This window comes from Exiguobacterium sp. RM11 (assembly GCF_059821525.1).
Genome location: NZ_JCBAOU010000002.1, coordinates 1 through 42,162, shown reverse-complemented (window position 1 = coordinate 42,162; position 42,162 = coordinate 1). Strand labels below are relative to the sequence as shown.

Here is a 42,162-nt window from a genome sequence, read left to right as displayed (position 1 = left end):
CGTATTTCCTCCCTAGAATATCATCTAATTATTGTATACATGTAAAACTTCTTCCAATTTGATTCTGTCTTATAATCTTAAAGCTAGTTGTTCTGACATGAGTTCTGCTTGTTCAAGGACGGTGTCAATTGCTTGTTTACTGATTTCTGGTGGATAACCATATTTTTTTAGTAATCGTTTAACGATGATACGCATTCTTGCACGAGCTGAGTCTCGCAAATTCCAATCGATACTCATGTTATCTTTAATTGATTTTGTGAGCTCATGTGCAATGATTTTTAATGTATCATCGCCTAAAACTTGTTCCGCAGTCTCGTGAGACGCTAATGCATCATAAAAAGCAATTTCTTCTTTGCTGAGTCCGTTCTGCTCACCACGCTTGAATGCTTCATCCATTTCTTTAGCTAATTCAATCAATTCTTCAATAACTTTTGAAGTTTCAATGGTTCGCTTATTGTATTTATTCAAAGCATTCGATAACATGTCTGAGAATTTTCTCGCTTTGATCAAGTTACTGCGCTGAATACTTTTCACCTTACCATTTAGTAAACGATTCAATAACTCAACTGCCAGGTTCTTTTCTGGTAACGCACGAACATCTTCTAAAAACTGATCTGATAAGATCGAAATATCTGGATTCTCTAAACCGAGTTCTTTATAAATATCAATGACCTCTTCAGAAATAACTGATTTTGAGATTAATTGATTAATTTGAGCATCCATCTGTGTAGCAGTTTTTTTCTTGCTACTATCGCCAATAGTTTTTACTATACTTGCTTTGACAGCCTTGAAGAAACCAATTTCATCATTCAACTCTTCAGCTTCTTGTGTTGTCGCACACAAAGCGTACGCTTTTGATAGCTCTGTCACTGTATCTAAAAATCGTTTCTTCTCTTCCTCACCTAATCCGATTACATAATCCATTGTCGTTACAATCGCTTTAATACGGTGGGATGATTTTTCTGACATAAACCCTGAGTAATTATGACCATACAATATTTCCGTAATTAATTGATACTTCTCTAACATGACATCAACTGCAAGTGAGGTATTGACACCTGCCATTTCACGGTCGTTGTCTGTGTACTGTTTTAATGCTTCTTTTAAATTATCTGCCACGCCGATATAGTCGACTACTAAGCCACCTGGTTTGTCTTTAAACACACGGTTTACTCGAGCAATTGCTTGCATTAAATTATGCCCTTTCATCGGCTTATCGATGTACATAGTATTCATAGAAGGGACATCAAATCCTGTTAACCACATATCGCGTACAATGACAATTTTTAGAGGGTCTATATTGTCTTTCATGCGGCGTGCTAAAAATTCGCGACGTTTTTTAGTGCCGATAAAGGGTTGCCATTCGACAGGATCACTCGAAGATCCTGTCATTACGATTTTGATGGTACCTTTATCATCGTCATCGGAATGCCATTCTGGTCGGATTTTAATAATCTCTTTATACAGATCGATTGCGATACGACGTGACATGACAACAATCATAGATTTACCGAACATCGCTTTTTCACGTTCCTCATAATGGTGAACCACATCTTGCGCCATTTTCTCGATACGTGAACCAGCGCCGGCGATTGCTTCTAAACGTGACCACTTGGATTTCAGTTTTTCCTTCACTGAAGATTCCTGATCTTCTGTAATGTCTTCATAGTCATCGTCAATTGCCAAGCCTTCTGGTAACTCTAAAGGAATAACTCTAGATTCATAGAAAATTTTAACCGTTGCCCCATCCTCGACGGCTTGCGACATATCGTATACATCAATGTATTCACCAAACACGGCCGGTGTATTTCGGTCCGTCGATTCTACAGGTGTTCCTGTAAATCCAATGAACGAGGCGTTCGGTAAAGCATCGCGGACATACTTGGCATATCCATATTTAACTTCGCCTTCGCGATCTTTCTGTTGAGATATCGCTGCACCAAAGCCGTACTGGGAACGGTGTGCTTCGTCAGCTATGACAATGACATTTTTACGGTCTGTCAAACTTGGCATTTCACCCGTTTCCGCATCGGGAGAAAATTTCTGTAACGTTGTAAAAATGATGCCGCCGGATTCGACGTTTAATAATTCACGCAATGAATCACTCGATTGAGCTTGACTAGGGGACTGGCGTAGAATCTCCTTAGATAGAGAGAATGTTTTATACAACTGATCATCCAAATCATTTCGATCTGTTAAGACCACGATTGTAGGATTATTCATCATTTTAATAAGTTTTCCGGCATAAAAAACCATTGATAAACTTTTCCCTGATCCTTGTGTATGCCAAACGACACCAATTTTACGATCACCGGTATCTTGAGTTGCGTCTTGAGTTTTTTCAACAGCTTTGTTTACAGCATGATATTGATGATATGCCGCTAAGATTTTATAAGTGTTCTCTCCATCAGATTGGAAGAGTATAAAGTTTCGAATGATATCTAAGAGGCGATGTGGTGCTAACATCCCGTTTAACATGACTTCGAGTTGCGGTTCTGCGGGACTTGCTAACGAAGATCCATCGACAGTGCGCCATTTCATGAAGCGTTCTTCGTTTGCGGTGAGAGAACCCACGCGTGCATTAATGCCGTCACTTGCGATTAGGAATGCGTTGTAACGGAAAAGAGTAGGTATTGCTTGTTTATAAGTCTGAAGTTGATTATAAGCATCTGAGATATCGACGTCTTCGTTAGTTGCACTTTTTAATTCGATAACAACTATAGGTAGACCATTCACAAATACAATTACATCAGGACGTTTATTGGCTTGTCCTTCAATAATCGTAAACTGGTTAACTGCCATAAAATCATTGTTTTGTGGCTGTTCAAAATCAAAGACATAAACAGAAACCGTGGGATTATACCCATCTGTTCCTTGTACTTGTATCTCAATACCATCTGTTGCCAGTTTATGAAATTGTTTATTGTTTAAAATCAAATTCGGTGAAGCATTCGCAATGATTTTTTGTACCGCTTCTTCAATTACTGTCGCTTCAATCGTTGGGTTAATCTTTCGCAAAGAATCACGCAACCGGTCGATCAGCACAACATCCTGATAACTGCCACGTTCCGGATGCTCCCCATCAGGTGCAATATCAGGCCCTTCGACAATGTCATATCCTAATTCTTCTAACCATTCAAGAGTTGCAATTTCTAGTTCTGATTCGTTATATTTGAACATCTCTTACACCTCCAATTCATCAGGGATTTCAATTTCACCAGACAATAATTTAGGAAGTAAAGAATCCCGTATTTGTTGCAAGTAAGCATTTTCTTCATGTAATGATTTGATTGTTTCGGACATACCCATAACGGTTTCACCGTAAGACTCCATCATTTTACAACATAAAGCCATTTTAAAATCTAAGGCAACTGCTGGAGTTACCCTTTGTCTACTATTAGTAGAACCAGTGGCGTGTGCAATTAAATATTCATTAAAAGCTTCAGATTTACAAAGGTTGTACATAAAGCTGTTAGATTCTCTAGAATTATTTTTTAGTACGACGAATTCACTAGACGCTACGTTCAATAAATGATTTTTTAAATTAGGTAACCAAACCCGAGGTGTTCTGGGGTTCATTTTAGAAAAAACAACACAGTTGTCTTCCAATAGCCACTTGTTACTTTTAATTGTTGAAACATTATCCAGAGTTGGTAATTGATTCTTATCATAGGCGGGTAAACTAAAATGAATTACATTTTCAACATTAGTTTTTTTAGGGTTGAATGTTTTTTTCAATATTTTAGTAATATCAGATAACTTGACAATGCTCCACTCTTTAGGTATCTCTCCTAACTCACTTTGCACCATTTCTCCACCACTTGATTTATAGGGCTTTCCTTCTTCATTTGGAAATTCGAAGTCGATGAACCAATGTTTAAATAGAACCTTAGATATTTCTTCTAATTTTGAGATTAAATCCAAATTTAATTCTATTTTCGAGTCCAATGAACCAAGAATACCAATAATTTTTTTTTGTTCATTAATATCAGGAATCAGAACTTCGAAGTTTTTAACTATAGTTCCGGAGACTTCTTTGAAAGTGGAGCCAGTAGCCTGATTTTCTAGAGCTGGGGTGTTGAATTTCATTAAATAGTACATATATTCGGGTAATATTTTATCTTGTCTGCAAATCAGACTCTTAAAACCTTGATTAGTAGATATATTATTCTTTGAAATAGCCACATACCCTATTGGAGCTCGTGAGGTAAATAATACGGTGTTGGCCGGCATTAGCCTTGCGCTAGATCTTTGTAATCCTAAAGTTGTGAGGGAGCGCTCTCCTTTACTAATATACCTTCTGTTAAAATTTGATAAATCTTTTGGGGTAAGCCAAGCAATATCATCACCATAATATTCTGTTTTTTTCGTAGACGGTGTACCGCCTCCAATTACTTCAGCAATATCAGAAATTTTGTATTTTTTAAATTCCATAACCAATCCCGCCTAACGCTTTACGAATCTGTTCTTCTAATTCTTTTGATTTTGCAAATTGTTCTGCTAGTTCACTTGTTAAGCGTTCCATTTTTTCTTCAAATAACTCTCCATCATCTTCTTGTTTAGCTAATCCTACATACCGACCAGGAGTTAACACGTAAAAGTGCTCACGAACTTCTTCAATAGTTGCTTCTTTACAAAAGCCTAATTCATCTTTATATTCTTGTTCATTTGTTCCACGCCATGCATGGAATGTTTCAGCAATTTTATTGATGTCTTCTTTACTGAATTCCTTATGCGTACGATCTGCCATGAAGCCGAGGTGACGCGCATCAATAAACAGAATTTTATTGTTTCGTTCACGTTTACCTGTTTTCGCTTTATTTTTTGATACGAACCATAAACATACAGGGATTGGTGTCGAGTAGAATAACTGACCTGGTAAAGTGACGATACATTCCACTAAGTCATTCTCGATTAAGTTTTTTCGGATTTCCCCCTCGCCACTTGCATTAGATGACATTGAACCATTTGCCAAAACAAAGCCTGCTGTACCTGCGGGGGCTAATTTTGAAACCATATGTTGTACCCAAGCGAAGTTGGCATTATTTTGTGGTGGGATTCCATATTGCCAACGTACATCATCCTGTAATTTATCGCCCCCCCAGTCTTTAATATTGAACGGCGGATTTGCCAGAATAAAATCAGCTTTTAGTCCCTTGTGTACATCGTTCAAGAATGTATCAGCTTGGTGGGGACCAATATTACCATCAATTCCTCGAATAGCTAAGTTCATTTTGCACAGTTTCCAGGTCGTCGGATTGGATTCTTGGCCATAGACAGACAAGTTATCAATCCGTCCTTGATGTTCTTTGACGAACTTTGACGATTGAACAAACATTCCCCCAGATCCACATGCTGGATCGTAAACACGTCCTTGATAAGGCTCTAACATTTCGACCAATAAAGCGACGATAGAAGATGGCGTATAGAATTCCCCACCATTTTTCCCTTCTGCACTCGCAAAGTTGCTCAAAAAATATTCATAGACGCGTCCGATAACGTCTTTTTCGCGACTATCCTCGTCTCCAATTTTGAAAGAGAACAAATCAATCGTTTCGCCAAGGCGTGTTTTGTCAAGCTCTGGTCGTGCGAACGATTTTGGTAATACACCAACTAAAGACGGATTCTCTTTTTCGATGGCCACCATTGCAGCATCAATAAGTTGCCCGATTTCAGGTTTTTTAGCGTTGTCTTTGATGAATGACCAGCGTGCTTCTTGTGGGACGAAGAAGATATTATCTGCTACATATTCGTCACGGTCTTCCTCGTCTGCCCATTCATCCTCTTTTAATTCTGCGTGTTTCTCTTCGAAAGCGTCTGAGACGTATTTTAAAAACAATAACCCGAGGACGACATTTTTATACTCGCCTGAATCCATAGATCCACGTAATTTATCTGCCATTTTCCATAGTTTTTCTTCAAATCCCAAGTTTGCTGTTGCCATTCGATTTCCTCCTATTATTAACGAAATAGTGATTACTTTTATTTCTAAATCACTTAATATATTTTTATAAATCTGCACAACCTTCAGCTGTAGCGTAAACTTCTATAAACATTTTACAGTAATGAGTCGGCTAGACCTTTAAAAATATTTTCTATAGAATGATCCGGTTTAGAGAAGAGTTTCGAGAAAAAGTAATTAAAATCATTCCGCTTTTTCATTTCTAAAAAGTCGTTGAAGATAAAAATTTTCTTTTTCCTCGCGGACTCCTTGAAGATACTCATTGAGCTCTATTTCTTTTACGGAAACTAAAGCCCGATTTTTAGTGCCTGGCATTGTCTCAACAAGATTCATGACATCTATAGTAGTGGTATTTCTTGCAGTGACTAAATGTCTAGCTACACTAATCTCATTTCGTTTCCCTACATGGCCGTATCTTATCACTACCTTCCAATATGCGAATTCCATATTATTTTCCTCCCTTTGTATTCACTAGGTTGTTTATTCTATCAATTCGAAAAGTGATGTAAGCCCACTATCTTTATAGGCTAGATCTTTTGCTGTTTTTAATTGATACTGTGCCTTTTTTAGTTGTTCTTCATAATCACGCTGAGCATTTCGGTAACTGTTCACTACAGATTGTTGAACTGAAAGCTCGGGAAGATATAGAGTTGCTGTTTCTAAATCTTTTGCACTTAGTACGGGCAGGGAAGTGCCGCTGGCCAAGTCGTTTAGGGTGAATTTTCCTACAGGACTATCGAGATACATTTGTAGAAATTCTGAATCGACTATATCTTTATTTGGTCGGATAGCAATAAAGTTATGTGATAGTACGAGTGTTCCGTCGTGAGGTGGAACTACTGCAACTTTTTGAGCATATCCCCGAGATGAAATCAAAATATCTCCTTCTTTGACTACATAAGGATCTATTTTCATGTTTGCTTTAAATGAAATATTCGATAGTTTTTCAACTTGAATTTTCCCGTCATGTACATCAGACATTTTAATGATTTTAAATTTACCATTCTTCTCCTCGCTAGAATTTTGAGGAGTAGTATTTAAGCCTTTATATAACTTTCCAATCTCGCCAAACTTGAGGGTATGACTTGAATCATTTTCTAGCTTGTCGAATAGAATCTTGTACGTACCTTCACCTTCTATAACTGCCTTATCGTTTTTGATATGTTTACTAACTAGTAAATTGTCACCGACGTAGGAAGTATTGATTGTCTTACTAAACGATTCTTGATCTTTCGGATTTTCGACAAGATCAAGAATTTCTTCAATATGTTCTTGCGTTAAATATTTTTGTTTCTTCCTAGATTTAAATAAATGGTCTGCTTTAATAAATTGAATTTTTCCTTTTTTATCAAACGATTTATTTTTATTTAAGACTAAAATATTTATAGGGATAGCAGTGTGGTATAGGACGTTCTCTGATAATGAAATAATAGATTCGATTTGATCCATATCAATTAATGTTTTTCTAATGGTTGCCTCGCTTCCTCCTCTAAAGAGGGCCCCGTTGGTCACCAAAAGAACAACTCGTCCTTTCCCCGTAGAAGAAGAGAGAGCATGTTGTACATAAGCCATATCTGCATTTTTTTGTGGGACACGGCCATAAATAAATCGATCGTATGGATCATTTTCAATTTGTTCTTTTTCATGAGGATAGAGCGACACTCCGAAGGGCATAGACATAGCGATATAATCGAATCGCTTTAATTGTTCGTTCTCAAAGAAAGCAGGATGACTAATAGTATTTCCATAAGCATATTGAACGTTCTTTATCCCACTAAGAAGTAAGAGTAGTTTCCCCATAGCCCAAGCATTTGGATTGAACTCTTGACCAAAAAAATTAATGTTCTTATTTTTGTTTTGATGGTCGGCTTCTATTAGAAGTCCACCAAATCCCGCAGTACCATCATAGAAGGAAGAGTCGTTTTGAATGTTGAGCAAGGAGATCATCAATTCTTGAATAAACAACGGAGTAGTATGAGTTGCCAGGTCTCGTCTGTGGTTCAATCCTATGTCCGTTTGAATTTCATTAATTAGTAAGCTGTAATTAAGTTCGTGATCATTTTCTAAAGTCAAAAAAATATCAAATAGAAGTTTGTTCTCAACGATATTCCAAGGTATTTCTAAACAAGAGTACACGTTATTAAAATCCGGAAATTCGTTTTCAATAAGGCGGAACATTTCTATTAACTTTTCTTTTACGCTAGATGGGTTTTGAATTAACGCTTGTAAATCGAGTTTGTGCGAAAAATGATTGGTTTGTTCACTTATGTATTTAATGCTGTAGATTGCTAACGCTAACTCAGTCGAAGGAACATTGGTTCCTCTCGTAAGCTCTTTCAAGACTTTGTAACTTTTAGTCATCAAGATACCAACTCCTCAGTAAAGTTATTACTAAAACTGTTAACCGTAGAATAACGTATAGGAATAGTAATGTAAAGTTTTATTTTTAGTAATTCATTTACTGTTTTGAAATGTGTCAATCTCGAAACGGAAATAGAATGATTTTGTTAAATCAGCTTTTACGATCTTTTATAAGTCGAGAAGCGAAACTTCGTTTCGTGACGCAGACTTCGAAAAACCGCCAGGGCGTTAGTCCATCGATTGTTCCACGTGAATGATTGCCTCGAACGGCACATGGATGATCCCATCCCGCTGATTGGCCAGTTCGACGGTCCGCTCCATGTAGTTTGTCCGGTGAACGAACCCTTTGAATCGTTTCATTTCCCGCTCCTCCACATATTTTACCTCGACCATATCCCCACTGAAAATTGCGTCATTCAGCACGTTTTCATAAACCGATAAGACCTGTTCATCGACATCTGGCATCTCAATCTTTTGGATTTCCTTATAATACTTCGTCAATAACGCCTTGTGCTCGGGCATAAGGAATGGGATCCATTTTAGCTCACCCCGGTCGCGATACATCGTCATCATAATTCTCCTTTCATATAAACGAACATTTGTTCTTATTTTATACCCGATTTATCTCGTTTGAACAGCTCTTTTTTGATTATTGATCCGTGCGTCCTGTTTCCGTACTCTAGCTCGCTGGTCATCGGTGCAAGGGACGTCAAAAAAATGACGCGCCCTCCGGCCCGTCTTCCTTCGCTTTTGGCTCAAAGCAAGGCTTTTCGCTCGTTGGCTACGGAAGCCTGGTCCTCCGTTTGCTCTACGCATTTTTTTGAGGCTCTCCCTGCGGTCGCCCTTGCACCGTCTCCCAACGCTCGCTGCGTTCCCGTCAACAGGACGCACAACGGTGTTCGTTCTGAGGACAGCTTATCCGAAAGGGGACAAACCATCATGGAACTATCGTCAATCATCGAGGTCATCCGTATCAAACAAGAGGTTCGCGAGGAAATGGTCGCCCTCAAGCACGCCGTCATCCAATCACCCGACAATGCCCGACAAATCGGGGCATCCTTCATCGGGGATGATGACCGGGAGGTGTTCCTCGTCATCATGTTGAACACGAAAAATCGGGTCATCGGCGTCCATCGGGCGCACGTCGGGAGCGTCAATTCGAGCGTCGTTCACCCGAGAGAAATCTTCAAATGTGCGATTCTCAATAATGCCTCGTGCATCATCGCCTGTCACCAACATCCGAGCGGGGACCCGAGCCCGAGCCGAGAGGACATCCTCGTCTCCGAACGCTTACATGAGGCGGGCGACCTCATCGGCATCCCGGTGCTCGACCATCTCATCCTCGGTGCGGACGAGTCATATGTCAGCATGAAACAGCGAGGTTACATGGGTTGAATGGAAAGGAGCGGGGCCGGGGGACCGGTCCTGGTCCGTCCGGTAAGGGCAAGGAGGAAAAACATACGTTTTTCTTTGACGGGTTTAGCGACTCGCGTTGCTGTCGCCTGGATCCAGAATTCGGATCCGGGAAAAGGAATGTTTTCGCGTGGCGAAAACAAATGATTTGGTGAGAAGTCAAAGGCATAAAGAAATCACGTTGCTCTGTTTTTTCATGAATGTGTATTTGCGATGTTTGGATTAATGAAAAATGAGTGCTTATTTGGTGAAAATGGCCGTTTTTCCTACGTAAGCCCTGGGCTTGTTTCAAACAAGCCCAGGGCTTATATGAAACAAGCCGAGATGTTGAGAGGTCAGATTCAAGGTATTGTTGAGCTATCAACAAGAGAGGATGATTCAAATGAATCACACATTGGACCAACAAACGATTGAAGAGATGAAAGAGGTATTGCTTAGAAGACTTCCTGAACGGATGGACATCGATCCTGAGGCCTTCGAGTTAGTGAGCATGGATATCCTTTGTGAAGTGAAAGAAGGGGAACGATTGAAACAGATGACGGTCTTCTTTAATACGAACACGCTTCAAGTACATAACTGATTGTTTCGAAATGCATACATGTATACTTGTAGATTTGTATACATGTATACATTTTTATTTAGTGAGTCTTTGAACGAAGCGTAAATCGCATAAGTATTGGGAATTGGTCTATAAAAACTGAAAGGGGTGAGGCGTGATGAACGAACGGATACTTGATGGCTATGCGTTCGATGGATTGGATCCGTTCGTCCGGACCGTGTTCTCTGAATTGATGGAGCGTCCAGATTGGATGCGCGTCGTCGACAGGGAACATTGCGTCGAGAAGGTCGTCCGGTTCGATGAAGGACAGAACTCGCCCTACTTCCGCGTGGTGATCTATCTGGATTCTGAAGAGCGTCCGATCAAGAGCGTATATCTATATGGGACGTGGGTGGTGGCGAATGGGGACGTCAGTTTCGTCGTCTCGGAGCTATCCAAAGGTGTATTCGAATATGAGGTGATGCATGTCCATTGGCTCATCAAGTATCGGTTCGAGGATTGGGGAGTCTCTGAGGACGGGGCCTGGGAGAAGAAATGGTGATCCGTGCTCATGCGTGAGCGTCTAACGCCTTAGGGCGAAGTCGCTCATCGCACCGCTGCCTCCCTGACGGACCGATAACAAGAGCTGCTGGCTCACCGCCGCATCTCTATGTTCCTGGACCTTTCTAACGGGAGGCACGGAGCGTAAGGGCAACGTCAAAAGCAAAAGCGTGGGCGCGTCTAGTGACGCGCCGAGAAAACCATTCGATCAGAAAAGTTTTTAATGTCAATCGTGTTTGTGATAACTACAAGAGTTCTAAGTTTATAGGGAATCTCTCTAAAGACAACTAAACGGCTTGTGCCCAGATAATTTCAGGACTCAAGCCGTTTAAGTAAAATTTCACTATTTAACTTGTCTACATAATTAATATAGAAAGTATTCACAATCTAGATAATTTATTATTGAGTTAAGGTGTTACTGCCCGCCACTTTAGACCTGAATAGTAAGATTTGTAAAAATCTGAGGAAGAAGAAACCGCGTATGTTGTTGTCCAGACCGCATTTACTCCAGTAGTACCTTGGTGTGTCATAGTACCACGGTTATGGAAACTCCCGTTAATTAAATAGTTGAAGCCTGAACCTTTAACCTCAACTCGAATATCACCGTCGAATTTTTTGTTATCTGCAATCATACCAACATAGAAGGGTTTTTTGGTCGTTAACCAACCGAACGAACCATTTCTACATCCTTCTAAAACAGCAGATAAGTTTGGCTGATAACTGCTTGTAACAGGAATATTAGTTGACGTTTCAATCCAATGACAATTAGATGATGTGGTAGCCATCAAAGATAAAGAGTTCTTTTTTTGGTTTTCTTTTTGATATCTTTCTTTAACTTTTTCTACAGGCTCTCCTGAAAGTTCTGATACGCGTTGCATGGCTTCTTCGTATGTAAGTTCGATTTGGTATTCATCCTCAAGGTTGTCAACCTTTTTGACTTTACTTTCAGAAGCTAATGCTGATCCATTTGAAGCCAATAGAACTAAGAGTACGGGTATAACAAGTAATATCTTTTTCACTGTTTTTCCTCCTGACAAATGTTAAGTAAGTACAATCCAAATTTTAATCCATAAAATAGCCGTATAAAACCATAAAAATACAAAATAGTGATTTATGACTAGTTATTTTTTACAAAACAGTATATTAGTATGAATTTATAAAAAGGGACATCCATTTACAATAATTTTGTGGTTATATAGAAGTAAGTAGGCTTAGGAGGGATTTTTTATGAACATTAAAAAAGTAGCAATACCTTTAATATTAATCTTATTACTAATTCCTTTAAATGCTTGTAGTAAAAAATCTAATGCAGCAGATATATACACGGGAAAACCACTAAAAATCGGCGTAATTGGAGAATTTCCTGATGTTAATGAATCCAAAGTGAGTTTCATCTCTATCGATTTTAATGACCTTCTTAGTGAAGATGAAATTCAGAAATTAGATGCTGTTATTATTATGAAAAAACACTTACAGGAAGCTTCAAATAGTAAATATGCTAAGGTTTATCAAAACTCGGAAAAACCATTCTTTTTTATTGAATCAACAAAATCATACCTACCATTTGTTGATGAGAATACAAGATATGATGATGCTATTGATGTAAATTCAGGAAGCTATGCAACAGGATATATCAATGTGGACGGCAAACATACATATTGGGGGTATGGATTATATGATGATCAAGTAAATAAGAAAAATATAAGAGACGCATATTCCCGAATTTTTAAAACAATAGAAGAATACTCAAACTAAAAATTCTTGATTAAAAGCGAGGTATTTTAAGCTGTTGAAGAACACTATTCGTCTGAATGGTGTTTTTTGTTTGGAGGTCATTCACGGACTTCTGAGTGATTTGAAGTGAATTAAGGTAATATCTTACTTTAATACAATGTTCGTGGTATTATTTAATAAAATCATCATTGTATTATTTAATAAAATCATCATTGTATTAAAGGGGGATATGTATGTATACGATTGACGAAGCATTTGAAATCTTATCGAAGAACAAGCTTACAAGCCATAAGGAGACGGTCCGCAACTGGGTACGAAAAGGCGTGATCCAGGCAGAACCGCTCGAGTCGCGTAAAAAAGGTTATCGGATCAGTGAAGAGGCGCTCGAACAGTTCATCAAAGAACGGATGCCGGAAGGATGGGAGCTGTATCCGGAGTCGGTGACAGGGGATTCGCGGGATGTCGTCAAAAATGAGGATGAAGCTCCGTATCATGCCGAAATCGATATAGAAGCGATCAAAGAGCAGGGGCGTATCGAGATGTGGAATCGAGTGGCCGGTCGTTGGCTATGGGAAGGTCATCTTGAAATCACACGGACGATGATACGAAATGCGATCGAGCACAGAGGTCATTCAAAAGAGTTCGAGCAGTTCGTCTGGGAACGATGTCTCAAGGACAGCGCACCGCGTAAAAGACCACGGGTCCTTTACTTAGTCGATGCGTTTCTATTCGAAGGGGAGCGGGTGCCGTTTGATCAGGATTTTGGCATCAAAGAAGAACAAATCATGCATGCGTTGATTGAGCATGTCAGGGTGAAGAAGAGAACAGGTATGTATAAAAATGAAGCGGATAGCAGATGATAGTTGTAGCACGATAGACGATTGGATGATATTTGTGAAGGCACAACTTATTTAGCAAAGAGGGTGATGCCTTGCAATCTATAATCAGCGGACACTTATTAAAAATGTCCAACTCTCCAGTATGGTTAACAAATCATATAAGCAAATTAAGAAGGGATGTAACACTGAGTCGTCAGTGTACACCCCTTTTACAATGATGAATGTGTTAAATAGAGTTTTTAAGTATACCTATCAAAAACGATCTCGATATTGATTTCGCATAGCATCAAGTTTCTGTTTCTTCACTTCAGGGTCGGTGGTGAATCGATAGGTACTTCCCTCATATATCCAGGTCTCATCAAAAATGATGCCGTTCATGATAGGGCGATACGGCATGGCGCGACAGAAGGTGTGACCTTTCAAAAACTTTGCGGCTTCCTGAATCGTCGCACACTCTTTCAATTCTTCCCCGTCTTTAAAGATCAAAACAGGCTTCTCCCTTCTGTTCTCTGCTTTTGGTGTCCGAAAGTACATGCTAAACGCCTCCTTTAATGCGAAAAACCTGTATGTATTTTTTATATGGTGATATGTGAAATGTTGAAGCTATTTAACAGATATCATTTTATAATGAGACTATGTTGAATAATTTTACAATAAATTCATATGAGGTGATAGAGAATGAATAAATTGATCAAGATTGGGAGTGCCGTTCTATTTAGTGGAGCGCTATTGGTGTCGCCATACGGGGAAGCGTCGGCTGCTGCGAGCATCAAAGTCCATTACATCGATGTCGGGCAAGGAGATGCTATCTATATCAAGATGCCGAGCGGTGAGGACGTCATCATCGACGGGGGGAACAAAGGAAAGGGCGATGCTATCGTCGCCTACCTCAAAAAGCAAAAAGTCGACGATATCGAGGTATTGATCTCGACGCATCCGGATGCGGATCATATCGGTGGATTGGACGAAATCCTAGATGCCTATCGTGTCGAGAACGTCTACGCACCAAAAGTGAAACACACAACCCAAGCCTACAAAGACTTCCTTCAAGCCGTGAAACGGGAAGGGAAGACCATCAAAACGGCACAAGCCGGCGTGAAACTGCCGATCAAAGGTGTCAGTGCGAAGTTTGTGGGTCCGGTCAAATCCTACTCGAACAGTGACTTGAACAACTGGAGTGCGGTCCTTCATGTCACGTACAAGAAGAACACGTTCTTGTTCACAGGGGACGCGGAACACGTTTCTGAGAAGGACATGATGGCGAAGAAACAGACGCTCCGTGCAGATGTCTTGAAGGTGGGCCATCATGGTGCCAAGACATCGACGAGTAGCACGTTCCTAAAAACGGTCAAACCGAAGCATGCCATCATCAGTGTCGGGAAAAACAGCTACGGGCATCCGACATCCGAAGTGGTAACGAACTTGAAACGTCAAAAAGTGAACACGCTTCGAACAGACAAGAACGGTACAATCATCATTACGGGGAACGGATCGAGCTACGCCGTGAAAAAATCAAAATGAAGCGCCGCAGAGGAATCATCGATCGATTCGAAGGAGACTTGGCTGTCGTCGAATTCGGGGAAGTGATGGAGGACATCCCAAAGTCACGACTTCCGGAAGCAGTTCAACCTGGCGACGTGCTGTGGTTTTACGAAAATGGACGAGTTGAAGTAGACGTAGAGGAAAGGCAACGATTATCGAAAGAAATTGATGAGTTGATGGATGAGCTTTGGGAAGATTAAAAACGAGTATCAATTATTTGTGATTATATTTTTTAAAACTTACAAATCAGTATTTAATAAAGACAAATCGGCAAAAAATTTTATCTAAATATAAAGCTCGATTGACATTGAATAAAAACTGATATAAAGTCAACAGCATAATATTCACTAGGAGGATTGTTAAGAATGATGCACGCCGGGAGATTACGCCACCACACTTTGAACAATGGCTAATTGAATATGTTCAAAGGCTCTGTTTTCATAAAACAGAGTAAATGGGAGTAGTCTGCACATTTTTATCAATCTTTGACGAAGAAACCACACACTTACAAACATAGCAGATTTACAACTCTTTTTGCCGTGTCCTTTTATTTTTGATAATGGACGCTTCTTAGTTGTAGCTCATTTACTCCTGATCACAGACACCGTTTTGTCTGTGATTTTTTTATGACTTCATTTAGTTAAGTCTAATTAGAAAAGATTGAAATGAAAAAGTATTAAAAATGCATACATTTCACTTGCTTATCGCACAACATAAAAATTGGAGGAACAAATCATGAACGAATTTAAACGGCTTGCAAAAAATAAAGGATTAGATGTGTTAGAGAATAGCATTATGGTAAATGAATCGGGTGTTGATTTTCAGGTTGCTTATGCAAAAGATACGCTTGGTAGCAAGTGGATACTAAGAATTCCTCGAAGATTAGATTCGATGAGGAGCGCCTTGAAAGAAAAGATGGCACTAGAAATTATGGAAGAACATGTGAGTTTTCAAGTTCCAAATTGGTCGATTTTTGATGATGAACTAATTGCGTATAAGCAATTAGATGGTGTTCCGGTTGCAACAATTGATGTAGAGCAACAAGATTACATCTGGAGTTTTGACAAAGAGAATACACCACAATCTTACTATCAGTCATTAGGTAAAGTGTTGGCAGAACTACACACATTACCACATCGACACTTCAAAGAAATCGGTATCAAAACTCTATATGCTAGAGATTTAAAGAGTTCAATGAAGATACGGATGGAGAAGGTGAGACAGAAGTATCATGTGAATTCAGAGCTATGGGAGCGTTGGCAAGAATGGTTGGCGAATGATTCGCTATGGCCATCGCATGTAGGTGTAAGCCACGGGGATTTACACCCTGGCCACATACTAATAAATAAGAATTTTGAGGTCTCTGGTTTGATAGATTGGACAGAAATTAGTATTGCGGACACATCTGTGGATTTTCTATCACATCTATTACTGTTTGGTAAGGATGGTTTGACAAAGTTACTCGATGCTTACGACAATGCAGGCGGAAGAACATGGTCAAGAATGGATGAGCATATAATTGAGTTGTTAACAACCAGCGCAATAACTGTAGCTGAATTCGCAGAGATATCTGACCTACAAGATATGCGTGAAACAGCTGCTCATATGCTTGCACAAAATGTATGAGGTAAAAATGGCAGCCTCTGAAATTGAAAAGGGTATGAATTTTTAAATCATCATACCCACGAATGTCACCAGAGTCTTTCGAGGTTAAACAATGAAATTCTTGAAAGGGACTTTTGTTCTTCATCTAACAACACGTCATGCCAGTGATTTTCAAGCGATTTCAGGACCGGTCTCTCCAAACGATTGGTTTTTTCAAGATGGTGTAAAGGATGTACGGCACTTTCCGGGATGAAGTGACCACTGACCAATGGTTGATTCGGTAATGCGATTGTATAAGCCACAAGCTGATCTTCACTGAAGTCATGATTATTGGCGATGCCGAACTGCTGAAACCCGAGACCCCTACCATGAATATACATGAGCGGCTCATCGACGCGATCCACCTTCAGGTTCGTCTCGAGGGCCGCTTTTGCGTTCAGATAGGGCTCCACCTCTTCGGGAAACACACTTTGTACGGCGTGAACCCGTTCGTAGAGTGTCAGGTCGGTGTCTTTCCATCCCATACGCCGATCTAGCTGCTCGATATATTCGAGTGGGGTCTGTTCCTTTTCTTGCTCCAAGGTGTGCACCTTCTCGAGATGAGACTCGATATGGTCAAGGAAAGTGGCGGATGTCTGATGGACCTCCTGCAACAATTGTTCCTTGTCTAAAAGTTCCTTGTCTTTCGTCCAACCGACCAGATAGGAGAGCGAGAAATCGTCCGTCGGGAACCCGAGTTGATGCGAGACGACGTAGGCGACCATCTCGGCCTGGAATTCCTTCTCAGGTGAGGTAAGTGGTTGATCCCGTTCGAGATTCCGCTCTTGGTTGTGTAGCTCAGCGTGGGCGAGCTCATGGATCAAGACGTTGATGTCCTCGATCGATGTGTTCCGCGGGTTTAAGGCGATCGCATGCAGCTCCGGATAATAACAACCCTTCGCCGTTCCGAGCTCGTCGAGCGGTTCCTCCAATAGCGTCACATTCCGGGCATCCGCGAGCGTCGTCAAGGCGTCACGGATGTCTTGTTCGTTCTCGAACCCGCCGTCCCGGTGATAGCGTTTGAAGATGTCGGAGACCTCGATCCCTTTCTCTCGCGCATCGGTCTGCGTGTACTCGAACACGTGACCGATCTTGAAGTACATCATCTTGCGTGACGGGATGCGCCCTTGTTTCACGCCGTCCTTGATCGGCTTCGGTGCCTTGCTGAGTGGTACCCATTCATCTTTGTAAAAGGCGTACGTCACGGGATTTGGGACGAATACTTTGATGCCATGCTCACCTTTTTGGACCTGTGCGCCTTGTTTCTCCCAGAACGTATAAGAGCCGACCGCGACTGCTCCGGGGAATTGGGACTCGATCAAGATCGCGTTTCGCATCGAGTATTGATGGAACTTGCCGAGGATGTTCCCGGATTTTTTCTGGGCTCTCGAAGTAGCTGTCGATCTGTTTTCCCATTTGTTCAGTCAATGCTTCGAGCTCTGCCTTCCGTTCTTCGTTCGTCTTCATCTTGGCCATCGTGTCAGACTCCTTCCTTCAACAAGTCGGTGACAGATTCATCACTATCCGTAAACTCGTTCAGTTCACGGTCAAGTTGTGGCGACGTTTCCGGGATGTCGAGTAACAGTTGTGTCCGCTCGAAATTGACGGGAAGCAAGACAATCTCGTCTTGCGCGATGGTAATTAAAAGTTGATGCTCAGATATTGATATCGGAATGTCGTACCGCTTTCCATAGATGAGGACCGTGACGGTTTTCGGTTGAAGCATCAACAGTTGTCCCATCGTAAAGGGACGGTCAAGTGGTCGCATTAGGTTCATCCTCTCTCAAAAGTTAGTGTGTCCTTCTTCTGTTTTTGGTGCTCGATACGTTCCTGGACGACACGTTCTGCCGTCGCGAGGAACGTCGGTTTGAACTGGTCCGTCGTCATGATATCCTCGATGCCTTCGGTCTGCATCAGCGCCTGCAGGAGCTCTGTCAGGATCTGACCGTGGCGGTCGGAGCGGTTCGCGGCGAGACGGATCCGTTCGAGTTCCGTCGATACTTGCTCGTTCACCAACTCCTCGATATGACGGGAGACCTGCGTGCTAATTGAGCGGATGAGGAACTGCATGTCCCACTTCTCGTCGGCCAGTTGTTTATGCTCGTCTGCGATATGGTCGATGACCTGACCGAGATGACCGAATCGTTTGTCGTCGGCGAACTCCTCCAAATACGCAACCGTCTCCGGCTTTAACCGGAGACGAATCTGTCTCAACTCTTCCATCGTCCTCCCTCACTTTCCATATTCGATGTCCCGTTCCAGCTGTTCGAAAGCACGTTGGTTCTTCAAATGTTCGAACTCGTCGTTCATATGCCGCTCAATCCTGTAAAGTGATTCCTTGAAGATTTTTTGTTGGTTGAACGCGCGTCGGACCGGATGTTTTGGGGCTCCATTTTTCTCAACGGTCGCCTGTTCTTTTGACAAGTCGCGCATCTCGGAGAGGATGGCATTCCCCATCCGTGTGTAGAGATCCTGTCGCTTTGTCGTCCGGTACCGCTCGGCCTTCTCCGTGTCGCCGTAGCTACGACGATGGAACGACACTTCCTGTTCGAGTCGCTCGTTGAAGGCTTGAAACTCTGATTTGAAGTGAATGTCGATATAGCGGTCGGTCAAACGGTCAAGTGATTCACGGAGCGGCTGCATCCCGTTCATGTTGTAGCGCCACTGTCGTTTGTCTTCCGGCAATCGCTCATAGATGTCCTTGAACTGACGGACGAGGTCGGGATGCAGGACACGGTTCGGGAGCGATTGGATCTTCTTGTTCCGTTTATGCGCGACCAGTTCGTCGCGGATGAAGGCATTCAGTTTCTCCTGTTCTTTTGTCCGGTCGGCGAGGGAGTGGATGACCTTCGACTTCATCAGCTCGATCGATTTCGGTTTGCGTTTGCCGCGCTCGCGCATATGGCTCGTCTCGACGATGGCGACATGCACGTGGATATTGTCGGTGTTGTAATGGACAGCACCGGTCCAGTAGGCATGGGCCATCTTCTCTTTTTGGAGCATCGAATCGACCGCGTTCCGTGTCGCCTGGATCAATCGTTTCTCGTCGACGAGTTCGTCGTGTAGTACGCCGGTCTCGCGTAGCCAGGCGTTATCGAACGAGATGACGTCCTGCCAAAGAATGCTCCCGTTCTCTTGCGCTTGTTTGAAAATGTTGCGGACGACGCGACGCTTTTGGTCATTCAAGCGGTCGTCCTCACGTGTGAACAGACCGCTCGACTTCGTCTCGTCTTCCATATAATCATGGTACGTCTCGAACTGATCGGGGCTGTCTTTCGCATCCGGTCGATTGATGTAATCGAGGTAGGTCGTGTACCGACGTGACTTCTTTTTTGTGCCCGGCACCTTGAACTTCGACTTGATGACGACGCCCGGCGTCTCACGCATTCTGCATCACCTCGTTCAACAAACGAGTCACTTCGGCGAGCTCGTCCGCGCTCCGTTTCAGATGAAGCGTGTTCGCCTCGAGTTGTCGTTCGAGCCGTTCGACTTGCGTCGATTGGATACCGTTCGCGCACCAGGAGGCGAGTAGCTCTTTCAAATATTGTTGCCGAGAGCGGTTGTGTTCCTTCGCCCATTCATCAATTTGCTTCACGATGATGGGGTCGATGTCGCGGAGTAACAGATCCATCTACCTGACCACCTTTCTAGAGGCTGTATATTGCCGAGGTCCTAAAAGTTCGTTCAAAGAGCATAAGGGGAAACTGCTATCACTTGTCGTGATAGCCCAGGCAGAGCCTGGGGTTTCCGTGATATCACCAAAAGTCCGAAAACGGCACGAAATGTGCCAGTAAAACCAGCGATTTGGCACGAAATGTGCCACTTAAATCGACAGTTCCCGGAGCCGGACGCGCAGTTTATCGTGCTTTTCTTCGAGCGCTGCGACCGACTGTTCTAGCTTTTCAAGTTCTAGTGTGAGCTCGTCACGCTTCCGGCCAAGATCGAAAATTTCGTTCTCCTGTTCGACCTGTTCGTCGAGTGAGAGGTAGGGGAGTTCGTCTTCAAGCTCCTCTTTGTCACGGTCGAGTCGCTTGATCTGTTGCCGTTGCGCTTCAACTGATTGTTGCGCTTTTTCTAATTGTTGTTCTGTCTCCGTGAGCTCGTCCTCGACGAACAACTTCGTGAAAGTTGTCTCGTCAGATGAATTGTGACTCGCCTGTTCGATGGTCCGACGGTCGGCATAGAGTGACGTCAAAAGACTGTTTTCCCGTTCCTCGGGGGTGAGTGCGTCGATTGATTGGGACTCATTCAATCCATAGATCCGGACGGCAAGCTGGTCAAAGTCGTTCGGCACGTCTTTCAATTCGAGCACGTATTGGTCGTTCCGTTCATACAGCAACGTGACTTCCTTCTCGACATCCGGACGTGTCTTATAGACGTAACGGAAGAGATGATTGTTCGTGTTACCCGGTGCGTCATCGAGCGAGATCCGGATGCGCATTGTCTTCGTCTTCGTATCGAAACTGGACGCGTGGAGTGTCACGGTCTCCCCGTTCGAGAGACGGATTGCCTCGCTGATCGGCGTCTCATTGACCGGTGCCTCCTCAGCAAAGAAGAACGACGAGGTACCGAAGAAGAGGAAGCCGATGACAAAGAATACGCCGAGTACGAGGTAGAACCGGGAGACGTTCTGGGTGAGACGCCGTCGTGTTTGTCGTCGCATCTAGATTCCTCCTTCCGGTGTCAGATCTTCCATCTCAGTAACAATCAAACGTCCGTCGATGGACTCGAACGTCAAGGATAACAGTTCCTGATTCGTCTCCTCGTATCCGGTCTCGGTGATCAACAGGTCCTGTTCGAACCGGACGAGACAGTCTTCTCCGGAGACAGAAGGGAACACCTCGATGTCGCGGACGGTCGTCTCGAACGTGCCGACGTCACTGCCGTCAGCTGCGAAGAGCGTGGCCGTGAGTTCCTCGGACATGACGTCTTTCGCTTGTCGTTTTTGGGTCGTGTAACTGTCCTTCGTGATGGTGAAGGCGTACTCGATGAAGCGCGTCGCGCGTGTCGTCAGCTCTTCCATTCGTTCCGTCTCCGTCGAAGCGACGACTGGTGCAGTGTCTGACGGCGTATCCTCGGAGGTTGCCGATTCAAGGGAAGTGACGCTCTCATGTTTCGTCTCACTCGTGTCTGAAGTACTCGTGACAGCCGTCACTTGTTGATAGAAAAAGACGTTCGCCGCGAGTGAAATAAGAAGCAGTACCCCGAACAGATACGCGAGGTGACGTGCGGTGAAGTTCATTCTTCCTCCTCCTTTCCATACATGCATGACTTAGAAACCGAAGACCGGGGCGGGATCGATATGACCGGACCATTCAGTCGTCTTGATCTCGAAATGCAGATGGTTCCCGCTCGATCGGCCGGTCGTGCCGCAGTACCCGAGCGCCTGACCGGCTTTGATCTGTTGTCCGGTCTTGACGCCGAGACGACTCAGGTGCGCATACGCCGTGATGTAGTTGTCGTGCCGGATCTGGACGAGATTGCCGTACGGTCCGCGGTTCCCGCTATAGATGACGGTGCCGCTTTTGACTGCGTGGATTGTATCGGACGGGGTGCAACTGAAGTCGATACCAGTGTGGTTATCCCGTTGTCCGAAGACGACGCGCCAGCCGAAACGCGATGTCACGTTGAGCGGGATGGCGAGCGGGGAACGTAACCCCGACAATAGCTCTTTCGTGATGACACCGTCGGCGACGGCGACCGGCGCAAGATATTTCAACACTGCGTCGACGTATTCGATGTCCCCATAACAGGCGCCGTGCTGGACCGCGCTCGGGCGATGACAACGGTAGATACCGGTGTGTTTTACGCGTTGGTACATCATCTGGGAGAACGAGATGGCGAGTTCTTTCGAATAGCGTCCGCCGTTCTCCTGGACATAATCGATGAAGCCGCCGCCGAAGTTGTAACTCTGTAACGTGAGCTGCACGTCGCGGTTCGCCCGTTCGAAGACGGATGCGAAATGCTTGATGCCGTAGGCGATGCTCTCCTCGGGGGAGGTGATGCACCCAATCCGTCCACACTTCGATTCGCTCGCCTGCATCGGGTCGTTCCCGCGTCCACCGCTCTCCTGCATCATGAGCGCGAGCACGAGATTCGTCTGTTCGGCCAGTCCGTGCTTCGACAGTTCCGATTCGACCAAGCTCCGATATTGAAGCACTTGGTCGCTCACCTGTAGACCTCCTGCCGTATCGAACGGGACGTCGGTCGGTTGTTCGTTCTGGACACCTGTGAGCGTGTCGAGGATGCCGACGATGAGAATGACCAGGAACAAGACGAGTGCCGCGATGCCAAGCAGGATGAGCTGCCACTTGAGCGTCGCGAGCTGCCATTTCGCTGTGACGGCGAAGCGGGCCGTCCGTTTCGCGGTTGCCCACATCAGGCACCTCCACCGAACAGGGCGAGTTCTTCTGGCGCGACATCGACGTCAAAGATGAGGTTCTGTACGCCTGAGATGCTGAGGACGACACGCCCCGTCTCGAGCGAGGGGATGATCCGCATCTCGGAATTCGAGAGTTGGCCATCAAACACCGTCTGGATGATCGGGATGCTCTCTGCGTCTTGTTCGCCGATGATCTTGTACTGCGTCAACTGAAAGAGCGACTTGACGTTCTCGGCATTCTCGGATTTTGATCCGGCCGGCACGAAGTCGGTGATCAAGTGCGATACGAAGAAGATGCCGCCGAAATATTTGCGCGCTTCGCGCATGCAGCGTTGCAGATACAGGATGGCCGGTTGCGCGATGTCGCGCGTGTTGATCAAGTGGTGCGCTTCGTCGATGACGATGAGGTACTTGCATGCCTCTTCGGTCCGGAGCACGCCCTGGTTATAGGCTTTCAGTTGACTCGAGCCGTTGGCGATCATCCCGTCCCACAGCATATTCATCAGTGAGAACACCTGCGCCTGGAACACCTCGTCCCGCAGGCTCGTCAGGTTTCGGAGCGGGAACGACACGATGAGCTCCTCGTCGAACCGGTCGATCGAGGAGTGTCCGTCGAAGATGTTGCCATAGTTATGAACGAGGTTCGTGACGGCGAGCTCGATGTTCTCGAGACGTCGCACCCGGTTCGGACTGATCGCTTCCTTGATTGAGGTACGCGTGTCATCCGTGTAGAGCTCACGACGCACGAGTTTCAAGAAATCGGAGAACGTCGGGTATTGGTTCGCCGGATGCGTCGTGATCGGCAGTTCGCCCTGTTCGTCCCAGAGTCCGTGCCGGACGTACAGGTCCCGAAGTAGGATCTCGAACTCGTTCGTCTCTTCCTGTGTCGCCGCCGGGTTGATGTAGTGGTAAAACACGGCCATCTTCGACAGATGCTGCATGAACGAGAGTGCCTCGTTGGCGCTGCCGTCGTTGTTCGTCACTGTTTTATAGACATGGAGCGGGTTGATGAGCCCGGCCGACCCGTCGAGCGCGATCTCTTTCCCGCCGAGCTGGCGCACGAGGTCGGAGAACTCGCCCGTGACGTCGAGGATGCGTATTTTGTTGCCCTTGATCGCCTGGTCGAGAACGGTTTTCTTAAGGAGCGTCGACTTGCCGGACCCCATCTTGCCGATCATGAGCGCGTTATAGAATTTTCGCTGTTTGTCCTTATGGAACAGGTCGAAGATGACGCTGCCGTTCGTGTCGGTCGTCCCGTAATATGTTCCGGTCGCATCCTGGAGCGATGTGAAATGGAACGGATAGCCGCCGGCGATGGAGAGGGAAGGGATCTCTTTCCCACGGCGCCGATTCGGGAGCCTTTGTTGCTGGTCATAGCTCGTGAAGAGGCTCTGCCACTCCCATTCCTGTTCGTTCAGGAAAATCGTCGAGCGGAAGTTCCGGGCCTCGAGTTCTTCCATCACCTCCTGTACTTTCACCTCGAGCGCGTCGAGCGTTTTCGCCTTCACATAGAGGCGGAGATGCAGATACTTCATCGTCTCGCCTTGGGTGATCTGTTCGTAGAGTTCGTTCAGTTCCTTATACGTCTCCCGGGCATCGATGCGGTCGATGTTGTCCTTCGCGTTCTCGAAGCGTGTGTTCTGTTCAGCCATCGATTTGTTGATGGTCTGGATGATTTCACGCTTGTCGGCCGTCCCGATGTCGAGCGTCGTCAAGACGCCAGGCATGTTCAGGATGGGTTCGAGCCAGTAATCATAGACGAGCGACTGATATTTATAGACATGGAGGCATGACAGATAGCCATCCCCGAGCCGGACGAAGTTGGCGTCGAACTTAATGCCGCCCTGCGGCTGGATCTTGGCGATGACGTCGGGATTGTAGCCTTTCTCGACCTTGACGGTCTCCGGGTCCTGGTGTCTGGACAATTTGTCACGCAGGCGCTGCCACATGCGCGTCACTCCTTTCTTCAGGCGTCGAGTTGTGGTTTCGTGTTCGGGTTGTTCAGCTGATAGAGCACATGCACCTTCTGATCGAGCGTCAGCTCGCGCATCGGGTTCGAGCGGCGGAGCAGTTTATAGAGGTGTGTCTTCCGCTCGCGCAATGTCCGCTCGTCGTCGGCATAAAAAAAGAGGAGATAATCGCGATTGGTGCGATGCTCCTCGAGGTATTCGAGCTCCTGCTTTTTTTTGAGTAGAAAAGGCAGGTAGGCCGGTGTCTGATTTTGTCGAATCTGTCGTTCGATGCTGATTTTCTGCCGCTCGAGACTGAGTGGTGTGTTCAGTGGCACGACCTTGAGTGGATGCGTGTACGCCTGCAAAAGATAGGCGAGCGAGAACACGTCATGGTCCTTTTCTTCCTCGTTCAACGAATAGATGTCCTTCGAGGTGAGCTGGACCATGTCAAGATACGTCCCATCCCGCATCTCGAATGCATCATTCCCGGTGATGTCGACGATCGGCATCAGTGCGGCGACCGTCGGTTTGACGACGACTTTGTCTTTGACCTTCCGTCTCTCGACGACGTCCTGTTCGTCGAGCCAGGTGCCTGTGCATCTCGGTTCCTTTAGCGTGTCTTCGATGAACGCCATCTCAATCACGTCCTTTCGTCTGCGCATCGAGCGCGAGATAGGTGTCTTTCCGTTTGATGAGCGCGTAATAGAGCGCGTGGACCATCCGCTTCTGCGGGTTCGTCACCGGCCGGAGTACCATGAACAGCCCGAAGACGACGAGGAAGACCGTGAACGGAATGTGTAGCACCGACGGGATGAACGGGAGCGTCACGAGCCGGAGCACGATGAGCCCGACGAGGAACAGGAAGTCGTGCAAATAGAGCATCTTGTTGATCTTCAGTTCGGTCGTGACCTCGTTCGGGATCCGGTATTTGCGCATGGGTCATCACTCCTTCTTCTCAATATGGTCAGGACGCGGTGGTGAGGTCGGATAGATTCGTCGCGTCTCTTCCTGGTGCTGGCTATGACGGTGTGTCTGATTCTCAAGTACCTGTTCGATGACCTCGGTCTCTACATCAATCACGGTGTCCTGATGGATAGTTCGTCTAGCGTGTCCTTGACGTTTCTCTGATACCGTGTCATTTGAATCCGGCGCAGATGACGAAGACGAAGATGAGCCGTTTGAACGTGGTACGTCATGGTGTGTCGGTGACGTCTGGGCTTCTCCGGCTACCGATTCGCTTTGACGATTGTCGGGTCCGGATGCGGTATCGATAGAACGAGTGATCGGTTCGATAGGCGACGAACTAGGGATTGGAGAATGACCAGAGCTTGAATGGTCGTGAATCGAGTCCGGTCTTTGCGTCTCGGATGACGTCGTTCGATGGTCGGGCCCACGTTCGGTATTTGATTCAGGGTTCGTCGCATGGATTGATTCTGGAGACGTGCGGCCCGATGCTTCCTTCCCGTGTGGAGAACCTTGCGTTTCCAGTTCTGATTCTTTACCACTGATTGGTTGCGCAACGTCCTTCGGATTTGTCGGTTTCTCTTTGTCGGTCTGCGTGCGACTGGCGGTTTGATTCGCCTGGTCGAACTCATTCGAATCAATCTGTCGCTCATTGTCCATCCTTTGTGGAGCTTGGCTCGCCGCACTAAGCGGTGAACCATTCTGAAGAACGGAGTTTGAATCCATCCGTGTCGTCGCGGCCTCATGGAGCGATGGCATCTTTGGTGTGCCTTGTGTGGCACGCGCGACCTTCGAGACTGCGTGGGCACCTGCCGAAGTCACGCCTTTCCCAGCGGCATAGGCGCCGAGCGCAACACCCCAGCCCCGTTTGAGTCCGGCATCGATCCCAAACAGCCGCTCGACCATGTTCGGTCCATCAATCAAGGCGACCGAGAAGGCGATGAGGGCAATCAGGTAGGCGAACCCGTCCAACGTCTCTGCGAGATAGGCGGTCCCGATCGTGTACAGTTTGATCGAAACGAAGATCAGGATAATCACGAGGAACGTGTTCAAAATGCTTTGGATGACCTTCTTCGTCTTTTGGCCACTGTGCAGGTCGGCCGGTGCGACGAGAATCGCCAGGACATAGTTGAAAGCAAGCTCGAACGAGAGACGCGCCAGTTTATAAGCAATGGAAAACAGCGTGAAGCCCATGATCCCGAGCGTCACGAAGATGGTCAACCAGTTCGGCTGATAGCGGTAGTAATACTGGTTGTTCCACTCGACGCCACCTTGGTCGAGTTTACCGAGACTTGTCTCTTTTCCGTTCCATAGAATGTAGGACTCGGCCAATTTGTTTCCGGTTGCCGATAAGTCATAGTTGTTCTTGTCGAAAATCTCATTGATTCGGATATTATCAATCAACTCAGTCGGAATGGCATTTAATGATTCTCCTGTAGTAGCATCAAAGTTCTTCGAATCGTGCTCAATCAAATCATGTACATTCCGTTTTAAGATACTCTCAGATAATGAAGCTTCTCTGTCGTAAAGCGAATCTGTTCCGATTTCTGCGATTGCTTCATCAGAGAACTCCTGAATTCGGCTCATAGTTGGTGAAAGTAAACCTAAGATCAATAGTGTGATGAACAGGTTGATCAAAAAACTCTCACGTTCAAATTTCTTTTGGAAAATCAACAAGTACCCAGTAAACAAGAAACTTCCTGCTAAAAGAACATACAAAAAAGGTTGAATCGTAAGAACGAATTCAACCACTTGGTCATTATTGAAAAATGTATTGGTTAATAGGATTTGATCCGTGATTGATTCAAGGCCGTCAATCAAGACTGATAGTCCTCTGACAAGAATCCAACCCATTGAGCGCAGTGCATCATTGACCATACTACTTATTTGGAGTACATCTTCGTATTCCTGTAATTTGGTGATTAAATCGGAATCAGCCATTGAAAGACCCCCAATCTACTGAGTCCTAGTAAAGAAGTCCGCTAACTGTTGTTCGTAATTGTCCGCCGTTAACATTCCAACATTGATTTCATCTGTGACGTTTCCATCTTGAATAGAGTATAAAACGGCACCTTTTAGTTCGTCAGTGTATTCAAAGTTACCACGATCGACAAGTGTCTCTCCATCTGGCTGAAACGTATTATAGAGCGTGACTTGTTGGTTCTCTTCGTTCGCTACCTCTTTTACGAATTCAACGAACTCTTCGAATTCACCATCTTCTTCTTTTACAATCAGCAAATAATCATCCTCTTCGGCTGTCATGACCTTCTCAACGTGTTCAATATCACGTTGAACCAAAGACTCATTGGAATTTGAGCAAGCTCCAAGTAAAAACAAGCTGATTCCTAAAGTACCCGCAAGTAGTTTCCTCATAACGTTTACCCCTCCGTCAGACGATTTTCCCCTTCAATAGATCCGCGACTTTCAGGTTGACGCGGAAGTCGAACTTATCTATTAGTGTAACAGTTTTCGGGGTGTCTGAGGTGTCGTCCTGATAGACGGTCAGAAAGCCATCGGTCGTTTGGATATTGAGCACGTCGCCCCGTTCGAGGCGGACGCGTTGCGTCTCGATAATTCTTGCAACGACACGCAATTCGTTCTGGATTCGCTTCTCTCTCGCACTCTCGGCCATGGGTTCGGCCTCCTCTCTACGGTGTGCCTTGCTTCAGTTTCTCGAGTCGCTTCGCGATCATCGTACTCAAAAAGCTCTTCTGACTGTCAGTGACGTCGTAAACTCCTAGGTTCAGCTTCGTCTCGAACTCAGGGAGGAGCATCCCTCCGATGTCATGTCCTTCGAACATCGAGCGGAGGATGCTGTCCTGCAGCACATCTCGTACCGTCAAGGACTTATCTTCCTGATTCGAGGGCGTGTTCGCTTCCGTCTCGTCTTCTTTCTGCGTAAAGCGGATTCGAATTTGTTCGAAGTCGAGCCCGGCGTGACGGCATGGGATGTCGATGTCATGCAGGGAGCGGTCCGTGTCGAAATCGTCCGACAGGTATTCATACCGATATTTCATCGCCGTCTTGCCGCTCAAAAAGATCGGATACGACTGGATCCGCCGTTTCTTCGTATCCTGACGCTTGATGACACGGATGATAAGCATCTCGCCTTCCTTTAACCCCATGACTTCGGTCGCTGTCATGAGCCGGCGGCCGTCCACGTTCTCCGTCTTCGATTTTTTGAGCGAGAACGTCTGTCCGGAACGCGATTTGGTGACGATGGTCGCCTCACCGAGTTTCTTCGAGATCAGTTCGGCGGTCGATTCGTCCGCGGTCAACAGATAGTGCGTATTCCCACAGTTGCCGTCGATTGTCTTCCAGTCCTCTCCGTACAGGTTCTCAAGTTGGGAGTATGCCTGAATGACAAGGTTGAAGCGCATGTTCCGGCCGAGACAGACCGTGATGATGTTGGCCATGCCTTCGATCGGCGGCATGTTGCCAAACTCATCGAGTAAGAAGACGACCTGACGCTCACATTTACCTTGTTTCGTCTGCGAGGCGACCCGGGCGAGCGCCGTGTACACCTGTTTGATGTAGAGCGACGCGATGACGTTGAATGTCGGGTCATAGTCCGGAACGATGAGGAACACCGCCACGGGACGCATCTGGTGCATTACCTCGCGAATCTGAATCGTCCCGTCGATGAAGTAGTGGAACCGTCCGCTTCCCGAGTCATGTGCTTCCAACTGGACCGTCGAAGTTCCTGAATCGGTCGAGATTTGGACGATGTCCCCGGATTTGAGCGACGACGCGTGGTACACGATGAAGCTGCCATCGTCGTCGGTCGTGAGCGCATGGGCCGTCCCATCGGGGAACGTGAATGTGAGCCGTGTCAAAGGCTCGGTCCGTCCACTGATCCAACGGTTGAATCCGATGCGTCGCATGTCGAGTGAGTTCATCGACGTCAGCTTCCCGGTCCCGTTCAACGTGAAGATCCCGAGTTTCGCATTGGTATTGGCTAAAATACTCGCTCGTGTCTGACCACCCGAGAAGTGGAGCGTCGCGAACTGGAGCCGGGCCGGATGGTTCTCCGGGAACCGTTGAAAGAACTCGTCTAGCGCGGAGATTTCCTGTCCTTGTCGCGTCACGACCATCCGTGAGCCGAGGTCCGAGAGCATGAGCGCGACGTTGTACATATTGATCTTCTCCGGCGTGTCCTTCGACTCCTCGCAAAGTCCGAGGATGAGCGCCGTACACAGGTCGATTGACGAGTTGGTCCAGAACGGATCCCGCGCCTTCGGGTCATGGTACAACATGAACGCGACCGAGCGCGCATACTGTTGGGCGAGCGAATAGTTCTCCTCGAGAAATGCGTCGATTGTCAGCTGCAACAGGTTGTACGACATCGATTGGAGCGGGTTCATCAGGTTCAACACCTCAACCTGATAGCCGCGTTGCTCGAGCGTCTCCTTCGAGGCGGCAAAGAGCTCGCCTTTTGGATCGTTGATGATCAGACTCGCTTGTTCACTGGCTCGACTGTACAGGTCGATCGTCGAGAAGACGAACGTCTCGCCCTTCCCGGAGCGGGTTGTGCCGATGACAAGGTTGTTGACTGGCGAATCATCGATGAACAGCTCGTTCTTGACCCGTCCGACGGGGACACCGCCTAATCCGTCATAGCACTTCTTCCGGTCGGGGACGCGACGGTACTGTTGCTTCAGTTCATCGAACGAGGTGAAACGAGCGCTCCCTTTCTGATTCTTCCGCAGATCCCGGAAGTTCAGCCATACCTTGCCGAACACAATCAGTCCGATGAACAGACTGAAACCCATCAGTCCGAGCAAGATGGTCGAAGAGGGAAGACTCACCTCCAAGAACAAGGAGGGGGAGAGCGTCGGAATCGTCGCTCCAGCCAACAGACCTTCTTGTACGATTGGGGTCATGATTTGTCGAATGATGTTGTAGACCCCGTTCAGCAGATAAAAAATCCCGGCCGGCAAACCCAACAGGCAGAACAGGGCGGGAAAAATCAGACGTATCGGGAATCGTGGTGATAGAGATTGAGTTCTCAATTATTTCACCTACCTTAATCTGAATAAAGAATCGTTTCTAGGTTACCTTCTTCAGCAGCGATAGCCGCTTGAATCTTCTCATGGGCCGAAGTGTCCTTACTAGATGTCTTCTTCAGTTTTTCGTTCAGTTCGTCGATCGTAGCCGTGATGTCTTGATAGGTGTCGACTTTTTCCTGAACGGCAGAATCGTTCGTTTTGGACGCCCACTTATTCGCGGACTCGATGTCCTTGAGAAAGAGATAAGCGGTCACTTTCGCCGAGACGCGGGGAGCAGTCCATTCCACATTTTCCGTTTTGGCCACGGTCTCATAATCACGTTCCAGTGCGGCGAGGTCGAACGAGCCCTCATCGGTCGGATGTGACGCTTGGAAGTCCTGAAGCCGTTCCAATTTCTCCTTATCGGCTAGATCGAGCCCGGCCAGCTTCGTCTCGATCAGGATGGGGTCATCCGTGAGTTCGAGCGCTTTCTGGTCTGCGCCTTCTGCAAGATAGAGATCGACCAGTAGAACATCCTCTTCCTCGGACCGATTTTTCCGTTCCAGTAAAGCGATGAGCGAGGATTCCTCACCTTGAAGCGCCTGTTCGTAAGCGTCCAGCCATGTCTCTTCTCCACCGGTCATCTGTTCGGCGTGTGCCTCTTTATCAATGAACCATTGCGTGGCAGTGAAAAGTGAGGTGAATAGAATCCCGACTGTGGCCGCCCCGTAGATGAGGCGGCGCTGCAGTCGGGTCAGGCGCGACTGATAGTTCGACGACACAATCGGGTTTGATTTGATGGAATCGCGCTTATAGTCGTCCGGTGTCTCGGACTCGATCTCGTCGAGGAGCCACATCTTCTTCGCGTTATCCTCTTTCTTCGTCCGGATCCGTTGTACCCGGTCCTTCACTTGATGATACAGGTTCGGATAGGTCCCTCCGGCCCCGAACGTGAACGTCCCTCGATAGAGCAGTTCATCTTTCTGGTCGAAGAGCCGAAAGTCACCGGAACAGTTCGTCCCCTCCTCGCTACGCGCCTGGTGCAGCTTATGGGTCGCGATGACCGCCTCGGCGAAGGTTAGCCGTTCATAGTTCTGGATCCGTGTGTCCGGCACGTCGGTGAATCGTACAAACAGCATCTCGTTCCTCCTCTCGTTTCAAGCAACAAAAAAAGCCTTCCGATTGGAACGCTGCGCGAGTGTTCATTAAAATTTGATGTTCTGGTCGACCATCTCGGCGAGCGTAAACGCGCCCATGACGATGATCAGACCGACGGCGCCCCCGACAAGCCAGCCGACGGCTTTCGAGCGGCCGCGATCCCCGCCGAAAATAAAATAGAAGCCCCCGATCGCGAAGGCGATGGCCGCGGCGATGACGGCAAGTCCCTGGAAAAACTGAAGCAAGCTGAGTCCTGTCTCATTGAGTCCCATGTCGTTCCCTCCTTAGTCCTGGTGCGCCGGCGACTTGAAGCTGAGCTTCGCCTCGAGCGCCTCCAAAATGAGTTCCTGGTTGTCCTGGATGACCTGTTGGTGCTGCTCGTCGAGCCACTCCTCATAGTCCTTCCCACGGATGCGTAAGAGTTTCTCGGCGAAACTGCGGTTCTGTTTCTGTTCTTTTGATGCCATAGTACACACTTCCTTCCTTTGATCTCGTGATGTGCAGCAGCACATCATTAAGGACAGTCGGATTCGGTGCGGTGGGTTTCTAGCCGTTCCCCCACGAACTCCGCTCCTCACGAATCTAAGGAACTGTACAGGGTTTTTCGATGACCCGAAACGATGCGGTGACCTTGTGGCGAGTTTTAGGCGACTCTCGCCGAACCATCTGTGCGTAGATCCCGCTCACCCGGTCACTGGTGAGGGACACGCCGGTATGTGATTGGAGGAGACCATCCTTAAGGAGATGCTGCTGCGTCGGTGCCGGTTACTGTCGGACTCGTTTCCGTTTTTTGACGTGGATGAGCTCGTCATCTGGGTTCTTGCGCTTGGCGAGGACGTGGGCGTCACAGACGACCGTGCGGATCCGATAGTAGAGTTGCGTCAGCTGGACCGCCTCTCCGCTCGCCTTCTCGATGCCGATGAAGCCGTGCAGTTCATACGTCTTCCCGTCGAACGTGCGGACCGAGTCGGCCTGCGGCAATTCCTTCAAGTCGAACCGGCGTCGTTCGAGCTTCGTGACGGACCGCTTCGCCCCGTATCCGAAGTCAATGGCGTCCCAAGGCACCGTTGCGAGCGTGTGCCCGAACGCGCGGGCCAGATGATCGATATCCGCGATCGACGGCACCGAACGGTTCTGTTCATATTGACTGATGGCGGGCTGTGAAATCTCCCCGAATGTCTTCTCCGATAGTTCGACCTGTGACCAGCCCGAGAGCCGGCGATTCTCCTTCAACCACTCCCCGAATCGATACATAAGCCTTCCCCTTTCTGTAAACCAGAGCGGCGACCAAACAGATGTTTCCTTTTGTTGGTTCCAATATAACAGGGTTAGGCTTAAAAATCATCAGTTTTCTGATATGTCAGAAATTTTACAATTGCCGATTTCTGTCGAATTCGCTCTACGTAAGGGTTTATAGCCAACAGAAACTCAATATTTTTTGTTTTGTAGCACAACTGTAAAAAAAATAACGCTTTGAGTATAGAAAATTATGACGATTATTTCGATTTCAAGAGATTGTGGTAGGGTAGAGGAATAGAAAGTTTCGTAAAGAATAAGTGATGAAGAAAGTACTTTGATCGTGGGGTGAGCAAGTGGAATTGAACGAGGCAATCATCGAGCGGATGAAAGAGCTCGCAGCGGAACGAAATATGACCATCCATCAAGTGATTCAGAAAGGTGGATTAAATCAAGCGACGATTTCAGAGTTGATGAGTGGACGGACAAAACATCCGAAAGTGAGTACAATACAAAAGTTTTGCGATGGATTGAATATTTCATTAAGTGACTTTTTTAATGATAAAAAATTTGATGATTAATGTATTAAACACTAGTTTTTAAATACATAAAAATTCTTTTTATATAACCGAATGTTAATTATAAAACATTCGGTTATATTTTCTATTAAGAGATACTTTTAATGTTTATCGTCCTGATGTTTTTTTAAAGTTTTTCCTGCTTTACTTTTTTGTTTTTTCGAAGATGTTTTACTACCTAATGTCTTTCCTGCTTTTCCTACCTTCCCTCCGGAATGTTTTGTCATTCATCCACCTCCTTTCTATAATTTTTTGTATAGACAATAAGACTAAGATCGTTTTTAAGATGTGTTAAGACTTAATAATTCCCTCTTTGTGAAGGACATCTACAAAACTTGATAACTCTTCATTCAATTCGTTAATGAACGACTTCAAATGGGTATTTAATTCTTTTTTACTTATTTCTACAGGAATGAGGGTGAAATCAAACCATGCTTGAGAATTCACTTTATTATTCTCTAACAGCTCAAACAAATCCCAATCCTCAAATATAATTCGTTCAAGCTCATATAAACTTATAAATTTAAAATTTGAGCACAGGTGGTTGTATTGATCTATGTCCAAATCCAGTTTTTGTGCAACTTTTTTATATATTTCTTCTCTACGAATAAAACTATCTTCTAACATAATCACTATTCCAAATGTATCACTTAACTCAAAGGTTTTTTGTTCGTTAAAGGGATAATATTCTTTGCTAAACTTCATGGTCGCGTTCCGGTATAACTGAATCATATTTTCACTTAACCGTAAAATTGTTCTTTCAATATCATCTTCGTTGAGATTACGTAATCCTCTTTGAGGTACTATTGATTTACATTCAATCAATAGTGCTAAGTCCTGTTTCCTTAACATCAAATCAACGGTTCGTTTTTGATTTCTTTTAAAGTTATATGAATATTCTTCGATACATTCTTCAAAGAAACTCCCTAGACTTACTATATGTGTTAAGTATGACTCGAGAACGTGATTACCAAACTTTGATCTCAAATCATTATCCCCTGCTGTAAGCCTTGTTAAAAGGGAAGTTGTAACTGCTTCTGTCAACGTATGAGGTAGAGGGAAGTATCTTTTTTCTTGATGGAGAATAAATGGATAGGTGTAAAGATAGTTATAGCTAGTAACGTAATGTTCAGGTTCGTTTATAAGTTTTCTCTGTAAATCTATAAAATCTTGTCTATTAAGCTCTAAAAATTTAATTACTTGTGAAAATTCTCTATAAATTAAATTATGGAAGTCTTCATGCAATATTGATTGCAACGAATTACCTTCGGGATAAAATAAATTGACTATATTACTTAACTGAAGAAAATCTTCATAATTCTGATTGAATTTCCCAAAGAATTCAGCCTTCATATCCACAAAATCATTTGAAAAATTAAAAAAATAGGAGTATCTATAATATTTCATATATTTATTTTCTTGAAGAATAAATTGAGTTAAACCTTCAACAATTAGAAAGTCCCTTAAAAAATTTGAGGAAGAGTAGCTTTTGGGTTTTTCCCCATGTTGAGATCCTCTAATGCTTGTCATGATTTCTGAAAATTTCTTTTTACCATACGTGTTTAAAAAGTTCTGATTGTTGTACTCGTTAATAGTGAAAATTGAGAAAAGCGCATATGTATTTAATTCCCACGGTAACCACTTACCTCTCAAAAGGCTGGCTTCAATTAGACCGCTTGGAGACATAATTTTATTTGAGTAACGCTGAGCTTCCCCCATTTTTGCTTCAAAGGAAAATCTTTTCAAGATTAAAGGAATTCGTTCATATTCCAAAATAATCACCTCTTTGCAATTATACAATAGACTTTTGAAAACAGATTATGTTCTCTCAATATATTCTCTGCGGTGACCAGCATTAAGTTAATGTGGCTCTTAGGCATAACATGAAACGAAGCTTGTACAGCTTTTTCGCTTCAGCGAACGTAGAGATGATAGCCCGGCCTGATAGGCGAGTTACAAAGTAAAAACGCTTAAGTTTAACTTTTACGTCGACTTAAGCGTTTTTTATTAATGATTTACTTAGACTTCAGATATCTCTTCAATATCTGAACTAATTCAATCTTTAGCGTGAAACAACTTCAATCATTTGTATACATGTATACAAATAGGGAAAAGTTTGATACGTTGAAGTTACAAATAAAAAAGGAGGCACTAAAATGACCAATCAGCTTGATCTCTCACAGCAGGAAGCGATTGTTGTGACGTTCGGAAACTTTAAAGGCGGAACGGGAAAGACGACTAACAGTACGATGCTTGCTTATGCGTTGGCCAAGATGGGATATCGTGTATTGCTCTGTGACCAGGATCCTCAGGCGAATGCGACAACTTTGTTCTTGAAGACGAAGGCTGCACGGGAAGATGATTACATAACTTTTGAGAAGACGTTGATGGCAGCAATGCAAGAAGGTGATTTAAGTGGAATCGTCACAGAAGTTACAGACAATCTGTTCCTACTACCTTCATTCAGTGATTTTGCGCAGTACCCGAAGTTTCTTGAGAAAAAGTTTGAGAAAGAAGTGGATCGTGTGACGTACCTTTCTACTCTTCTCGATCCTTTAAAGAGCGAGTTTGATTTCATTTTTGTGGACGTCCCTCCCACTATCTCCATTTATACGGACTCAGCTCTCTATGCTTCTGATTTCGTCGTCGTCGTACTTCAGACACAGGAACGAAGCTTGCAGGGCGCTGAGGTATTCACACAATACCTACAGACTTTGCTGGATGACTATGGTGCTGATTTTGACATTCTTGGAATCTTACCGGTTCTACTTAAAAATGGTGCAGCAGTCGACATGGCAACGCTTGAAAATGCCAAAAATGTATTCGGTGAGCATAACCTCTTCAAGGGTGTGATTAAGAACATGGAACGCTTGAAACGCTACGACATCACTGGGATTGTGGAAGAAGACATGCATGACAAACGGGTTATGGAGACATATGCAAAAGTCGCCGAAGAGTTCTTGCAACGTCTCGAAACAGAAATGAATTACGTGGAACAGGGGTGAACAACATGTCAGATTTGATTCAAAAACCAGCAAGAAAACGTTTGCTGGAACGTAAAGGTGCAGCAGTTCCTCAACAAACATATAAAGCTGAGGTATCTGAAGACCAAACAGTGGAATCAAAAACCACGTCTCAGAAAGAAACCTCAAATAAACGAGCAACTAAGAACTCGGTCAATATAGGGTCAAGCACTGTTCGTGTATCAAACCTCACAAAAAATAAATTATCAGCGTTAGTGACGATGGGCAAAGCAGATTCAGCAGATGCTATCATTTCAACGATGATTGACGAGTATCTTGAATTACTTTCTTCAAATGAAAGGAAAGAATACGAAATGATTCGAGATGTTTTGATGATGAAGCAAAAAAAATAAAAAGGCAGTCCATAATGAGCTGAACCTTATATCAATGAACGAGCGTAATCCAGTAGAGCATGCTCGTTTTTTTTTGTGACGACAATTCCTCTAAATTTCTTTAAGATATACTCCTTTGCTGGATGTTCAGCCACGTTGATCTAACAAAGATAAATATTCAAAAACGGTATACATGTATACATGTATATAAATCTACATGTATACAAATCTACATGTATACAAATCTACATGTATACAAATCTACATGTATACAAATCTACATGTATACATGTATACACCAAAAATGGAATCGACTGAATTATGGCTTTAAACCAACGTTTTTAGTGAAGCATTAATTTGAGATTTGTATACATGTATACAAATCTACATGTATACAAATCTACATGTATACAAATCTACATGTATACATGTATACAAATCTACATGTATACAAATCTACATGTATACATTGCTTTTTATGAGCATAAACTCGAAAAAAAGCTGTTGTTAAGCGATTTCTTTTATGAAAACATAGGGTTATGAAGTTCTTTCCAGTAGGAAAAATCGGCATAAAAAAATCTGATAACCTGGCCGTTATCAGATCCAAATCATCTGACTTAATTGTCAGACTGTGTATTTAACAACGCTTCACCCTAAACCAGCCATCATAAATAGATTTGTAGAAACCAAGATTTCTAAAAACATAATACGATGAACTGATCCTTTTTCATGCGTTGTTCAAAAGAAAAACGTGACGAACAAAGGCGTCTTTCTTATGCAATCATTTTAGCATTGTTCTTTCTTCTCGACAATGTTCATCGTATTTCATAGAAATGGATACTCAATAATTTACGATGAGCCATAGAACAGAAGAGAGGAGGACGTAGCATGGAAGTATTGAGAAATCTGTATCGAGACCAATTAACGGAAGCTCCGAAACGGGCCTCTCAGGTCGAGAGAACCGGATACAGTAAAGAGCTAGGATGGATCTTTGTCTGCCAGGAATTCACACAACCGCGTGCCATCCGTACATACCGCTCACTCTTTGGGGCAAAAGAAAAGTATACATATTTCACACCGAACACTTTTTACCGCAACGACCAACGTCATGCGGGCTCTTTGCGTTGGTTAAACGCCATGGTGATTGATATCGATGTCAAGACGTCGCAGAATGCAGGAATGATTTTCCCGGACGTTATGGACCGGGTGACGAGCGCAGGCCTGCCGACACCATCACTCGTCGTCCAGACGCCTTCAGGCGGATTCCATGTGTATTGGTACTTGAAAGAACCAAGACGCGCCTTTCCAAAAGTCGTGGATCACTATAAGCGCGTTCAACGAATGATTGCTGAGGAGATGAACGCGGATCTTCAAGCGATAGGCGCTGAACGTTGGTTCCGATTACCTACAGAAGAGAACACCGTTTTTCGTTCGGGAGAACGCGTCTCTTTTGACGACCTTTGCGACTGGTTGAACGAACAGCAAGAGAATAAGTCGAAGAAAGGTAATGTGGCTTTAGGCTCGACGGACTTATTATCTCACCCAGCAATCCTAAAGCTATTAGAAGGCGTGGAAGAGGGCCAACGTGACAATACATGCTATACCCTTGCTCTCGCTTACAAGGCTGCAGGATACGAAGAAGACCTAGCCCTGTCGTTACTTTATCAATGGAATGAAAAGAATAGTCCCTCACTTCGCCAAATTGAAGTTAAACGTAAAGTAAAGAGCGCTTTCAAATCTGGTTCTCCGCTCGGTCCTTCATCATATTGGATCGAGACATTGTCTGGGATCGAGTTCAAGTACCAAGTCTGGGAAGGCGCAAAACCGCGCGAAGAACGTACATATAGTCATCTAGATGAATGGAAAGAAGACATCCTTGCAGTTTTACGCAAAAACGGAGGGTGTATTTGTGGTGCGCAACGGACGCTTGTTTCTTTAATCACATCATCAGTAGACCCTTCTAAGTGCTTGTCATACGCAACATTCAAACGCCTTGTCGCCATTATGGTGGAAGAGGGACTAATAACAAAGGAAGTAGAAGGAAGGGGAAGATGTGCCAAGACAACGATAATGTTGGTGAAGAAAGATAATGTAGTTCTTTTCCCTGTTTCAATCGAATTTAATGGGCTCAACTCCAATACATTTATAGATACGGTGGTGGGTGGGTCTCTTTATTATCCTTACGGTATGAGAAATAGTTCTGATACTACGTAGATTGGGTGTGTATTTATGCTCTTTATTCCGTTGTCTTCCCCGGTAATTGTTTCGTTCGCTAGATTGTTTGAACAGACATCTTCTGTTTATCGTAAACCTAGTCACAATGACATTTCACGAGTGTTAATAGATATTGGGGTATCTGGTGTAGATTCTCGGACCTCTGATCCAGGTATGGGGAAGGTAAAACGTATTGAGTATCTTCTTTATAGTTTGTCTTCTTCTGAAGATACTCTTGATTCTGCCCAAAACTTATTTTTTTGATTAATGGCTATGCTTCATGCTCATGGAGGCTTTAGAAAAGATACCGATTGTTTTAGAAAATATAAGTGAAAGTGAGTACGAAGAGGCATTGAGCAAATATATCGTTAGGGCTAAAAAAGGTTCGATGGATGCTGCTCTGCTGGTTGGTACATAAAAAGATTTGTTGGAAGCTGTATCGTATTATGTAGTGCATAAGAAAATGGGTGTGTATGAGCAAAATAATTTTCCAACGTTATTAGGGTTAGCTTTCACTTGTTTGGGAATGTCAACCTCTGCTTCTAAGACTAATCCTTCACATGTAGAAAAAATGGAATTAGCTTTATATGAGTTAGGTTGCTCTATAAATAATTTGAGGAATAAGCAGGGAACTGGACATGGTAGACCATTTCTTCCTTTAATCAATGATCATGAGGCAAAAGTTGCAATAGAGTCTATGGGGATGATTTCAGAGTATATGATGAGTAAGTTAAAAGAGGACAGCTCCACACGAATTTAAGAATATTACTAAGAGTCAATCCTGTCATCTTTGATATAAGAGGGATCATCAGGAACTTGAACGAACATAGCTGAGATAAGCTATTGGGAATATTTCAAGACATCCAGCGTACAAAAGTTATGTCGCATTACATCCCGTATATCTGAATCATCGATGCATGTCCCTCATTAATCCATGACTCTCATCAATTCATGAATTGATAAGGGAGAGCCTTGGTATATCAGAATGCTGACGTCAGAGCAATCCAAGTATTGTCTCGTTTTTTTTGATGGTTCAGTCGTCAGGGGTGATAATATTCAAAACTATTCTTCAATATGATTTGAAGCTTTTTTATATTTATAAAATGTAGACCTAGATATATCTAAAGTCTTTGTGATGTCGTCTACTGTCATTTTGGCTTCATACATCATCATTGCTCTGGCCATGATTTGTTCATCGATTGGTTTTCTGCCACCCATTCTTCCTCGAGCACGGGCAGCCTGAAGCCCAGCGTTCGTACGTTCACGAATCAGCTCACGTTCCATTTCTGCTAGTCCAGCCATCATGGTGAAAAACAGGCGACCTGCTGCTGTGGAAGTATCGACACCTAATGTAATGATTTGAAGATTGATTCCGCGATCTTTCAAATCATCAATCAATTCAAGAAGCTTCTTTGTGGTTCGCCCCAACCGATCTAGCTTCCAGACGACCAAGGTATCACCTTCTCGTAAATAATCTAAGCACTTCTCAAATTCTGGTCGCTTTTTAACACTAGAGGCCTTCTCTTGAAAGATTTTAGTACAGCCTGCTTTCTTAAGTTCATCTAGCTGCGAGTCCAAGTTCTGATCAAAGGTTGATACTCGTGCATATCCAATTTTCGTCATGAAGCACCTCCGTTTGTTTGTTTATCCATTAATGATAACAGAAAACGAACATTGATAAAAAGATGAGTTAATGGACAATGGAGATAAAATAAAAAAGGCTTTAAATAGCCCTTTTTATTTTCATGTGAATCAATAAACAATGATGTTTTTTTAACGTTCGTTTTAAAAACAGGAATTTAGCTGTAAAGTCGAATGGTATTATATCGTAAGGGCGTTGTAGAATTCTCAAATGGACAATTTTTCGATCATGTAAAGTAAGCCGGAAGCTACAAGACTACCACTTGCTCCTTCTAATACATTTTTAATGCGATCTAAAGATTTTTTTAAATTTGAGGACGCTGGTTCTGCAGTCTCAATTTCTTTTATAATTGTTTTAATTTCTGACTCGACAAGATCTTGTTGAGTTTTAGAAAGTCCAACTTGGATGAGATTGTCATTAAGTTTTATGATAAATTTAGATATTTTTTCAATATCTACTGCATCAGTAGATATTGTTTGATTTGAATTAGTAACATCTTGTTGGATTTGTATTTTTGAAGCATCGCCATAAAAATGATTGAAATTATAATTATGTTTAGTTGCTTCATTCTTTTCCTTTTCACTAAAACTTAAGTCTTCCCCCATAATTCCATCCTCTTCTAGCTTTAGTGCCCACTCAAAAATAATATTTTTGACTGTATCTTGTATTTTCTCGAGTTGAGATTTCGAAATTGATAATTGATATTCAGTTACATGACCAGTATTTGTTGATAATATATTCTGTAATCCTTGTGGCAATAAGAGTACAAGACTAGTATGATCACCATTCATTAAAGATTGAATTTCTGAAATTTGTTGACCTATCTTTCGACTCGAAACTATTTTTGCGACTTCTTCATTTTGAATAATGAGAGGGCACCACCCTCTATAAGGATTAAGCCATTGTACTTTTCCAATAACTTCTCGGTAATCTGGGATTGAGGCTTCCATTTTATATCCGTTCAATTCAAGAGAAATCCATTCTTCAAATTTTTTCACTTTAAGTTTTCGGGCTACAAATAAAGCTTTTCGTAAAAGGTCAGTGGTATTAGTAGTAGTACTCATAGCTTCTCTTTGAAGTTCCAAAACAATTGAACCCAA

The 42,162-nt window shown here is 44.4% G+C and carries 44 protein-coding genes; 13 read left to right on the top strand and 31 right to left on the bottom strand.

Annotation, left to right across the window (positions count from 1 at the left end):
• Window positions 1–69 precede the first annotated feature (69 nt).
• From AC5LIL_RS14920 to AC5LIL_RS14895, 6 genes are all read right to left on the bottom strand, one after another.
• Window positions 70–3,180 carry a type I restriction endonuclease subunit R gene (locus tag AC5LIL_RS14920; protein ID WP_499825390.1) on the bottom strand — a complete coding sequence of 1,037 codons (3,111 nt, stop codon included), beginning with the start codon at window positions 3,178–3,180 and terminating at the stop codon, window positions 70–72.
• A gap of 3 nt (window positions 3,181–3,183) precedes the next feature.
• Window positions 3,184–4,434: a restriction endonuclease subunit S gene (locus AC5LIL_RS14915; protein ID WP_499825389.1), complete on the bottom strand. Its 1,251-nt coding sequence runs from the start codon at window positions 4,432–4,434 to the stop codon at window positions 3,184–3,186.
• The gene (locus tag AC5LIL_RS14910) at window positions 4,424–5,944 is read right to left on the bottom strand and encodes a class I SAM-dependent DNA methyltransferase (protein ID WP_499825388.1); all 1,521 of its coding nucleotides are present in this window, start codon (window positions 5,942–5,944) and stop codon (window positions 4,424–4,426) included. The genes AC5LIL_RS14915 and AC5LIL_RS14910 overlap by 11 nt, the downstream gene beginning before the upstream one ends.
• A 201-nt stretch (window positions 5,945–6,145) precedes the next feature.
• Entirely contained in the window at window positions 6,146–6,409 is a 264-nt protein-coding gene (locus AC5LIL_RS14905; protein ID WP_499825387.1) for a hypothetical protein, read from the bottom strand.
• Window positions 6,410–6,442: 33 nt separating this feature from the next.
• A complete protein-coding gene (locus tag AC5LIL_RS14900; protein WP_499825385.1) occupies window positions 6,443–8,323 on the bottom strand; it encodes an N-6 DNA methylase in 1,881 nt (626 codons plus the stop codon).
• A 228-nt stretch (window positions 8,324–8,551) separates the two neighbouring features.
• Window positions 8,552–8,893 carry a YolD-like family protein gene (locus AC5LIL_RS14895; protein WP_499825384.1) on the bottom strand — a complete coding sequence of 114 codons (342 nt, stop codon included), beginning with the start codon at window positions 8,891–8,893 and terminating at the stop codon, window positions 8,552–8,554.
• 369 nt (window positions 8,894–9,262) lie between these two features.
• Between AC5LIL_RS14895 and AC5LIL_RS14890 the strand changes: the two genes are divergently transcribed.
• The 3 genes from AC5LIL_RS14890 to AC5LIL_RS14880 all read left to right on the top strand — a co-directional run bounded on the left by AC5LIL_RS14890 (window position 9,263) and on the right by AC5LIL_RS14880 (window position 10,836).
• Complete coding sequence (locus AC5LIL_RS14890) at window positions 9,263–9,718, top strand: JAB domain-containing protein (protein ID WP_034799662.1); 456 nt, start codon at window positions 9,263–9,265, stop codon at window positions 9,716–9,718.
• A 400-nt stretch (window positions 9,719–10,118) separates the two neighbouring features.
• On the top strand, window positions 10,119–10,316 hold the full coding sequence (locus AC5LIL_RS14885; protein ID WP_214704260.1) for a hypothetical protein: 198 nt from the start codon (window positions 10,119–10,121) through the stop codon (window positions 10,314–10,316).
• Between the two features lie 136 nt (window positions 10,317–10,452).
• A complete protein-coding gene (locus tag AC5LIL_RS14880) occupies window positions 10,453–10,836 on the top strand; it encodes a hypothetical protein (protein ID WP_499825383.1) in 384 nt (127 codons plus the stop codon).
• A 406-nt stretch (window positions 10,837–11,242) separates the two neighbouring features.
• Here AC5LIL_RS14880 and AC5LIL_RS14875 read toward each other — a convergent pair whose 3' ends face one another.
• Window positions 11,243–11,854, bottom strand: a complete 612-nt coding sequence (locus AC5LIL_RS14875) for a hypothetical protein (protein WP_499825382.1) — start codon at window positions 11,852–11,854, stop codon at window positions 11,243–11,245.
• A 208-nt stretch (window positions 11,855–12,062) separates the two neighbouring features.
• Here AC5LIL_RS14875 and AC5LIL_RS14870 point away from each other — a divergent pair, with 208 nt between their 5' ends.
• Window positions 12,063–12,590, top strand: coding sequence for a hypothetical protein (locus tag AC5LIL_RS14870; RefSeq protein WP_499825381.1), 528 nt, complete (start codon window positions 12,063–12,065; stop codon window positions 12,588–12,590).
• A 212-nt stretch (window positions 12,591–12,802) separates the two neighbouring features.
• A complete protein-coding gene (locus AC5LIL_RS14865; RefSeq protein ID WP_499825380.1) occupies window positions 12,803–13,429 on the top strand; it encodes a helix-turn-helix domain-containing protein in 627 nt (208 codons plus the stop codon).
• Window positions 13,430–13,660: 231 nt separating this feature from the next.
• Here AC5LIL_RS14865 and AC5LIL_RS14860 read toward each other — a convergent pair whose 3' ends face one another.
• A complete protein-coding gene (locus AC5LIL_RS14860; protein ID WP_214818889.1) occupies window positions 13,661–13,942 on the bottom strand; it encodes a hypothetical protein in 282 nt (93 codons plus the stop codon).
• A gap of 144 nt (window positions 13,943–14,086) precedes the next feature.
• Between AC5LIL_RS14860 and AC5LIL_RS14855 the strand changes: the two genes are divergently transcribed.
• The 3 genes from AC5LIL_RS14855 (at window position 14,087) to mphN (ending at window position 16,576) form a co-directional block, all read left to right on the top strand.
• Window positions 14,087–14,929, top strand: coding sequence for a ComEC/Rec2 family competence protein (locus AC5LIL_RS14855; protein WP_499825379.1), 843 nt, complete (start codon window positions 14,087–14,089; stop codon window positions 14,927–14,929).
• Window positions 14,926–15,150, top strand: coding sequence for a DUF3006 domain-containing protein (locus tag AC5LIL_RS14850; protein WP_499825378.1), 225 nt, complete (start codon window positions 14,926–14,928; stop codon window positions 15,148–15,150). Before AC5LIL_RS14855 ends, AC5LIL_RS14850 begins: the two co-directional genes overlap by 4 nt.
• 535 nt (window positions 15,151–15,685) lie before the next feature.
• Window positions 15,686–16,576 carry a macrolide 2'-phosphotransferase MphN gene (mphN, locus tag AC5LIL_RS14845; RefSeq protein WP_214818893.1) on the top strand — a complete coding sequence of 297 codons (891 nt, stop codon included), beginning with the start codon at window positions 15,686–15,688 and terminating at the stop codon, window positions 16,574–16,576.
• A 65-nt stretch (window positions 16,577–16,641) separates the two neighbouring features.
• Here mphN and AC5LIL_RS14840 read toward each other — a convergent pair whose 3' ends face one another.
• The 19 genes from AC5LIL_RS14840 to AC5LIL_RS14750 all read right to left on the bottom strand — a co-directional run bounded on the left by AC5LIL_RS14840 (window position 16,642) and on the right by AC5LIL_RS14750 (window position 33,291).
• Window positions 16,642–17,958, bottom strand: a complete 1,317-nt coding sequence (locus tag AC5LIL_RS14840; protein WP_499825405.1) for an ImmA/IrrE family metallo-endopeptidase — start codon at window positions 17,956–17,958, stop codon at window positions 16,642–16,644.
• A 116-nt stretch (window positions 17,959–18,074) separates the two neighbouring features.
• Window positions 18,075–18,362, bottom strand: coding sequence for a hypothetical protein (locus AC5LIL_RS14835; protein ID WP_499825377.1), 288 nt, complete (start codon window positions 18,360–18,362; stop codon window positions 18,075–18,077).
• Between the two features lie 5 nt (window positions 18,363–18,367).
• Complete coding sequence (locus AC5LIL_RS14830) at window positions 18,368–18,817, bottom strand: hypothetical protein (protein ID WP_499825376.1); 450 nt, start codon at window positions 18,815–18,817, stop codon at window positions 18,368–18,370.
• Between the two features lie 9 nt (window positions 18,818–18,826).
• On the bottom strand, window positions 18,827–19,981 hold the full coding sequence (gene mobP2, locus AC5LIL_RS14825; RefSeq protein ID WP_499825375.1) for a MobP2 family relaxase: 1,155 nt from the start codon (window positions 19,979–19,981) through the stop codon (window positions 18,827–18,829).
• Complete coding sequence (locus AC5LIL_RS14820) at window positions 19,974–20,225, bottom strand: hypothetical protein (RefSeq protein WP_499825373.1); 252 nt, start codon at window positions 20,223–20,225, stop codon at window positions 19,974–19,976. Before AC5LIL_RS14820 ends, mobP2 begins: the two co-directional genes overlap by 8 nt.
• A 192-nt stretch (window positions 20,226–20,417) precedes the next feature.
• Window positions 20,418–21,257: a hypothetical protein gene (locus AC5LIL_RS14815; protein WP_499825404.1), complete on the bottom strand. Its 840-nt coding sequence runs from the start codon at window positions 21,255–21,257 to the stop codon at window positions 20,418–20,420.
• Complete coding sequence (locus AC5LIL_RS14810; protein ID WP_499825403.1) at window positions 21,258–21,836, bottom strand: hypothetical protein; 579 nt, start codon at window positions 21,834–21,836, stop codon at window positions 21,258–21,260.
• A gap of 30 nt (window positions 21,837–21,866) precedes the next feature.
• Complete coding sequence (locus AC5LIL_RS14805) at window positions 21,867–22,973, bottom strand: lysozyme family protein (protein ID WP_499825402.1); 1,107 nt, start codon at window positions 22,971–22,973, stop codon at window positions 21,867–21,869.
• Window positions 22,973–24,925 carry a VirB4 family type IV secretion system protein gene (locus AC5LIL_RS14800; protein ID WP_215112689.1) on the bottom strand — a complete coding sequence of 651 codons (1,953 nt, stop codon included), beginning with the start codon at window positions 24,923–24,925 and terminating at the stop codon, window positions 22,973–22,975. The genes AC5LIL_RS14805 and AC5LIL_RS14800 overlap by 1 nt, the downstream gene beginning before the upstream one ends.
• A gap of 17 nt (window positions 24,926–24,942) precedes the next feature.
• A complete protein-coding gene (locus AC5LIL_RS14795; RefSeq protein WP_215187618.1) occupies window positions 24,943–25,563 on the bottom strand; it encodes a TraC-like domain-containing protein in 621 nt (206 codons plus the stop codon).
• 1 nt (window position 25,564) lies between these two features.
• A complete protein-coding gene (locus AC5LIL_RS14790; RefSeq protein ID WP_214686126.1) occupies window positions 25,565–25,864 on the bottom strand; it encodes a DUF5592 family protein in 300 nt (99 codons plus the stop codon).
• 6 nt (window positions 25,865–25,870) lie between these two features.
• Complete coding sequence (locus AC5LIL_RS14785; protein WP_499825401.1) at window positions 25,871–27,832, bottom strand: pLS20_p028 family conjugation system transmembrane protein; 1,962 nt, start codon at window positions 27,830–27,832, stop codon at window positions 25,871–25,873.
• Between the two features lie 15 nt (window positions 27,833–27,847).
• Window positions 27,848–28,264: a hypothetical protein gene (locus tag AC5LIL_RS14780; protein ID WP_214838218.1), complete on the bottom strand. Its 417-nt coding sequence runs from the start codon at window positions 28,262–28,264 to the stop codon at window positions 27,848–27,850.
• Between the two features lie 16 nt (window positions 28,265–28,280).
• Entirely contained in the window at window positions 28,281–28,523 is a 243-nt protein-coding gene (locus tag AC5LIL_RS14775; RefSeq protein WP_012390470.1) for a hypothetical protein, read from the bottom strand.
• A gap of 16 nt (window positions 28,524–28,539) precedes the next feature.
• Window positions 28,540–30,903 (bottom strand): VirD4-like conjugal transfer protein, CD1115 family, encoded by a 2,364-nt coding sequence (locus AC5LIL_RS14770; RefSeq protein WP_499825400.1) that lies wholly within the window; start codon window positions 30,901–30,903, stop codon window positions 28,540–28,542.
• A 14-nt stretch (window positions 30,904–30,917) separates the two neighbouring features.
• Complete coding sequence (locus AC5LIL_RS14765; RefSeq protein WP_499825399.1) at window positions 30,918–32,018, bottom strand: hypothetical protein; 1,101 nt, start codon at window positions 32,016–32,018, stop codon at window positions 30,918–30,920.
• Window positions 32,019–32,084: 66 nt separating this feature from the next.
• On the bottom strand, window positions 32,085–32,309 hold the full coding sequence (locus AC5LIL_RS14760) for a hypothetical protein (RefSeq protein ID WP_012390467.1): 225 nt from the start codon (window positions 32,307–32,309) through the stop codon (window positions 32,085–32,087).
• 12 nt (window positions 32,310–32,321) lie between these two features.
• Window positions 32,322–32,504: a hypothetical protein gene (locus AC5LIL_RS14755; RefSeq protein WP_021065836.1), complete on the bottom strand. Its 183-nt coding sequence runs from the start codon at window positions 32,502–32,504 to the stop codon at window positions 32,322–32,324.
• A 298-nt stretch (window positions 32,505–32,802) separates the two neighbouring features.
• Complete coding sequence (locus AC5LIL_RS14750) at window positions 32,803–33,291, bottom strand: helix-turn-helix domain-containing protein (protein WP_159563769.1); 489 nt, start codon at window positions 33,289–33,291, stop codon at window positions 32,803–32,805.
• Window positions 33,292–33,629: 338 nt separating this feature from the next.
• On the opposite strand from AC5LIL_RS14750, the gene AC5LIL_RS14745 reads away from it, so the two are divergent.
• Entirely contained in the window at window positions 33,630–33,854 is a 225-nt protein-coding gene (locus AC5LIL_RS14745; protein WP_499825398.1) for a helix-turn-helix domain-containing protein, read from the top strand.
• A 98-nt stretch (window positions 33,855–33,952) separates the two neighbouring features.
• Here the strand turns inward: AC5LIL_RS14745 and AC5LIL_RS14740 are convergent, their stop codons facing one another.
• Window positions 33,953–34,078, bottom strand: coding sequence for a hypothetical protein (locus tag AC5LIL_RS14740; protein ID WP_255418328.1), 126 nt, complete (start codon window positions 34,076–34,078; stop codon window positions 33,953–33,955).
• A 64-nt stretch (window positions 34,079–34,142) separates the two neighbouring features.
• Entirely contained in the window at window positions 34,143–35,624 is a 1,482-nt protein-coding gene (locus tag AC5LIL_RS14735; protein ID WP_499825397.1) for a hypothetical protein, read from the bottom strand.
• A 383-nt stretch (window positions 35,625–36,007) separates the two neighbouring features.
• Here AC5LIL_RS14735 and AC5LIL_RS14730 point away from each other — a divergent pair, with 383 nt between their 5' ends.
• The 4 genes from AC5LIL_RS14730 to AC5LIL_RS14715 all read left to right on the top strand — a co-directional run bounded on the left by AC5LIL_RS14730 (window position 36,008) and on the right by AC5LIL_RS14715 (window position 40,180).
• The gene (locus tag AC5LIL_RS14730) at window positions 36,008–36,856 is read left to right on the top strand and encodes a ParA family protein (protein ID WP_499825396.1); all 849 of its coding nucleotides are present in this window, start codon (window positions 36,008–36,010) and stop codon (window positions 36,854–36,856) included.
• Window positions 36,857–36,861: 5 nt separating this feature from the next.
• The gene (locus tag AC5LIL_RS14725; protein ID WP_499825395.1) at window positions 36,862–37,227 is read left to right on the top strand and encodes a DUF5388 domain-containing protein; all 366 of its coding nucleotides are present in this window, start codon (window positions 36,862–36,864) and stop codon (window positions 37,225–37,227) included.
• Between the two features lie 867 nt (window positions 37,228–38,094).
• Window positions 38,095–39,420, top strand: coding sequence for a primase C-terminal domain-containing protein (locus AC5LIL_RS14720; protein WP_499825394.1), 1,326 nt, complete (start codon window positions 38,095–38,097; stop codon window positions 39,418–39,420).
• Window positions 39,421–39,847: 427 nt separating this feature from the next.
• Window positions 39,848–40,180, top strand: coding sequence for an abortive infection family protein (locus AC5LIL_RS14715; protein WP_499825393.1), 333 nt, complete (start codon window positions 39,848–39,850; stop codon window positions 40,178–40,180).
• Window positions 40,181–40,482: 302 nt separating this feature from the next.
• On the opposite strand, the gene AC5LIL_RS14710 is transcribed toward AC5LIL_RS14715, so the two are convergent.
• Both AC5LIL_RS14710 and AC5LIL_RS14705 read right to left on the bottom strand, forming a co-directional pair.
• Window positions 40,483–41,043 carry a recombinase family protein gene (locus AC5LIL_RS14710; protein WP_481805315.1) on the bottom strand — a complete coding sequence of 187 codons (561 nt, stop codon included), beginning with the start codon at window positions 41,041–41,043 and terminating at the stop codon, window positions 40,483–40,485.
• A 225-nt stretch (window positions 41,044–41,268) separates the two neighbouring features.
• Window positions 41,269–42,162, bottom strand: coding sequence for an AbiTii domain-containing protein (locus tag AC5LIL_RS14705; protein WP_499825391.1), 894 nt, complete (start codon window positions 42,160–42,162; stop codon window positions 41,269–41,271).

Coding starts and splice junctions, on each gene's coding strand:
- AC5LIL_RS14855 (WP_499825379.1), top strand. CDS start 14,087: ATGAATAAATTGATCAAGATTGGGAGTGCCGTTCTATTTAGTGGAGCG.
- AC5LIL_RS14805 (WP_499825402.1), bottom strand. CDS start 22,973: ATGTGGGCAACCGCGAAACGGACGGCCCGCTTCGCCGTCACAGCGAAA.
- AC5LIL_RS14870 (WP_499825381.1), top strand. CDS start 12,063: ATGAACATTAAAAAAGTAGCAATACCTTTAATATTAATCTTATTACTA.
- AC5LIL_RS14750 (WP_159563769.1), bottom strand. CDS start 33,291: ATGTATCGATTCGGGGAGTGGTTGAAGGAGAATCGCCGGCTCTCGGGC.
- AC5LIL_RS14765 (WP_499825399.1), bottom strand. CDS start 32,018: ATGCTGTTTGTACGATTCACCGACGTGCCGGACACACGGATCCAGAAC.
- AC5LIL_RS14795 (WP_215187618.1), bottom strand. CDS start 25,563: ATGGCGTTCATCGAAGACACGCTAAAGGAACCGAGATGCACAGGCACC.
- AC5LIL_RS14755 (WP_021065836.1), bottom strand. CDS start 32,504: ATGGCATCAAAAGAACAGAAACAGAACCGCAGTTTCGCCGAGAAACTC.
- AC5LIL_RS14720 (WP_499825394.1), top strand. CDS start 38,095: ATGGAAGTATTGAGAAATCTGTATCGAGACCAATTAACGGAAGCTCCG.
- AC5LIL_RS14915 (WP_499825389.1), bottom strand. CDS start 4,434: ATGGAATTTAAAAAATACAAAATTTCTGATATTGCTGAAGTAATTGGA.
- AC5LIL_RS14710 (WP_481805315.1), bottom strand. CDS start 41,043: ATGACGAAAATTGGATATGCACGAGTATCAACCTTTGATCAGAACTTG.
- AC5LIL_RS14790 (WP_214686126.1), bottom strand. CDS start 25,864: ATGCGCAAATACCGGATCCCGAACGAGGTCACGACCGAACTGAAGATC.
- AC5LIL_RS14815 (WP_499825404.1), bottom strand. CDS start 21,257: ATGCGACGACAAACACGACGGCGTCTCACCCAGAACGTCTCCCGGTTC.
- AC5LIL_RS14730 (WP_499825396.1), top strand. CDS start 36,008: ATGACCAATCAGCTTGATCTCTCACAGCAGGAAGCGATTGTTGTGACG.
- mphN (WP_214818893.1), top strand. CDS start 15,686: ATGAACGAATTTAAACGGCTTGCAAAAAATAAAGGATTAGATGTGTTA.
- AC5LIL_RS14775 (WP_012390470.1), bottom strand. CDS start 28,523: ATGGCCGAGAGTGCGAGAGAGAAGCGAATCCAGAACGAATTGCGTGTC.
- AC5LIL_RS14835 (WP_499825377.1), bottom strand. CDS start 18,362: ATGCGACCACTTGACCGTCCCTTTACGATGGGACAACTGTTGATGCTT.
- AC5LIL_RS14850 (WP_499825378.1), top strand. CDS start 14,926: ATGAAGCGCCGCAGAGGAATCATCGATCGATTCGAAGGAGACTTGGCT.
- AC5LIL_RS14800 (WP_215112689.1), bottom strand. CDS start 24,925: ATGTGGCAGCGCCTGCGTGACAAATTGTCCAGACACCAGGACCCGGAG.
- AC5LIL_RS14860 (WP_214818889.1), bottom strand. CDS start 13,942: ATGTACTTTCGGACACCAAAAGCAGAGAACAGAAGGGAGAAGCCTGTT.
- AC5LIL_RS14895 (WP_499825384.1), bottom strand. CDS start 8,893: ATGACGATGTATCGCGACCGGGGTGAGCTAAAATGGATCCCATTCCTT.
- AC5LIL_RS14865 (WP_499825380.1), top strand. CDS start 12,803: ATGTATACGATTGACGAAGCATTTGAAATCTTATCGAAGAACAAGCTT.
- AC5LIL_RS14780 (WP_214838218.1), bottom strand. CDS start 28,264: ATGAGGAAACTACTTGCGGGTACTTTAGGAATCAGCTTGTTTTTACTT.
- AC5LIL_RS14785 (WP_499825401.1), bottom strand. CDS start 27,832: ATGGCTGATTCCGATTTAATCACCAAATTACAGGAATACGAAGATGTA.
- AC5LIL_RS14890 (WP_034799662.1), top strand. CDS start 9,263: ATGGAACTATCGTCAATCATCGAGGTCATCCGTATCAAACAAGAGGTT.
- AC5LIL_RS14920 (WP_499825390.1), bottom strand. CDS start 3,180: ATGTTCAAATATAACGAATCAGAACTAGAAATTGCAACTCTTGAATGG.
- AC5LIL_RS14905 (WP_499825387.1), bottom strand. CDS start 6,409: ATGGAATTCGCATATTGGAAGGTAGTGATAAGATACGGCCATGTAGGG.
- AC5LIL_RS14885 (WP_214704260.1), top strand. CDS start 10,119: ATGAATCACACATTGGACCAACAAACGATTGAAGAGATGAAAGAGGTA.
- AC5LIL_RS14900 (WP_499825385.1), bottom strand. CDS start 8,323: ATGACTAAAAGTTACAAAGTCTTGAAAGAGCTTACGAGAGGAACCAAT.
- mobP2 (WP_499825375.1), bottom strand. CDS start 19,981: ATGCGTGAGACGCCGGGCGTCGTCATCAAGTCGAAGTTCAAGGTGCCG.
- AC5LIL_RS14830 (WP_499825376.1), bottom strand. CDS start 18,817: ATGGAAGAGTTGAGACAGATTCGTCTCCGGTTAAAGCCGGAGACGGTT.
- AC5LIL_RS14820 (WP_499825373.1), bottom strand. CDS start 20,225: ATGGATCTGTTACTCCGCGACATCGACCCCATCATCGTGAAGCAAATT.
- AC5LIL_RS14725 (WP_499825395.1), top strand. CDS start 36,862: ATGTCAGATTTGATTCAAAAACCAGCAAGAAAACGTTTGCTGGAACGT.
- AC5LIL_RS14740 (WP_255418328.1), bottom strand. CDS start 34,078: ATGACAAAACATTCCGGAGGGAAGGTAGGAAAAGCAGGAAAGACATTA.
- AC5LIL_RS14910 (WP_499825388.1), bottom strand. CDS start 5,944: ATGGCAACAGCAAACTTGGGATTTGAAGAAAAACTATGGAAAATGGCA.
- AC5LIL_RS14760 (WP_012390467.1), bottom strand. CDS start 32,309: ATGGGACTCAATGAGACAGGACTCAGCTTGCTTCAGTTTTTCCAGGGA.
- AC5LIL_RS14880 (WP_499825383.1), top strand. CDS start 10,453: ATGAACGAACGGATACTTGATGGCTATGCGTTCGATGGATTGGATCCG.
- AC5LIL_RS14810 (WP_499825403.1), bottom strand. CDS start 21,836: ATGAACTTCACCGCACGTCACCTCGCGTATCTGTTCGGGGTACTGCTT.